This is a genomic window from Haploplasma modicum ATCC 29102, from assembly GCF_000687835.1.
In the GTDB taxonomy this organism is placed as follows: domain Bacteria; phylum Bacillota_I; class Bacilli_A; order Acholeplasmatales; family Acholeplasmataceae; genus Haploplasma; species Haploplasma modicum.
In genome coordinates this window covers 230687-288357 of the sequence record NZ_JHYB01000002.1, presented here as the reverse complement: position 1 = coordinate 288357, position 57671 = coordinate 230687, and the positions used below count along the sequence as shown (strand labels likewise).

At 27.2% G+C, this 57671-nt stretch carries 55 protein-coding genes, 1 other RNA gene and 1 other annotated feature (2 of these 57 running past the window's edge); of the genes, 31 read left to right on the top strand and 25 right to left on the bottom strand.

The window, feature by feature from the left end; all coding sequences use genetic code 11:
• From lon to obgE, 14 genes are all read left to right on the top strand, one after another.
• Positions 1-1213 carry the 3' portion of an endopeptidase La gene (lon, locus tag T352_RS0101440; protein ID WP_026391451.1) on the top strand. The gene continues 1097 nt to the left of window position 1, outside the view, so the window shows 1213 of its 2310 coding nt (coding positions 1098-2310); its start codon lies off the left edge, out of view; the stop codon is at positions 1211-1213.
• A 55-nt stretch (positions 1214-1268) separates the two neighbouring features.
• Positions 1269-1853, top strand: coding sequence for a ribosome biogenesis GTP-binding protein YihA/YsxC (yihA, locus tag T352_RS0101435; protein ID WP_051615693.1), 585 nt, complete (start codon positions 1269-1271; stop codon positions 1851-1853).
• Positions 1840-2187, top strand: coding sequence for a DegV family protein (locus T352_RS07240; RefSeq protein WP_210994339.1), 348 nt, complete (start codon positions 1840-1842; stop codon positions 2185-2187). Before yihA ends, T352_RS07240 begins: the two co-directional genes overlap by 14 nt.
• Complete coding sequence (locus tag T352_RS07235; RefSeq protein ID WP_051615688.1) at positions 2165-2701, top strand: DegV family protein; 537 nt, start codon at positions 2165-2167, stop codon at positions 2699-2701. Before T352_RS07240 ends, T352_RS07235 begins: the two co-directional genes overlap by 23 nt.
• Complete coding sequence (locus tag T352_RS0101425) at positions 2694-3308, top strand: 4'-phosphopantetheinyl transferase family protein (protein WP_026391449.1); 615 nt, start codon at positions 2694-2696, stop codon at positions 3306-3308. The genes T352_RS07235 and T352_RS0101425 overlap by 8 nt, the downstream gene beginning before the upstream one ends.
• Before the next feature lie 19 nt (positions 3309-3327).
• Positions 3328-3533: a binding site (T-box leader), on the top strand.
• Between the two features lie 42 nt (positions 3534-3575).
• Complete coding sequence (locus tag T352_RS0101420) at positions 3576-4115, top strand: GNAT family N-acetyltransferase (protein ID WP_162151088.1); 540 nt, start codon at positions 3576-3578, stop codon at positions 4113-4115.
• Positions 4112-6688: a valine--tRNA ligase gene (locus T352_RS0101415; protein ID WP_026391447.1), complete on the top strand. Its 2577-nt coding sequence runs from the start codon at positions 4112-4114 to the stop codon at positions 6686-6688. The genes T352_RS0101420 and T352_RS0101415 overlap by 4 nt, the downstream gene beginning before the upstream one ends.
• The gene (locus tag T352_RS0101410; protein ID WP_026391446.1) at positions 6681-7907 is read left to right on the top strand and encodes a bifunctional folylpolyglutamate synthase/dihydrofolate synthase; all 1227 of its coding nucleotides are present in this window, start codon (positions 6681-6683) and stop codon (positions 7905-7907) included. The genes T352_RS0101415 and T352_RS0101410 overlap by 8 nt, the downstream gene beginning before the upstream one ends.
• Positions 7908-8004: 97 nt before the next feature.
• Positions 8005-8682, top strand: a complete 678-nt coding sequence (gene radC, locus T352_RS0101405) for a RadC family protein (protein ID WP_035344740.1) — start codon at positions 8005-8007, stop codon at positions 8680-8682.
• 50 nt (positions 8683-8732) lie between these two features.
• Positions 8733-9665 carry a DUF697 domain-containing protein gene (locus T352_RS0101400; RefSeq protein ID WP_026391444.1) on the top strand — a complete coding sequence of 311 codons (933 nt, stop codon included), beginning with the start codon at positions 8733-8735 and terminating at the stop codon, positions 9663-9665.
• Between the two features lie 131 nt (positions 9666-9796).
• A complete protein-coding gene (rplU, locus tag T352_RS0101395) occupies positions 9797-10108 on the top strand; it encodes a 50S ribosomal protein L21 (RefSeq protein ID WP_026391443.1) in 312 nt (103 codons plus the stop codon).
• The gene (locus tag T352_RS0101390; RefSeq protein ID WP_026391442.1) at positions 10108-10422 is read left to right on the top strand and encodes a ribosomal-processing cysteine protease Prp; all 315 of its coding nucleotides are present in this window, start codon (positions 10108-10110) and stop codon (positions 10420-10422) included. Before rplU ends, T352_RS0101390 begins: the two co-directional genes overlap by 1 nt.
• A gap of 1 nt (position 10423) precedes the next feature.
• Entirely contained in the window at positions 10424-10702 is a 279-nt protein-coding gene (gene rpmA, locus T352_RS0101385) for a 50S ribosomal protein L27 (RefSeq protein WP_026391441.1), read from the top strand.
• A gap of 41 nt (positions 10703-10743) precedes the next feature.
• On the top strand, positions 10744-11994 hold the full coding sequence (gene obgE, locus T352_RS0101380; RefSeq protein WP_026391440.1) for a GTPase ObgE: 1251 nt from the start codon (positions 10744-10746) through the stop codon (positions 11992-11994).
• 71 nt (positions 11995-12065) lie between these two features.
• Here obgE and T352_RS0101375 read toward each other — a convergent pair whose 3' ends face one another.
• Positions 12066-15620: a hypothetical protein gene (locus tag T352_RS0101375; protein ID WP_156951172.1), complete on the bottom strand. Its 3555-nt coding sequence runs from the start codon at positions 15618-15620 to the stop codon at positions 12066-12068.
• A 735-nt stretch (positions 15621-16355) separates the two neighbouring features.
• Between T352_RS0101375 and ruvA the strand changes: the two genes are divergently transcribed.
• From ruvA to T352_RS0101300, 14 genes are all read left to right on the top strand, one after another.
• Positions 16356-16910, top strand: coding sequence for a Holliday junction branch migration protein RuvA (gene ruvA / locus T352_RS0101365; protein WP_162151087.1), 555 nt, complete (start codon positions 16356-16358; stop codon positions 16908-16910).
• 9 nt (positions 16911-16919) lie between these two features.
• On the top strand, positions 16920-17927 hold the full coding sequence (ruvB, locus tag T352_RS0101360) for a Holliday junction branch migration DNA helicase RuvB (protein ID WP_026391437.1): 1008 nt from the start codon (positions 16920-16922) through the stop codon (positions 17925-17927).
• Positions 17927-18964 carry a tRNA preQ1(34) S-adenosylmethionine ribosyltransferase-isomerase QueA gene (gene queA / locus T352_RS0101355; protein ID WP_026391436.1) on the top strand — a complete coding sequence of 346 codons (1038 nt, stop codon included), beginning with the start codon at positions 17927-17929 and terminating at the stop codon, positions 18962-18964. Before ruvB ends, queA begins: the two co-directional genes overlap by 1 nt.
• Positions 18965-18966: 2 nt before the next feature.
• Positions 18967-19311, top strand: a complete 345-nt coding sequence (locus tag T352_RS0101350) for a hypothetical protein (RefSeq protein WP_026391435.1) — start codon at positions 18967-18969, stop codon at positions 19309-19311.
• Positions 19311-19910, top strand: coding sequence for a tRNA (guanosine(46)-N7)-methyltransferase TrmB (trmB, locus tag T352_RS0101345; protein WP_051615684.1), 600 nt, complete (start codon positions 19311-19313; stop codon positions 19908-19910). Before T352_RS0101350 ends, trmB begins: the two co-directional genes overlap by 1 nt.
• Positions 19903-20961: a M42 family metallopeptidase gene (locus T352_RS0101340; RefSeq protein ID WP_035344735.1), complete on the top strand. Its 1059-nt coding sequence runs from the start codon at positions 19903-19905 to the stop codon at positions 20959-20961. Before trmB ends, T352_RS0101340 begins: the two co-directional genes overlap by 8 nt.
• Positions 20954-21790, top strand: coding sequence for an aldo/keto reductase (locus T352_RS0101335; RefSeq protein ID WP_026391432.1), 837 nt, complete (start codon positions 20954-20956; stop codon positions 21788-21790). Before T352_RS0101340 ends, T352_RS0101335 begins: the two co-directional genes overlap by 8 nt.
• 49 nt (positions 21791-21839) lie before the next feature.
• Positions 21840-22640, top strand: a complete 801-nt coding sequence (locus tag T352_RS06795; RefSeq protein WP_162151086.1) for an ECF transporter S component — start codon at positions 21840-21842, stop codon at positions 22638-22640.
• Positions 22624-23370: a type III pantothenate kinase gene (locus T352_RS0101325; protein WP_026391431.1), complete on the top strand. Its 747-nt coding sequence runs from the start codon at positions 22624-22626 to the stop codon at positions 23368-23370. Before T352_RS06795 ends, T352_RS0101325 begins: the two co-directional genes overlap by 17 nt.
• Positions 23371-23374: 4 nt before the next feature.
• The gene (locus T352_RS0101320) at positions 23375-24628 is read left to right on the top strand and encodes an aminopeptidase P family protein (protein ID WP_026391430.1); all 1254 of its coding nucleotides are present in this window, start codon (positions 23375-23377) and stop codon (positions 24626-24628) included.
• 96 nt (positions 24629-24724) lie between these two features.
• Positions 24725-25348, top strand: coding sequence for a hypothetical protein (locus T352_RS0101315; protein ID WP_162151085.1), 624 nt, complete (start codon positions 24725-24727; stop codon positions 25346-25348).
• Positions 25345-26112, top strand: a complete 768-nt coding sequence (locus T352_RS0101310; protein WP_162151084.1) for a hypothetical protein — start codon at positions 25345-25347, stop codon at positions 26110-26112. Before T352_RS0101315 ends, T352_RS0101310 begins: the two co-directional genes overlap by 4 nt.
• Entirely contained in the window at positions 26099-26638 is a 540-nt protein-coding gene (locus tag T352_RS0101305; RefSeq protein ID WP_162151083.1) for an ATP-binding cassette domain-containing protein, read from the top strand. Before T352_RS0101310 ends, T352_RS0101305 begins: the two co-directional genes overlap by 14 nt.
• A complete protein-coding gene (locus T352_RS0101300) occupies positions 26635-27318 on the top strand; it encodes a hypothetical protein (RefSeq protein ID WP_026391426.1) in 684 nt (227 codons plus the stop codon). Before T352_RS0101305 ends, T352_RS0101300 begins: the two co-directional genes overlap by 4 nt.
• A 32-nt stretch (positions 27319-27350) precedes the next feature.
• Here the strand turns inward: T352_RS0101300 and T352_RS0101295 are convergent, their stop codons facing one another.
• The 6 genes from T352_RS0101295 to lepA all read right to left on the bottom strand — a co-directional run bounded on the left by T352_RS0101295 (position 27351) and on the right by lepA (position 35296).
• Positions 27351-28523: an ABC transporter permease gene (locus T352_RS0101295; protein ID WP_026391425.1), complete on the bottom strand. Its 1173-nt coding sequence runs from the start codon at positions 28521-28523 to the stop codon at positions 27351-27353.
• Positions 28520-29296 (bottom strand): ABC transporter ATP-binding protein, encoded by a 777-nt coding sequence (locus T352_RS06060; RefSeq protein ID WP_162151082.1) that lies wholly within the window; start codon positions 29294-29296, stop codon positions 28520-28522. The genes T352_RS0101295 and T352_RS06060 overlap by 4 nt, the downstream gene beginning before the upstream one ends.
• 937 nt (positions 29297-30233) lie before the next feature.
• A complete protein-coding gene (deoB, locus tag T352_RS0101285; RefSeq protein ID WP_035344729.1) occupies positions 30234-31409 on the bottom strand; it encodes a phosphopentomutase in 1176 nt (391 codons plus the stop codon).
• Positions 31402-32310 (bottom strand): site-specific tyrosine recombinase XerD, encoded by a 909-nt coding sequence (gene xerD, locus T352_RS0101280; protein ID WP_026391423.1) that lies wholly within the window; start codon positions 32308-32310, stop codon positions 31402-31404. Before xerD ends, deoB begins: the two co-directional genes overlap by 8 nt.
• Positions 32307-33398 (bottom strand): radical SAM family heme chaperone HemW, encoded by a 1092-nt coding sequence (gene hemW / locus T352_RS0101275; protein WP_162151081.1) that lies wholly within the window; start codon positions 33396-33398, stop codon positions 32307-32309. Before hemW ends, xerD begins: the two co-directional genes overlap by 4 nt.
• A 74-nt stretch (positions 33399-33472) precedes the next feature.
• Positions 33473-35296 carry a translation elongation factor 4 gene (gene lepA / locus T352_RS0101270; RefSeq protein ID WP_026391421.1) on the bottom strand — a complete coding sequence of 608 codons (1824 nt, stop codon included), beginning with the start codon at positions 35294-35296 and terminating at the stop codon, positions 33473-33475.
• A 252-nt stretch (positions 35297-35548) separates the two neighbouring features.
• On the opposite strand from lepA, the gene T352_RS0101265 reads away from it, so the two are divergent.
• Positions 35549-36412, top strand: a complete 864-nt coding sequence (locus tag T352_RS0101265) for a hypothetical protein (RefSeq protein WP_026391420.1) — start codon at positions 35549-35551, stop codon at positions 36410-36412.
• Positions 36413-36494: 82 nt separating this feature from the next.
• Here the strand turns inward: T352_RS0101265 and T352_RS0101260 are convergent, their stop codons facing one another.
• Both T352_RS0101260 and T352_RS0101255 read right to left on the bottom strand, forming a co-directional pair.
• Positions 36495-37682 (bottom strand): hemolysin family protein, encoded by a 1188-nt coding sequence (locus tag T352_RS0101260; RefSeq protein ID WP_026391419.1) that lies wholly within the window; start codon positions 37680-37682, stop codon positions 36495-36497.
• A 1-nt stretch (position 37683) separates the two neighbouring features.
• On the bottom strand, positions 37684-38964 hold the full coding sequence (locus T352_RS0101255; protein WP_051615678.1) for a hemolysin family protein: 1281 nt from the start codon (positions 38962-38964) through the stop codon (positions 37684-37686).
• Positions 38965-39340: 376 nt separating this feature from the next.
• On the opposite strand from T352_RS0101255, the gene T352_RS0101250 reads away from it, so the two are divergent.
• On the top strand, positions 39341-42004 hold the full coding sequence (locus T352_RS0101250; RefSeq protein ID WP_026391417.1) for a cation-translocating P-type ATPase: 2664 nt from the start codon (positions 39341-39343) through the stop codon (positions 42002-42004).
• Positions 42005-42041: 37 nt separating this feature from the next.
• Here T352_RS0101250 and rnpB read toward each other — a convergent pair.
• The 8 genes from rnpB to T352_RS0101210 form a co-directional block, all read right to left on the bottom strand.
• An RNA gene (gene rnpB, locus T352_RS07015) (RNase P RNA component class B) lies at positions 42042-42368 on the bottom strand.
• A 17-nt stretch (positions 42369-42385) separates the two neighbouring features.
• A complete protein-coding gene (locus T352_RS0101245) occupies positions 42386-44518 on the bottom strand; it encodes a polyribonucleotide nucleotidyltransferase (RefSeq protein WP_051615676.1) in 2133 nt (710 codons plus the stop codon).
• Positions 44519-44701: 183 nt separating this feature from the next.
• Positions 44702-44971, bottom strand: coding sequence for a 30S ribosomal protein S15 (gene rpsO, locus T352_RS0101235; RefSeq protein WP_026391414.1), 270 nt, complete (start codon positions 44969-44971; stop codon positions 44702-44704).
• 100 nt (positions 44972-45071) lie between these two features.
• Entirely contained in the window at positions 45072-45395 is a 324-nt protein-coding gene (locus T352_RS0101230) for a cyclic-di-AMP receptor (protein ID WP_026391413.1), read from the bottom strand.
• A 26-nt stretch (positions 45396-45421) separates the two neighbouring features.
• Entirely contained in the window at positions 45422-46324 is a 903-nt protein-coding gene (locus T352_RS06055; RefSeq protein WP_162151080.1) for a bifunctional riboflavin kinase/FAD synthetase, read from the bottom strand.
• A 12-nt stretch (positions 46325-46336) separates the two neighbouring features.
• Positions 46337-47185, bottom strand: a complete 849-nt coding sequence (gene truB / locus T352_RS0101220) for a tRNA pseudouridine(55) synthase TruB (RefSeq protein ID WP_026391412.1) — start codon at positions 47183-47185, stop codon at positions 46337-46339.
• Positions 47186-47289: 104 nt separating this feature from the next.
• Entirely contained in the window at positions 47290-47598 is a 309-nt protein-coding gene (trxA, locus tag T352_RS0101215; protein WP_026391411.1) for a thioredoxin, read from the bottom strand.
• A gap of 81 nt (positions 47599-47679) precedes the next feature.
• Positions 47680-49989, bottom strand: a complete 2310-nt coding sequence (locus T352_RS0101210) for an endonuclease MutS2 (protein WP_026391410.1) — start codon at positions 49987-49989, stop codon at positions 47680-47682.
• A gap of 60 nt (positions 49990-50049) precedes the next feature.
• Between T352_RS0101210 and rnhC the strand changes: the two genes are divergently transcribed.
• Entirely contained in the window at positions 50050-50913 is an 864-nt protein-coding gene (gene rnhC, locus T352_RS0101205; RefSeq protein WP_026391409.1) for a ribonuclease HIII, read from the top strand.
• A 37-nt stretch (positions 50914-50950) separates the two neighbouring features.
• Here the strand turns inward: rnhC and T352_RS0101200 are convergent, their stop codons facing one another.
• The 8 genes in view from T352_RS0101200 to T352_RS06045 are tightly spaced (at most 4 nt apart) and all read right to left on the bottom strand, a layout consistent with a single transcriptional unit that may run on beyond the window.
• Positions 50951-51856 carry an RluA family pseudouridine synthase gene (locus T352_RS0101200; RefSeq protein ID WP_026391408.1) on the bottom strand — a complete coding sequence of 302 codons (906 nt, stop codon included), beginning with the start codon at positions 51854-51856 and terminating at the stop codon, positions 50951-50953.
• Positions 51843-52352, bottom strand: a complete 510-nt coding sequence (gene lspA / locus T352_RS0101195) for a signal peptidase II (RefSeq protein ID WP_210994338.1) — start codon at positions 52350-52352, stop codon at positions 51843-51845. The genes T352_RS0101200 and lspA overlap by 14 nt, the downstream gene beginning before the upstream one ends.
• 4 nt (positions 52353-52356) lie before the next feature.
• Complete coding sequence (locus T352_RS0101190; protein WP_026391406.1) at positions 52357-52731, bottom strand: hypothetical protein; 375 nt, start codon at positions 52729-52731, stop codon at positions 52357-52359.
• A complete protein-coding gene (locus tag T352_RS0101185) occupies positions 52715-53749 on the bottom strand; it encodes a S16 family serine protease (RefSeq protein ID WP_026391405.1) in 1035 nt (344 codons plus the stop codon). Before T352_RS0101185 ends, T352_RS0101190 begins: the two co-directional genes overlap by 17 nt.
• Positions 53730-54209: a deoxycytidylate deaminase gene (locus T352_RS0101180; protein WP_026391404.1), complete on the bottom strand. Its 480-nt coding sequence runs from the start codon at positions 54207-54209 to the stop codon at positions 53730-53732. Before T352_RS0101180 ends, T352_RS0101185 begins: the two co-directional genes overlap by 20 nt.
• Positions 54196-55929, bottom strand: coding sequence for an aspartate--tRNA ligase (aspS, locus tag T352_RS06050; RefSeq protein ID WP_162151079.1), 1734 nt, complete (start codon positions 55927-55929; stop codon positions 54196-54198). The genes T352_RS0101180 and aspS overlap by 14 nt, the downstream gene beginning before the upstream one ends.
• On the bottom strand, positions 55930-57192 hold the full coding sequence (gene hisS, locus T352_RS0101170; RefSeq protein WP_035344720.1) for a histidine--tRNA ligase: 1263 nt from the start codon (positions 57190-57192) through the stop codon (positions 55930-55932). It lies immediately after the preceding gene.
• Positions 57182-57671 carry the 3' portion of a GNAT family N-acetyltransferase gene (locus tag T352_RS06045; protein ID WP_051615673.1) on the bottom strand. Its footprint extends 8 nt past the window's final position, so 490 of the gene's 498 nt are visible here — the last part of the coding sequence; its start codon lies off the right edge, out of view; it ends in the stop codon at positions 57182-57184. Before T352_RS06045 ends, hisS begins: the two co-directional genes overlap by 11 nt.

Here is a 57671-nt window from a genome sequence, read left to right as displayed (position 1 = left end):
TGCTGAAGCACTAAACCGCAAGTTTGTTAAACAATCACTTGGTGGTATTAGAGATGAATCAGAAATAAGAGGACATAGAAGAACATACATTGGTGCACTTCCTGGCCGTATATTAAATGGTATGAAGCAAGCAGGAACTATGAATCCAGTTTTCTTATTAGATGAAATTGATAAAATGGCATCTGATTATAAGGGGGATCCTGCATCAGCAATGCTTGAAGTTTTAGATCCAGAACAAAATTCTAAATTTAGTGATCATTACTTAGAAGAACAATATGACCTATCACAAGTATTATTTATAACAACAGCAAACTATCTTGAAAATATTCCAGCACCACTTAGAGACAGAATGGAAATTGTTGAATTATCAAGTTATACTGAACATGAAAAATTTGAAATTGCTAGACGTCACTTATTACCAAAACAATTGGAAGCTCATGGACTTAAAGAAAATCAGTTTATTGTTGATGATGAAGTAATATATTATATTATTCAACATTATACAAGAGAAGCTGGGGTTAGAGAATTAAATAGATATGTTGGCGCACTTATTAGAAAATCAATTAAGAATATTTTAATTAATAAATTAGATTCTGTACATATAACAAGACAAAATGTTGAAGAATATGTCGGTAAAGCTAAATTCACTCATAATATTAGTGATAGAAAAGACCGTGTTGGCGTTGTAACAGGACTAGCATACACTCAGTATGGTGGTGACACCCTACCAGTTGAAGTTACCTACTATAAAGGAACAGGTAAACTTGTATTAACTGGTAAACTTGGTGATGTTATGAAAGAATCAGCTCAAACTGCACTTTCATTTGTTAAAGCTAACGCTCTTAAATTTGGAATTGAGCCAGACATATTTAAAGATAATGACGTGCATATTCACGTGCCAGAAGGTGCTGTTCCAAAAGATGGTCCAAGTGCTGGAGTAACAATGGCAACAGCAATTTACTCAGCATTATCTAATAAATTAGTTAAAAATAATGTTGGTATGACAGGGGAAATTACATTAACCGGCCTAGTCTTACCAATTGGTGGATTAAAAGAAAAATCAATAGCTGCTCATAGAAGCGGATTAAATACAATTTTAATTCCAAAAGAAAATGAAAGAGACATTGATGATATACCAACTGAAGTAAAAGAAAAACTAACAATAATTTCTGTTGATAATATCCTAGATGTGTTTGCAAATGCAATTAAATAAGTTATAATAAGAAGTAGAAATACTTCTTATTTTTTTAAGCAGAAAGAGTGATTTTATGAAAGAAGCAGTTTATATAAAAGGAATTACAAATATTGATCAAATTCCCAGTGATGAACCGATATTTATTTTATTAGGAAGAAGTAATGTTGGTAAAAGTTCATTTATCAATTCATTAACTAATAGAAAGGCTCTAGCTAGAACTAGTGGTACACCCGGTAAAACAATTGTTATGAATCACTACCTGATAAATAATAAATTCTATTTGGTTGATGCTCCCGGATACGGTTATGCTAGAAGATCAAAAACAGATAAAGATAAATTTATTATTATGATTGAAAATATTTTACTAAATCATCCTAATATATTATCAGTCTTACTTTTAATTGACTTTAAAGTAGGACCTACCAAAGATGATTTAGATACTTATGAGTTTTTAAAATCATTAAACCTAAATATTATCGTTGTCGCAACTAAAAAAGATAAAATTGGGAGAACTAGTCAGTATAAGCGAGAAAAAGAAATTTTAAGTATCTTAAAAAACCCTACAAACTTTTATTCAGTAAGTAATGAAACAAAAGAAAATATTGATAACATTAGAACAAAAATTTTAAGTGAGGTAGATTTATATGAGAAAAGTTAAAATAATTACAGATTCCACGGCAGATTTAAGTAAAGAACTAATTAATGAATTAGATATTGAAGTATTACCGCTTGGGGTGAACTTTGGTGATGATTTTTATAAAGATGGCGTAGATATTGATACTAAAACATTATATGAATTAGTAGAAAAAAATGGTGAGTTACCAAAAACATCAGCAATTTCACCAGGTGTATTTATTTTAGAATTTGAAAAATGGATTAATGAAGGATATGATGTCATATATCTAGGGATTGGTAGTACTATCTCAGGTACTTTCCAATCAGCTATGGTAGCAAAAAGTGAATTTAGTGATGATAATGTTTTTTTTAGTTGATTCAAAAAACTTATCTTCAGGTATTGCATTATTAGTTTTAAAAGCAGTTAAGTTTAGAGATGAAGGACTATCTGCAAAAGAGATTAAAGAAAGATTAGAAAAACTTGTACCGCTTGTAAGAAGTCAATTTGCAATTAAAGTTCTAGATTACCTACATAAAGGTGGAAGAGCGAGCGGAACACAGGCTCTAGTCGGTAAGTTTTTAAGAATTAGACCAATTATTAAAGTTAATGATGGCGTTTTAGATGTTTATAAAAAACCAATGGGAACAATGATAAAAGCGTGTGATATAATGCTAAATGATTTTCTTGATTTAGTAAAAATGGGTAAGGTTGATTTAGAAAATGTCATGATTACTCATAGTTTTGCAGAAAAACAAAGTATATATATGCAAGAATTTCTTAAAACTAATAATGTTTTAGTAGAAAACTTATATATTAGTGAGGCCGGATGTGTAATCTCAAGCCATTGTGGAAGTGGTACAATTGGGATTTTATATATTGTAAATGAATAAAATATATTTATATATTTATAAGTTTAATACAATAAAAGACTTTAAAATTGAAAGTTTTTTTAGTGATTATAGACTAGATAAAATTAATAATCATAAAGATGAATCTTATATTTATAAAATGATTGAAATTGAAAATATTTTATATAAAGTTTTAAATAAACATGAAAATATTTCTAAATTAGAATTTTTAGTTGGAAAATTTGGTAAAATAAATTTATTAAATAGTGATATTAAATTTAATATATCCCATAGTAAGGAATACCTAATTATAGGGGTAAGTAATAGTGATCTTGGTGTCGATATTGAATATATTGATGAAAAAAGATTTAAGATTAAAGAAAAAATTACTGATCGAAAAATATCTGATATTAATGAATTAATTAAACTATATACAATTAAAGAATCATTTATTAAATATTATGGTTTAAGTATCTTATATAATTTAAAAAATATTAAGGTAAATAATGATCAAATAATTTCTAAAGATTATGATAATCTACACTATACAAGTAATAAATTTGGTAATTATTATTATACTGTTTGTGCTAAGAATGAATTTAATTTAAGTCTTATAGAAATAAACAGTATGATTTTCTTGCTAAAATAAATAAAATAGATTAAAATAGACAAAAGCAATGAAGAGAAGAGTAAATTATTAATTAATTTTAGAGAGGAATCGGTAGGTGAGAGATTCTATTAATAATAATTGAATGTAGACTTGGAGCTGGATATGTGAAACTAAGTAGCTTATCTCGTATACCTCACGTTAGTAGGAATTAAGTGCTAGGAAACTAGAACTAAGGTGGTACCGCGTATATATTACGTCCTTAGACAGTAATTTGTCTAGGGATTTTTTTATTAATAAGAGGTGGCTATGAAAAAAATTACAACTAAAAGATTAATCTTGCGTAAACCTTCATTAAATGACTTAAATGATTTATTTGAATATGCAAAAAACCCAGAAGTTGGTCCTAGTGCCGGATGGTTACCCCACCAAACAATTGAATATTCAAAAGAAATCTTAAATAACTTTATTAGAAGTGAAGATGTTTGGGCAATCGAACTTAAAGCTGAAAAAAAGATGATTGGCACAATTAGTCTTTATACTAGAGATTTTGAAGATGCAATTTTAGGAATTGTTGAACTTGGTTATACTATAGGAAGAAATTACTGGAATATGGGCTATGCCAGTGAATCAGTAAGTGCAATGATTGAGTTTGCTTTTAAGAAATTAAAAATTAATAAAATCGTTTGTGGCCATACGATAGATAATGAAAGAAGTAAAAAAATTATATTAAAAAACAATTTTAAGTTTACACATTTGGATGATACAAGAATATTTTCAGTAGATTCCATTAAAGAAGTTTTAATGTATGAACTTGATAATCCATATAAAAAGGAGCATAAAAAATGAAAACAAATTTAGAAACGAAATATGACCATTTAAAGGTAGAAGAAAATAGATATGATAATTGGGTAAGAAAAGAGTACTTTAACGCTAATAGACGTGAATTAGAGCCTTTTACGATAGTAATTCCACCACCAAATGTAACAGGTAAGCTTCATTTAGGTCATGCATGGGATAATACCTTACAAGATATTATTATTAGAAGAAAAAGAATGCAAGGCTATGATGCTTTATTTCTTCCTGGTATGGATCATGCAGGAATTGCAACACAAGCAAGAGTCGATGAAAAATTAAGAAAACAAAATATTTCAAGATATGATTTAGGTAGAGAAAAGTTTTTAGAAGTTGCTTGGCAATGGAAAGAAGAATATAGTACTCACATTAGAAAACAATGGAAAGCACTTGGAATAAGTGTTGATTATTCAAAAGAAAGATTTACACTTGATAAAGGATTAAATGATGCTGTTAATCATGTTTTTATAACAATGCATGAAGAGGGATTAATTTACCGTGGTAATCGTATTATTCACTGGGATGTTAATGCAAAAACAGCTTTATCAAATATTGAAGTTGAATATAAAGATGAATTAAGTAAATTATATTATTTAAAATATAACTTAGTTGATTCAAACGATCACCTAGTAATAGCAACAACTCGTCCAGAGACAATGTTTGCTGACCAGGCTTTAATGGTTCATCCTTTTGATTTAAGATACCGTAAATATGTTGGTAAAGAAGTATTTATCCCAGGTACAAACGTTAAAATTAAAGTTATTAGTGATGACTATGTTGATATGGATTTTGGGACTGGTGTTGTTAAAGTAACTCCAGCACACGATGCAAATGACTTTGAAGTTGGATTAAGACATAATCTTGCTATGCCACATTGTATGGATGAGTCTGGCCACTTAAATGCGATGGCTTTTGAATTTGAAGGCTTAGAAAGATTTGAAGCTAGAAAAAAGGTTATTGAAAAATTAGAAAAAATTGGTCAAGTTGAGAAAATTGAAGACTATCAAACAAATATTGGTTATAGTGAAAGAACAGGTGTAGTCGTAGAACCTAGATTATCACTTCAATGGTTTGTTAAGATGGATGAGATTGCTAAAGATAGTCTAAATACTGAAACAGAATTTGTTCCAGAGCGATTTAAAAAGATTTATAATAACTGGATGACCGATACTCAGGACTGGTGTATTAGCCGTCAGCTTTGGTGGGGACATAGAATACCAGCATGGTATAAAGATGGAAAAGTAAAGGTTCAAATTGAATCTCCAGGTGAATCATGGACTCAAGATGAAGACGTACTAGATACATGGTTCTCATCAGCTCTTTGGCCATTTTCTACTCTAGGTTTTCCTGAAAACACTGAAGATTTAATGCGTTATTATCCAACTGATGTTTTAGTAACAGGATATGATATTATTTTCTTCTGGGTTGCTCGAATGATTTTCCAAGGACGTCTATTTACAAATAAAGATCCATTTAAAAAAGTATTACTTCATGGTCTAATTAGAGATAAAGACGGAAGAAAAATGAGTAAATCATTAAATAATGGCGTTGATCCAATGGATGTTATTAAAGAATACGGTGTTGATGCTCTTAGATATTTCCTAACAACAAACTCAAGCCCAGGTCAAGATTTAAGATATGATACTGAAAAAGTTGAATCAAGCTGGAACTTTATTAATAAATTATGGAATATATCAAGATTTGTAATGATGAATTTGGATGATAATAATTTAGAAGTTGATTTTAATAACTTAAGTTTATTTGATTCATGGATTTTATCTAGATTAAATGATGTGATAATTGAAGCTGATATTCATTATGAAAAATTTAATTTCAATGAAGCAAGTCATGTATTATATAACTTTATTTGGAATGAATTTGCAGCATGGTACGTTGAATTATCAAAAATTTCATTGAAAGATGAAAAACTAAATAAAAATACACAAAGTGTTTTATATTATGTTTTAGAAAGTGTTTTAAAATTACTTCACCCATTTATTCCATTCGTAACTGATATGTTATATGTTGAGTTAACAAAAGAAGATTCAATTATTAGAGCGGACTGGCCAGTAATTAACTATAAAAATGAAAAAGATATTAAATTTTTAAATATTATTATTGATTTAATTACAAGAGTAAGAAATTTAAGAGCAGAATATAAAGTTTTACCATCTAAACCACTTTTAATTAATATTGTAACAAGTGATGCTAATTTAATTAATGTTTTACAAAAACATCATAACTATTTAACAGAATTCTTAAAAACAAGTAATTTAATTATTAGTAAAGAATTAGAAACATTAGATGAGACAATTGTAATTGTTGCAAATGAAATATCTATATATATTGTTAAAGAAGATTTAATTGATAAAGAAGAACAAATCTTATTACTAACAAAACAAAAAGAACAATTAGAAAAAGAAATAAAAAGATCTAAAGATATGTTAAGTAATGAAAGATTTTTAAGTAAAGCACCAGAAGCTAAAATTTTAGAAGAAAAACTTAAATATGAAAACTATTTAAGTCAATATGAAAAAGTAATGGATGAATTAAAAGAATATGTTTAATAACATTTTAGATGCTATTAATTGGGTTGAACATCAACCAAGATTTAAAGAAAAAGTAAGTCTTGATGATTTAAAAAAAGCTTATGATTTATTAAATTTAGATTTTAGTAATGTTAAAAAAATTCATATTGGTGGAACAAATGGTAAAGGATCAACACAAGCTTTTATTACAAGTACACTTGTGGATAGTAAAATATCAGTTGGTAGTTTTACTTCACCTTATTTAGTTGTTTTTAATGAAAGAATCAGAATAAATAATGAAAATATTAGTGATTTGGAATTACTTAATTTAATTAATTTTTTCTATGATTTTAATGAAAAATTAGTAGACTTTAAATTATCATTTTTTGAAATAGTAACCCTGATGGCTTTTAAGCATTTTTACGATAAAAAAGTTTCAACACTTATTATGGAAATCGGTATTGGTGGCAGATTGGATGCAACTAATATAATAAACTACGATGCAACAGTTATTACAAGCGTTGGCTTAGATCATATGAAACAACTAGGTAGTACAATTGATTTAATTGCTAATGAAAAAATTAGAGCACTTAAAAAAAATGGTAACTTATATGCTTTTGTTTCAGGTGAAGTAAAAGATATTTTTATTAGTTATGCAAAAAGCATGAATGCAAAATATTTTATTTTAGATAAAACTATGATAAATGAAATTTCATCCTCTAAGTTTATTTATAATAATTTAGAATTTAGTTTAAGTCTTTTAGGTAGTTTTCAACAAACAAATGCTATTTTAGCCTTTGAAGTATTAAGAAAACTATATCCTAAGATCAAAGCAAATAATATTTTAGATAGTTTTATTAAAACTAAATGGGCTGGAAGATTTGAAGAGATTTCTAAAAATATTTATATTGATGGGGCTCATAATGAACCAGCCATCAATGCCTTAATGAGTAGTGTTAATTCACTTTTTAAAAACTATAAAGTAACTATCTTGTATAGTGCCTTAAAAGATAAAGATATTAATAAAATGTTAGAAATTATAAAAAAATATGACTATAAAATAATTCTCACATCTTTCCCTGATTTTAGATTTATGAGTTTAGAACCGTTTTCTTCAAAAGATATCTTATACGTTGAAGATGGGTTTAAGGTTTATCAAAACTTAAAAGAAAATATTAAAGAAGACGAAGTAGTAATTATTACCGGTTCCCTTCATTTTATTGGCTATATTAAACAGATGTTGTTAAAAACTAAATAAGTTAAATTAATGAGTTAAATTCTATATAATTAGATATTTAACTCTTTTTTTAAGTAATTTTTGTTTTTCTAACTAATATTTAATAGGAGGGAATAAAATGTATTTTATAAAAGAGATGCCGATATTTGAAAGGCCAAGAGAAAAATTGATTAGTGAGGGAGTAGAAATACTATCCAATACCGAATTACTAGCAATTATCCTTAGAACTGGAAGTAGGGATAAATCAGTAATTGAGTTAGCAAAAGATGTGTTATACCGACTTGAAAATATTTCCGATTTAAAGAAACTAACACTAGAAGAACTATTAAAAGTAAATGGTATTAAAGTTGCTAAAGCAACAAGTATAATTGCTGCAATTGAGTTAGGGAAAAGATTAGAAAAAGCAAGTTATCATACTGAAGTGATTGAAAGCGCAAAAGATATTTACTATAAAATGAAATTTCTAGAAAATGAAAATCAAGAAAATTTTTACTGCATGTTTTTAAATACAAGACTTGCAATAATAAAGTATGAATTAATTTATAAAGGTACAGTTGATCAAATGGTTATTCATCCAAGAGATATCTTCATTAAAGCGATAAAAGCTAATGCTTCATATATAATATTGGTCCATAATCATCCAACAGGTAACGCTAATCCTTCTAAGGCTGATAAGATAACAACAAAAGCATTAACAGAAGTATCAGAGATTATCAATATTGAAATTTTAGATCATATTATCATTGGAAAAAATCAATTTTATAGTTTTAAGGAAGCAAAAATTTTCAATCTTTAAATTTTAAATTAACATGATATAATTAAACTAGTTAATTTAGGAGGATAAGTATGGAACAAAAAAATAGCAAATCAAGGTTTCTCTGGTATGCAATAGCGATAGGTGTTATTATTGTATTTTTATTAATGTTACTAAGTAGTGTTTTAAATGTTGGTGAAAAGTTAAGAAATATTAGTAAATATTTAGAATATTCATTTTATGTTTTAGTATTTTTACTTGTTTATGTTTTAATTTTAAGACCGGTTAATATTATTTTATTCTCACCTAGTTTTAGCATTGAAACAACACTTGATAAACCAAGTAAAAAAAACTATAAAGTATATAAAAAAGTTTCAAATAGACTAATTGAACAAGATATCTTATCAGACGAAGTTAAAAAAGAAATAATTGATGCAAAAGGTAATCAGGAAGAATTAAATATTGTTTTAAATAAAGTATTTAATAAGCATATTAAAAAACAAATGAATAAATTAATTAGAAAAAATGCTAAAACTGTAATGATCTCAACTGCTATTTCTCAAAATGGAAGACTTGATTTATATACAGTAGTTGTTGTTAATTTAAAAATGATTAAGGAATTAGTTTATATGTGTGGTTTTAGACCAAATATGAAAAACTTATCGAAGCTTACAATTAATGTATTTACCACAGCCTTAATTGCTGAGGGATTGGAAAATATGGATTTAAGCGATTTATTACCTAATTCAACTCTAAATGCAATTAGCGATATTCCATTAATAAAACCGGTAATGTCATCACTAATTCAAGGTATTTCTAATGCTTTATTAACTCTTAGAATTGGAATTGTTACTAGAAAATATTTATTTAGTGATGCTAAAGAAATTACTAAAGAAGAAATTAGAAGAGGTGCATTATTAGAGGCTGCAGGGATGCTACCTAGTGTAATTGCTGATGCTGTTACAATGTTACCTAAAAAGTTTTTAGGACTATTTAAGAAGAAAGAAAAAAAAGAAGAAGCTTAAGTAGATTTTTATTGACAATAATAGTCACTTAGTTTATAATATAGTAGTTGTACCACATAGACAAGGTTTAAACGTAGATTTATCTACTACCTCAATAGTGAGTCTTCAAATAAAAACAAGGAGGTAGCGACATGTACGCAATTATTAAAACAGGTGGTAAACAAGTTAAAGTTTCCCAAGGCGACGTTATTTATGTTGAAAAATTAGACGTTGAAGCTGGAGAAAATTATGTGTTTACTGAAGTTGTAGCTTTAGGTGGAGAAAATCCAGTTATTGGTGCACCACTAGTTGAAGGCGCAAAAGTTGTAGCGAAAGTAGAAAAACAAGGACGCGGTAAAAAAATCATAGTATTTAAATACCGTCCAAAGAAAAACTTCCGTAAAAAACAAGGTCATCGCCAAAGCTATACAAAATTAGTAATCGAAGAAATTGTTAAAGCATAATGATTTTAGCAAACTATTTGATAAAAAATGACCAAATAGAAACAATTGAAATATCAGGACACGCAAATTATGATGAATCTGGTAAAGACATTGTTTGTGCCGCAGTCTCAACTGCAATTATAGTAACTGCAAATGCAGGAGAATTATTAGAGAAAAATAGTACATACTCTCTAATTATTGACGAAGGTTATTTTAAGTTAGATGTTAAAAAACATGATCCTATTATGGATAAATTATTAGACAACTTAAAATATACATTATACGATTTAGAACAACAATATCCAAATTATATTAAAAATCAAAAGGAGGGATAGCATGTTAAAGCTTAACATTCAGTTATTCGCATCTAAAAAAGGTGTAGGTTCATCCCGTAACGGACGAGATTCACACTCAAAAAGATTAGGTCAAAAATTATCTGATGGGCAATATGCATCAGCCGGCTCAATTATTTATCGCCAAAGAGGAACAAAAATTCATCCTGGTAATAATGTAAGAAGAGGCGGAGATGATACATTATTCGCAACTGTATCAGGTAATGTAAAATATGAACGAAAAGGCCGCGATCGTACTCAAGTGTCTGTTTACGAAGGATAACATACGTTATCCTTTTTTATTATTTAGAAGGTGAAAAAATTATGTTTATAGATGAAGTAGTTGTTGAAGTTTTTGCTGGCCGTGGTGGCCATGGAATGACTTCGTTTAGAAGAGAAAAATATGTTGAATTTGGTGGTCCAAGTGGCGGAAATGGTGGAATGGGTGGTTCCATTGTTTTTGTTGGTGATGAAGGTAAGGTAACACTTACTGATTTTAGATATCAAAAACATATTAAAGCACCAAATGGTGAAAACGGTAAGTCAAAAGGTATGCATGGTGCAAATGCCTTAAATAATTATTTAAAAGTTCCACTTGGGACAATCATCTATAATTATGAAACAGGGCTTAAAATAGGCGAAATAACGCACCACAATCAAGAACTTGTTGTCGCTAAAGGTGGTAGAGGGGGTAGAGGTAATATTGCTTTTGCCACAAAAAGAAATACTGCACCTAAGTTTAGTGAAAATGGTGATAGAGGCGAACAATTAAAGATCAAACTAGATTTAAGAGTTTTAGCCGATGTAGGATTACTAGGATTTCCTAGTGTTGGAAAATCAACATTAATTTCAGTTTTATCAAATGCAAGACCAAAAATCGCTGCATATCCATTTACTACGCTTCAACCAAATCTTGGAATGGTTAGATATAAAAATCATGATTTTGTTCTAGCAGACTTACCAGGTATTATTGAAAATGCCTCAGAAGGTCATGGATTAGGACTTAGATTTTTAAAACATATTGAAAGATGTCGAATATTTTTACATATGGTTGATTTAACAGATGAAAATCCATATGAAAAGTACCAAATTATAAATGAAGAATTAGGTAAATTCAATAAAGATTTATTAAATAGAAAACAAATTATTGTTTTAAATAAAGCAGATGCTATCGATGAATCAGAAGTAAAAAAAATAGTAAATAAATTTAAAAATAAGGAAATATATGTTATTTCTGCAGCATCACATCTAGGTTTAAATGAGTTATTAGATAAAGTTATTATTGAACTTGATAATATCCCACCGATTGTTATTGAGGATGATTCGCATGAAATATACGAACTAGAAGAAGATGATAATCAAATTGATGTTAAATATGAAGATAAGGTCTTCTATGTTACAGGACCAAAGGTATTACTACACTTTGAACGTACCAATTTTGCATCTGAAGAAGGTATTATGAGATTTTCTAAACAGTTAAAAACACTTGGTGTTGAAGATGCACTTAGAAAAGCGGGTGTTACAAATGGTGATACCGTTAATGTTTATGGGTTTGAATTTGATTTCTTAGATTAAAATAGACTTGATTATCAGTAGCTGATGATCAAGTTTTTTTTATCTAAAACAAAAATAACTCCAATAAGGAGTTATCTTTGTTTTTTAATTTGTTTTAGCTTAAAGCGATAATTTTTTCTTAATTCTTTTTTATCTTTTCTAATTAATTTATGTTTGTCTTTTTTCCCGTGAATTTTAAAGAGTTGAAGTTCATTATTAAATTGTCTAATTTCACGCTTTAATTTAATCTTATTATCACTAACATTTTTATTATATAAGTCATTGTTAAGTTTTAAGAGATGATTACATTTTTCAATGTCAAAACTATATTTTTTTCTCGATTGTTTTAACGTCTTATAGAATTTAATCTTTTGAGTTTCATACTGTTTAATAATAAAATTAGCACGATATTCAGTCTTTACTTTATTATCGTTAATTTCTTCCTCAAGTAATATTTTATTTGTCAAAATTTTAGTTTTTAAACTGTGATATTTTTTTCGGCATTTTGAACTAATTTTTTCAAAGTCTTTGTATAAATATTCATTTGCATTTTTTAAATTTTCATTAATTAAAGAAAGTCTTGTATTAAATTTAGCCTTGTTTTGTTCAATGTGTTTTTCAATTTCCCTATATTTAATATTATATAAATCGTGATTTGTCTTATCAATTGAAGCAAGAAGTTTCTCATCTGAAGCAATCTTATTTTTTAAGTTTAATTCATTTTGTAAATGAATTTTTTTATGCTCTGTTAATGTTTTTCCATCGACAAGTAAAAACCTGTTATATTTCTTTTCTAATTTTTCTAATGAACTCATTGACTGATCAGTAAACTGGTTCATACTTTTTAATAATTCAACTTCATTGTTAAGGTTAAAACTAATCCAAAATTTCAAGATGTTTTGGAATTTATAAATTGAGTTATCAATCATTTTAATAAAAATATTTTTAAATCTTTTTTGGAAACCTTTAATTGCAATATCATTAAGATATAAGTCTTTTAAAAGTTCCGATAAGTTTTTATTAAGCAAGATATTATATTTATCAAACTGATTTAATAAGGAAGTAAAATTGGTGCTATTAATATTATATTTTCTATAATATTTAGCCTCTTCACTTTTTCTTTTTAATTTTAAAGTGTTTTCTTGTTTAACTAATTTTTTATTAATCTTTTTGATTTCTTCTTCCTTTAAAGCTCTTTGTTGGTATAATTTTTTAATGATTATACGATTATTTTTACTTTCAAGTTTTAAAGAAGAAGTAGTTTTACTATAAAAAATAGCTTCATCAGATGATTTATTTTTTTGTAAACCACTATTGATCATTGACTTTTGAACAGATTCAATCTCAATTTCTTTAGATCTTTCTAATAATTGATTAATTTCATTTGAAATATTATTTCTAGTATTTTTTAAAATACTAATCTTTTCATTATGTAGATTTAATATTGATTCATGTTTAATACGATATTTTTGTTCAGTTATATCATTTACCTTGTTGTTATAGTTAATCTCATTAATGGTTTTATATTTAGTTATTAAAGAGTCATACATCTTTATATAGATATCATTAAATTCAATAATTAGTTTAATTAAAGACTTTATTTTCTCGGGATGAATTGCAGAGTCATTTAGTAAGAAAAGGTCCTTAATGAGAGTTCTTTGACGAACTATCAAATCTAATAGGTTATCTAAGAATAAAATATTAGTTTTTTCATGATAGGTTGAATCAATCTTCAGTAAAGCTATATTTCTTTGTAGTTTTTTTGAAATTAAGATATTTTGATTTTTTGTTTTTATTTCAAGAGATATTTTATTTCTTTTTTGTTCTTCAAGTAAAGCATTTCTTTTCTCGTTTGAAATATTATAATCAAGTTCATTTTTTAAAAGGTCGATATGAGATAAATATATTCTTTTTTGTAAGAAGAAGTAGTCACGATATTTTTTACTTTTATTTTCATGTAGGTAATCTTGCAGATTAATATTTAACTCTAGATTTTTAATTTCGTGATCACGCTTTGCATTTTCCTTTTCCAATTCAAGTTGATTTGTAAGTCTTAATAATTTTATTTCAAAGTCTTTCTTATTTTGTTCAACTTCAAGTTCTTCTTTAATGAAAAGTTCTTCCAAACTATATAAAATCTCAAGTAACTTAATATTTAACTCACAATCAAGTTTAGTACTATCTGAGTCAATGTTTAGTAAATTAATATCACGGTTTTGGATAGAAGAAGAAAGCTTTAGCTGTAATTCAATTGGGAGAAGATTGTTTTCAAGAAATAAAGTTTCTAAACGGTTAAAGATTTCTACTCGTTTACTTTCTAACAATTCCTTTTCTTTGATAACTGAAAAATCATTATTATATTTAGCCTTATAAATTTGATAATTTAAATCACGTTCTTTATCATATAAATTTTTGTTATAACGCCATTCATTTAAATGTTTTATGTTTTTTATATCATGGTTATATAGAGCTTTTTGCAGTTGAAGTTCTTCTTGAATTACTTTTTTATCACGTTCACTTACTAACTGCAGTAATTTATTGTCTAAATTTTTGATCATTCGGTTATAATCTTTATAGATCTTATTTTCTTCAAAAATGTCTGCAGCCTTTTTTAGGGCATCTCTTTTTTCTTTTTCTAATAACTTTATTTGATTATTAATTGAATCTCTATTAATGCTTAATTCACTATTAGTAGTAGAGATTTTACTATTATATTTATTAATAATTTCAATGTTTGCTTTATTATGAGCATTTTTTTGTACGTCAAAAACAATATTTAAAGCCTTAATTTTTTCTTGATGTTCATTAATAATTAAAGTTTTTGCTTTTTCAAAGTACTCATTTAAATCTTCAATCTCAAAATTTAAATCACTAATAATATTTCTATTTTTAGTTACAATTTTTTGTTTTTGAATTTCAAAATGTTTTTTATGCTCATTGATAAAATTATTAAATTTAATACTTGCTTGATTAAATGTTTGTTTAATAGTCAAATAAGAATTATCTTTTTCAATTTTATTTTCATCTAGTAAAATTTTGAATTCTTCAATTTTTGAATTATATTGATTTCTTAATTCAACTAATGACTGATTTTTAGCAGTTTTAAAATTTTCAAAATTTTCTTCAATCTTTTTTATTTTATCTGAAAATTTAAATTCTATTTTTTGTTTTGCTAAACTTGTATTTTCTCTTACTATTTCAATTTCTTTATTTATTTGTATGATTTCATCTTGATAAATCTTTCTAACATCAATTAGGTGTATATTTAGTTTATCTTCTTCAAGTAAAATCTTTTCATTAATTTCATCCTGTTTTAATTTATATTCAGCTTTTAATTTAGAAATATTAGCTTCAGCAATCTCATTATGTTTTTTTATCTCTTCACTATTCTTTGCAACTGCAATATTAATTGATTTTGTTAAATTTTCACTAACTGATGAAAACTCACGATGAAGTGTAATGTTGTTTTTTAATACTTCGCTGTTAAAGACTTCAATTTGACTTTTGAAAAAATCTTCATTGATACTAACATGTGAAAAAAGACTTGAAATCTGGTCTTTAATATCTTTTTCTATTTTATTATCTTCGTTTAAATTAATTTCATTTAGTTTGTTAAGTAAAATATTATCAAAATCAATTTTCATCATATCACATCCTTCTTTTATTATATCATAATAATTATACTAAATGTAAAAGACATTTAAGAAAAATCCCTTAATAAATACAATAAAATTTGACATTAAATGTAATGGTGATACTATATTAAAAATTGTTAATTTTTCTAATGATAAAAATATTATTAAAAAAAGAGCTAGGTTATAAGCTAAAAATTCAAGTAATAATGATTATTCAAAAGGTAATCCAGAAGTTGAAAAAGGTAAGACAGATGAAAACTTTTTCCAACATGGACGTATTGTTTTATTTTTAAGTAATTTAAGCTTAGAAGAGTTTTTGATGATTTTGATCAACTAAATAACTATTCAAAACCGGAACTTGCGATAAAATCAAAGGTTAAAGATTTTAAGTTTGAAATAATTGATGCAAACTTACTAGTAACAACGAAGAAAAATAAGCAAGGAGCACTATTTTTTATTAATGGTAATTATGCAATTACTGGTAATTTATTTAAAAAAAGCAATCGAAAAAGAATCAACTAATAATAATCCTTATGTAAATATATTAGTAGCTAAAAAAGCAGATAATATTTACCTAAGATAAAAGCTTTACTTGAAGTATTACAATCTACTAAAATTAAAAAATTTATTAATGACAAGTATGACGGTTCAGTTATAACAGCATAAAACTTAATAAAGAAAATTCAATTTGAGTCTTAAATATGGTATAATATTTAGGACTTATTAATTTAGAAAAGGACTGATAATATGTATTTTCAAATAACAGGTAAAGTGTTAAAAGTTAATCCTGCATATGTAGTAATTGACAACAATGGAATCGGTTATCAAATAATTGTTGCTAATCCATTTAAATATCATGTAAATGATATTGTAACCGTTTATACATATCATTATGTTAGAGAAGATATTTTTAATTTATATGGTTTTATGACTGAAGAAGCAAAAGAGTTATTCATTAGACTAATATCAGTAAATGGAGTTGGTCCTAAAACTGCCTTAAGTATCATGGCAACAGATAATATTGGTGAAGTCATTACTGCAATTGAAACAGGAGATGTTAAGCTTTTAACAAAATTCCCTGGTATCGGTAATAAGACTGCTCAACAAATTATTTTAGATTTAAAGGGTAAGTTAGTTATTGAAGAAGATTATAACTTAACTAATAATTTAAGAGATGCGGAAGAAGCATTGCTTGCGCTTGGTTATAAAAAGGCAGATATTAAGAGAGTACTTAAAAATATGGATCAAACTTTAAAAGTAGAAGAAATAATTAAACAAGCATTAAAAAACATACTGAAATGAGATGATTAAATGAGTAAAAATAATTTATTAAGTCAAGAGTTACAAAATGAAGATTTTGATCAAAGCTTAAGACCACAAATTATTAATGAATTTATTGGCCAAGAAGAAATAAGAGAAATGCTTGATATTTATATTAAAGCATCCCTTAAACGCGATGAATCATTAGACCATATTTTATTTTATGGTCCTCCTGGTCTTGGTAAAACGACTCTTGCCCAAATTGTTGCAAACGAACTTGGAACAAAAATTAAGGTTATTAGCGGTCCAGCTATTGAAAAAACTGGTGATTTAGCACAAATTCTTAGTCAGTTAAATGCTGGTGATGTTTTGTTTATTGATGAAATACACCGAATTCCTAGATTTGTTGAGGAAGTATTATATAGTGCTATGGAAGATTATGTCTTAGACATTCTAATTGGTAGCGAAAGTGAAGCTAGATCAATTAGAATTGAACTACCACCATTTACTCTAGTTGGAGCTACAACGAGATTTGGTGACCTATCAGCACCGCTTAGAGATAGATTTGGCGTTGTTTTTAGATTAAATTATTATTCAACAAATGAACTTATTCAAATTGTTGAAAGAACTGCTAGAGTTTATGATTGTGAAATATCAAAAGATGCAAGTAGTGAAATTGCTAGAAGAAGTAGGGGCACGCCAAGAATTGTTAACCGTATTTTTAGACGAGTTAGAGACTTTGCAGACGTCCTAAATGACGGAATAATTACAAATGAAATAACAAAACTTGCTTTAAATAAACTTGGAATATCAAGTGATGGACTAGATCAGGCTGACTTATTTTATTTAGATAGTTTAGTGAATAAATTTAATGGTGGTCCGGTTGGAATTGAATCGCTAGCAACTTCAATTGCTGAAGAAGTTTCAACACTTGAAGATGTATATGAGCCATATTTAATTAAAGAAGGATATATTAAAAGAACAGCTAGAGGAAGAGTTGCTATGAAAAAGGCATATGATATTTTAGGTGTTAAATACTATGAAGGGTTTTTAGATTAATGAAAGTAGAAGATTTTGATTTTGATTTACCTGAATCATTAATAGCACAAAGTCCACTTGAAAAAAGGGATTATTCAAAGATGTTGGTTATGGAAAAAGAAACAGGTAAAATAACACACAAACATTTTTATGATATAACAAAATATTTAAAAAAAGGTGATGTTTTAGTTTTAAATGAAACTAAAGTATTACCAGCAAGAATTATTGGTGCTAAGTTTAAAACTAATGCAAAAATTGAGTTACTATTACTAAAAGAACTAAAAAAAGATGTTTGGGAAACTTTAACCAAACCAGCAAGAAAAATTAAGGTTGGCGATATAGTAATATTTAGCGAAGATCTAAAAGCTATTTGTTTAGAAGAAAAAGAAGAAGGAATTAGAATATTTGAACTGGTCTATGAGGGTATTTTAATCGAAATACTAGAGCGACTTGGAACAATGCCACTTCCACCATATATTAAAGAACGCTTGTCTGATAAAGATCGTTATCAAACTGTTTATGCAAAAGAGATTGGTAGTGCAGCTGCACCAACTGCTGGTCTTCATTTTACAAAAGAAATATTAGAAATATTAACAAATAATGGGGTACTAATTATTCCAATTACCTTACACGTGGGACTTGGAACATTTAGACCAGTAAGTACTACTAATGTTGAAGAACACCATATGCACAGTGAAACATACCATATTACTTTAGATGCAGCAAACAAATTAAATGAAGCAGTAAATAACAATAAAAAGATAATTGCTGTAGGAACTACATCAATCAGAACTTTAGAAAGTAATTTCAATGATGGAAAGTTTACTCCTGGAATTTTTGATACCAATATCTTTATTTATCCAGGATATAAGTTTAAAGTAGTAAATGAATTAATTACCAATTTTCATTTACCAAAAAGTAGTTTAATTATGTTAGTTAGTGCATTTTCAAAAAAAGAATATATTATTAATGCTTATCAAGAAGCAATTAATAATAAATATAGATTTTTCTCATTTGGTGATGCAATGTACATTAAATTAAAGGAGGATTTTAAATAATTATGGAAAGAATAGTGATATTTTATAGTCTAGTCTTAATTGTTGCAGTAATACTAATATCATTTTTAGTATTTGTAATTAGACGTAATAAAACTAAAAATCTTAAAAAAAGTGAAATAAATAAAAAAGAATTTGAAGAAATTGCAAACGCAATAAATCTTGAAAATATTTTAAAAGTCGAAAAAACACAAGACCGTATCAAAATTACCCTCAATGATAAAAAGATAGTAGATGTTAAAGTTTTACAGGACCTTAAAATTACAGCATCATTTAAGGGTAATGAATTAACAATTCTATATCGAGAAAACAGTGATAAATTATTTGAGTATCTTAGAGGTGAATTTTAATGCGTCAAAAGAAAATTAAAGGTTTAGATAAAACTAAAATGCAAGAACTAGAGGCAATCACTTCACCTTTAAAACTTAAACTAGAAGGTATTATTCACTTAGAAGTTGGTAGTGGTAAAGGACAATTTATTTCTAGTTTAGCAAATGATAATAAAGATATAAATTATGTTGCACTTGAAAGAAATATGGATGTTTGTTACCGAATTTCTCAAAAAAAGCAAGAAAATCAAATAAAAAACCTAACAGTAATTTTAGATGATAGTTCAAATATTTTAGAATACTTAGAGCCTAATTCGGTAGATTTAATTTATCTAAACTTTTCAGATCCTTGGCCTAAAGATAGGCATCATAAAAGAAGATTAACATATTATTCTTTTTTAGAATTATATTTAAAATTACTTAAAAAAGATGGAGTCATACAATTTAGAACTGATCATGAATCATTTTTCAACGATTCAATTACTTATATATCAAAATACTTTGATATTTTCCAAATAGATTTTGATTATCAAAGTGATAAGTATTATACAGAATATGAAATTAAAAGAATTGAAAAAGGTAATCTTTATCAATTGAAAGCGAGAGTAAAAAATGTTTAAAATATATGAAGATTTACTAAATTTAAAAGCAACAAGTGGTAATGAAAATAATGTAAGAAAATATATGAAGAATTTCATAGAAAAATATCCAAATTATGAAATAGTATATGATAACTTAGGTAGTATTTTTGCCTATAAAAAGTCTAAAAATAAAAATGCTAAAACTATTATGATTGCTGGACATATGGATGAAGTAGGTTTCATGGTAAGCAGCATTACTAAAAATGGCCATATTAAACTACAGCCAACTGGAGGATTTAAACCTGAAGTATTAATCTCTCAAGTTATGGACCTTCATTTAGACGATGAGACTGTAATTAAAGGGGTAATAGGTTCACTTCCCCCTCATATTAAAGAAGCAAACAAGGTTGAGATTAAAGATTTTTTACTAGATATTGGAGCAACAAGTTTAGAACAAGCAAAAGAATTTGGTGTTAAACCTGGTCAAATGGTTGTATTCCCAAGTAACTTTGCTTATACCGCAAATAAGGATCGCTTTATTTCAAAAGCAATCGATAACAGATTTGGTTGTGGACTTGCTCTTGAGGCAATCAAACATTTCAATAACATTGATGTTGATGTTAATTTATATATTGGTGCAACCGTTCAAGAAGAAGTAGGGCTAAGAGGTGCTAAAACATCAGTTAAGAAATTTAGACCAGATATGTTTATTGCTCTTGATGCATCACCTGTAAATGATTTAGAAAAAATTGAAATGGCTGGACTTGGTGAAGGTTTCTTAATGAGAATTTTTGATCCAAGAAATGTGATGATGCAAGGTTTAATTAACTATTTTAAGAGTGTTGCAACTAAGAACAACTTAAAATACCAACCATTTATCTCACTGGGAGGCACTGATGCTGCAGCTGCACTCGATGAAAATGGGGGAATTTTAGCAACAACAATCGGCCTACCTGCTAGATACATACATTCTAGTGCTGCAATTGCAGATTTTAATGATATTATAGAAGCAAGAAAGATGTTATTTAATATTGTAGAAAATATTAATGAATCTGAATTAAATAAAATAAAGGAGGGATATATTGATTAAGTTAAGTAATAACTATGAATTACCAAATTTAGGATTAGGAACCTTTTTAATGAATGATGACGCAGAAACTAAAAGGGTTATATTGGAAGCAATAGAAATTGGTTATAGACATTTTGATACCGCTCAAATGTACCTTAATGAACATGCAATTGGTGATGCCCTATTAGCTAGTGGGTTAAAAAGAAGTGAATTCTTTATTACTACAAAACTAAACAGACATCATTCAAAAGCTAAAACAAGAGAATTAATTTATAAAAGTTTTGCAGATTTAAAAGTAGATTACATTGACCTACTTTTAATTCACTGGCCAAATCATGATGATAAAATTAATATTCAAACATGGGAAGTTTTTGAAGAATTTTATGAAAAAGGATTAGTAAAAGCAATTGGTTTATCTAATTTCACTAGATATCAAATGGAACAACTAATTCCACACGTAAAAATTAAACCTCATGTCAATCAAGTTGAAATGCATCCAGGTCTAAGCCAGGTAAATTTAATTAATTACTTAAATGATCATGGTATCCAATTAATGGGATATGGACCATTAATGAGAGGAAATTTATTTAATGAACCATATTTTAGTGTTTTAGATAAAATTGCTAAAAAATATAAAGCTTCAATTGCACAAATTGCAATTGCTTGGGGATTAGCAAAAAATGTAATAATGATCCCAAAAAGTGTTAATAAAGAAAGATTAGAAGAAAACTTTAATGCTTCAAAGATTATTTTAAAAGAAGAAGATATTAAGTTAATTGATAAACTAAATACCGGTAGAAGAATGTATGCAGATCCTGCAAACAATGTCTACGGAAATTTCATAGAATAAATTATAATATATACTTATGGGACCTTCTAGGCCTAAAAAGGAGAAAATAATGAATTTAAAAAACAAAACATTTAGTATGGTGCTAACTGCAATTTTTGGCGCAATAATACTATTTTTGTCACTCGTACCAAATATTGGGTACATCACGATTGTTCCTGGGGTTAGTATAACGATTATACATATTCCAGTTTTAGTAGGAATATTTTTACTATCACTTAGTGGAAGTATTTATTTAGGGGTATTTTTTGGTTTAGGATCCTTAATGGTTGCATTTATGAGGGCAGCAACACCTGTTGATGAGGCATTTAAAAATCCTCTTGTCTCAGTGCTCCCAAGAATTTTATTAGCTATTATAACATTTTATTTAATTAAGTTTTTTAAGAAAATAAATATTATAAAACCAGGTAAAATAATACTAACCGTTATCGTATCATTAGTAACTGGATTTGGGATATTTTTTGGAATTAATGAATTTTTAAGAAATATTTTAGCAGATAACTACATGAATTATAGATTAATAATCAATATTGGAATTATTGTTTTAATTTTAGCAATGATTGTATTTTATATTTATTATATTATTTTTAAAAGTGGCAAAAATGCTTATATTCCATCAGTATTCATTATTTCAACCTTTATCCATACAATATTAGTACTTAGCTCGTTATTAATCTTTAAACCAAGTGCATTTGAGTTAATGCTCGGTGAAAATCAAACGGTTATTAACTTAATAATGTTAATTGCGCTAACAAATGGTATTTTAGAAGTTGTAATAGCAACCCTTATAGGAACACCAATTGTTGTTGCTATTAAAAAGAAAGTAGATGATAATGATGATACTACTATTTGATATTGGTAATACAACTGTTAATTTTGCAGTTGCTAAGGATAATGAAATTATCGCAAACTATAACATAAGTTCAGACTTAAATAAAACATCAGATGAATTTTATATTCAATTAAAACAATTCATTGATTTAACAAAGATAACTAGTGTAGTAATAGCTTCAGTTGTTCCCAAAATTACTTTAGAATTAGTTAAACTTGTAGAAGAAAGACTAAAAATAGTACCCTTACTAATTCAGCCCAAAACAAAAACTGGAGTTAAAGTTAAAACTGATAACCCACGTGAGGTCGGTGCTGATTTAATTGCTGTTGCAGCAGAAGTTGTAAGTGAAAATAAATCAACTTTAATTGTTGATTTAGGTACAGCAACTAAGTACATATACGTTAAAAACAATGCTATAACAGGGGTTATTATTACGGCTGGAGTTGAAATATCTATTAATGCTTTAACTAAAAATACGGCATTATTACCCAAAATAGATATCAAAGTACCAAATAAAGTATTAGAAACGAATACAATCAGTTGCATGCAATCGGGAGTTACATACGGAGTTGCAGCACAAGTAGATGGTTTAATTAGTCTAATTAAAGAAGAAGTTAAAGAAGATTTTAAAGTTATAACAACAGGGGGATTTTCAAATATAATAATTCCACTTATTAAACACGAACAAAAAAATGATCCTTTATTAATATTTAAAGGATTACTAAAGATTTTTAAACTAAACGAGAGGTAACAAAATGATAAAATTAAGAAGAGAAAATTATATAAATAAAATTGAAGAAGGTAGTATATCGCTATTTTATTCAGGGGAACAAAAACACAAATCAAATGATCAATTTTTCCCATTTAGTGTTAATAGAAATTTCTTTTATTTGACAAATATTGATCAAGCAAACGTTGTTTTAGTCGTAATTAAAGGAAAAAATAAAAGTGAATCATTTTTATTTATCGAAAAACAAGATCCAATCAAAGCATTATGGGAAGGCAAAACATTAACATTTGAAGAAGCAAGTACTTTATCAGGGATTGAACTTGCAAATATTAAAGATATAAATACCTTAGATACTTTTATTAATACTCAGTTAGGTATTTCACGAGCAAACATATTTGGAGAAATAGATAAAGTATACTTTGACTTAGAAAAAATTAAGGTTAATGATTTTTTAACAAATACTGAATTAATTGCAAATAAATTAAAAAACAATTACCCAAGTTTACAAATACTAAACTCACAACGTAAATTGGCATCACTTAGAATGTACAAAGATGAATTAGAGATTAAAGACACACTTGAAGCTATAAATATTACTAATAAAGCCTTAAAACACGTCTTAAACGCTTTAAAGCCAGGTTTAAGAGAGTTTGAGATAGAAGCTGAATATAATTATATTTTAAATAAAAACAACACAGAAACCTCATTTGACACAATTGCAGCGAGTGGTAAAAATGCAACTATTCTTCATTATGTAGATAATGATGATATTATCAATGATAATGAATTAATCTTATTTGATTTAGGGGTTAAATATAATAATTACTGTTCAGATATTTCTAGAACATATCCAGCAAATGGTAAATTTAGCACTCGTCAAAAACAAATTTATGAAATTGTTTTAAAAGCAAATAAAGAAACTATTAAATGGTTAAAACCAGGAAGAACTATGAAGGAATTCAATGATTTTGGTAAACAAATTTTAATAGATGGCTTAAAAGAAATTGGGTTAATTAAAGAAGATAGTGAAATAACAAAGTATTATTATCACAGTTTAGGGCATTATTTAGGATTAGATGTTCATGATGTTGGTTTATATGATGAAGTAATTAAAGAAGGTGCAATTATTACAGTTGAGCCTGGATTATATATCGAAGAAGAATCAATCGGTATTAGAATTGAGGATGATATTTTAATTACTAAAGATGGAGCAATCAATCTATCAAAAGATATTATTAAAGAAGTAAAAGATATTGAAGAATACATGAAAAATAGATAATAATATAATCAATCAAACTAGTAAAATAGTTTGATTTTTTTTATAAAAAGTAAAATTATAATATTTCTCTTATTATTTAGTAGGAGGAGTGATTTAATGAAAAAAGTTTTAATTATCTTTATAATGTTAGTTTTTGTAATGTTTAGTAATAAACTTATAAAAGCTGATCATTATAGAAATTTTGAGGAGTTAAATATTACAAATGGTAAGCTTATTGATCAATATACATCTAATGAGTTAAGTAGTCATTATAAAGAAGTCGATAAGCGAAAATTTATGGGCTGGAAGGTAAAAACAATCAATAATAGAGTAAAGGTAAGTTTTATTAGTGAAACTATCTTTACCTACTATAATGATGGTTATACACCGATTGACTATAACTATAAACGAGAGGATACAGAAACTTCTAAATATAGTTTCTCAGCAACAGGTAGTATAGGTCTTAGTCAAACAAGTAGTAAAACCGGCTTTAAAAACGGTTTAGATGGTTCACTTAAACTTTCATACTCAACCGATAAAACAAGTTCTAGTAAAGAGGTTTATGAGGTTAAAATGAAGGTAGATCCAGGGACACAAGTTAATCTTTATTATTATGGTGAAGGTTATCTTACAAATGGTGTTGCTGCAAATTATCTATTCTTTATTAGAAACAACAGGGGTGGTTATGAGGTTTTTGAAATGAGTAGTAAATATTATAAGTTAGAAAAGGTTAGAATATGAAAAAGAACCTCTTAATAATATTACTACCTATATTAATTATTATCTTAATTATTTTAGCTATTGATAATAAGAAAGAACAGGATAAGTATTTACTAACAATAAATACACTAAACAACTATCTGTTTGATAAAGACCAATCGATTAATATTAACTTTTATTCTAGCAACCTAAAGTTTCCCTTTGAAAATAATGAGAGTTATGAGTCATTTATTATTAAAGATAATAATAGTGATAATAAGTTAAAACTGGACTTAAACAAAGTTACCTATTCACATACTGAAGAGTATCTAGGTAATAAATATGATATGTATACTTTAATGTTTAAAATACCAAACCTAGAAAATGATATTAACTATGATAATGCGTCACTATTAATTACTTTTTTTGATCAAAAGAAATTTGAACTGGAAATTGGAAATTTTAATTTAATGTATTTGGATTATAAAACAAGTCTTGACTGGAAATCGATTGACTCAAAAAAAATTGATAATAATGACTTATCAATTAGTAAGATTATTATTGAACTAAACAAAGAAATTAATATTAGTAATATATTTATTGGCAGTAATATGGAAACAGATTTTACTTATAACGATAACGTACTAGCAATAAATATCAAAGAAAAAGAATTATATGTTTATAACTTACCAGTCATTATTAAATCAGAAGAAGATAAATACTATTATTTAAATAACCATAAATACGTTAAAGACTATAACTTATTAAGTAAAACTAAAGATGTAAATAAATATGAGTTTGATTGATTTTAAAGATATTAATAAAAGCTATTTAAATAAAACATTTAATCTAAAGATTAATAATGATTCTAGATTAATCGTAAAAGGCGCAAATGGATCTGGTAAATCAACACTTATTAAACTATTATCAGGTTATATTAAGCATTCAAAAGGGACAATGAACATTAACATTAATAAAATTTCGTATCTAGAAGAAATAATTGACTTACCACTATATAGTAAAGTTCAAACGTACTTAGAAGTAATTGCTCAAATAAAAAAAGCAAGTATTTGTTATGACTTTATTAGACTTGTTGAACTAGATACAGAAAAAAAGATTTATGAACTCTCTAAAGGAAATAAGCAAAAACTTGCAATTGCAGTAACACTAATAGGTAATAATGAATTAATTATTCTAGATGAACCACTAAATGGATTAGATGTAAAAACTGCTAATAAAGTAATTAAATATTTAAAGAATATTACTACACCAATTATTATCGTTACCCATCAAGAAAAAAAATTTAAGTTTGGTGAATTATTAGAACTATGATTAGACTTGTTTTAAATCATTTGTTATCAAGAAAAAATCTAATCATTATATTTATCTATTTAGCTTTTTTATTATCTATTAACTATTTGTTATTACCTAATGATGTAGCACATGATGAAGTTATATTAAATAGCAATTATTATTTTAATTACTATAATGAGTTACTGTTAGAATTAATAAAAATAATTATACCAATAAGTCTAGTCTTACTATTAACAGATCATGATCATAACTATATTAATAATATTACAACTTATATTGGAAGAAGTAAGGTAATTAAAAGTAAAATTATTATTTACTTATACATCATAATATTACTAATATTGATTAGCACTTTAAATTATTACCTAGCTCTTAAAATAAGTAAAAATGATTGTTTAGTAAAAGTAAACTTTTATCGTGATATGACTTTTTTGTTAATTGATAATGTTTTAATGTTTTTACTTATTTTATTACTTGTTAGAAAGGATAAAAAAATAATTGGTTACTTAATAATAATGCTTTATTATGTACTAGGTTTCTATTTAAATATTGAATCAAAAATAGCAATATTTTATGTCTTTCCAATTAATATATCAAACTTTAAAAACTATACAAATACATTAAGTTACGCTTTTATCTATATTATTATATTAATAGTATTAAATATTTATACATATATAAATGAAGACTTTAAATAAAAATGACTAGTTCAATCGAACTAGTCATTATTTTATTTTTGGAACATAATTTTTTCAGAATCAAACATTTTAGATAGACCAAATATTCCAAGCCCAATCAATAAAACATTTACGATTAAGGTAATTGTAATATTAATAATTGAAGTTTGTTGGCTTAGAACTGATGATATTGATTGAAGTGAGTTATATAAAGGAATAAAGCTTGAGCCAATTCCATTATTTGCAACACCAGTCATTGAAGTAATACCAATTAACATATTAACAATCATTAATCCGGCTGATAATGATGAGGCCTCTTTTACTGATTTTGAATATGCACTTACTAATGAAATTAACACAACATAAAGAATAGTTGTTGTAATTATAACAAGTAGAAGTAATGAATAATCAGCAACAGTATAAACATTTAAGTCTAGGTCCATTCCATTCATTAGTTTTGGAATAGATGCCATAAGTCCTATAAAACTAGAAAATGCACTTACTAAAGATACAATACTTAAGGCCATCATTTTACCAAAGGCTAATTCAAATCTACTAATTGGGGTAGCAAGAATTGTAGCAATTGTACCACGTTCTTTTTCACCTGCAATTGCTTCAATAGAAATTTGCATTGCTCCACTGAATAAGAAAATGATTAATAAAAATGGTAGAAGTGTTGATAATATTTCAACAGTAATTGAAGATTTTGAAGCTAAATTAAAATCTTCATCAGAATTGTTTACTCTAAATTTTTCTGATATTTGGTCTTTAAATCCATTGAGAGCAAATGTATATATTTGATATGCTTCACTTGATTTATCATTGACTGAATTATAGTAGATTTTAACTTCTGGAGATGTTCCAGTGTTTGATCCATCAGGAGTAAAATTCATTGCATCATCATAAAAATTTAAGGGATAAACAATATATAAATCTAGTTCTGAATTAGCAATTTTTTCTTTATAAAATTCAGTAGATTCACTTGCTATTTCATATGAGAATTTACCATCAAATTTAAATAATTCTTCAAGTTCACTTGGTGCATTTACAACAACTGCTTGATAGATATATGTATCATCTGGATCAGATTCTTTAAACATGAAATTACCCATTACACTATATAAAACAAAAATAATAACACCAGGTAGAATTAGTGAGATTAACATTCTTTTATCTGTAAAAAATCTTCTTAATTCTTTCTTAATAATTGTAAGTATATTTCTCATAGACTATCACCTTCACTTGCTTCGTATAAACTAAAGAATACATTTTCTAATGTGTCGTCTTTTGTTGCATTTTCTAGCGTGTCATCTAAAACCATTTTCCCATTAATAATTATACCTACTCTATCACAGAGCTTTTCAACGAGTGAGAAGATGTGAGTTGATAAAATAACAGTTTTGCCTAAACGCTTTAATTCAATTAAAAAGTCAGTTACAGATTTCGCTGTAATAACATCAAGTCCATTAGTAGGTTCATCAAAAATAATAATTTGTGGATCATGAGCAATTGAAATAACTAATGATGTTTTTTGTTTCATCCCAGTAGACATATCAGATATTCTTACCTCTTTAAAATCTTCAACACCAAATTTAGCAAACAAGAAATCTTTTCTCTCTTTAATAACATCATCTTCAATTCCATGAAGTTTAGCGAAATAATCAAATAAATAATTAGGAGTAAAAAATTCCTCAAGTTTTAATTCGCTAGTCATAAATCCAATATTCTTTCTAATCTCGTTTGGTTCATCTACAACTGAATGTCCATTCATTGTTGCATCACCGGAGTCAGGTTTAATAAGGGTTGATATAATTCTAAGAGTAGTAGTCTTACCAGCACCGTTTGGTCCAAGTAGACCATAGATCTCACCTTCATATGCTTTGAATGATAAATCATCAACAGCAACTTTAACTTTTGTTTTTGTCTTTTCAATCTTTTGTTGTTTCTTGGAAAGTTTGAAAGTCTTGACTAAATTATTAACAACTAAAATTTCTTTCATATAATTTTCCTCTCTTTTTGTATTAGAATTATTATACTATAAAAATAAAATATAGATATTACAAAATATGGTAAATAAATGATTGTTTACTATTTGTAAACAAATGACAAAAAAATGCATTTTTTAAAATTCGATGCTTTTTTAGCTATTTTATATATATCCGAAAATATCATAAGATTAGCTACAAACAATTCATATATTTTTTCAGTCATAAAATCATATAGTATTTTGCTCAGTTAAATAGTAGAAGAAGTCACAAATTAGTGAGCGTTTAATTCCTTTAAAAGCGTCCATACGATTATAGCAATCCAGTAAGGTGTTTATTAAGCTTTAAGTATTTCAGACGCTTAAAACAGAGTATAAGAACCTAAACTAACTCATATATGCATATTATGGTATTGTTTAATGCGCAATATTTAAATATATTTGTATTTAAACGCTATAAAAATTATACCATAAGAGCGATTATTCCATTAACAAGTCTTTTTTTATATGTAAATTAGTTCCTATAATATATATTATGTAAACCTAGTGATGTGACCTTAGTGGAGCTAACAACTCAATTAGTGTGGATATGTTGATTACTTATAAATGATGAATTTCAGGCTTTTATGCTACTTTTGTGTTTAAACTGTATTAAATAAGGTTTTACTAAACAATGGATTTTAAATCCTTTTTAAAAATATGTAAATTTATTATGTTTTAACTATTATATTAATAATCAATCTTTATATTAACTAATAATCCTACATTTTATATGACGAGTTTTAAGCGTTCGAGTTTGTAAAAGTCGAATAATAACCCACCTTGATTCGTCTAAAAAACAGATCATTTTCTTATCTTCTCTATTTTAAAGGTTTATAAATAGTAAACAAAGATTTTTAAAATAAAAAAAGATAGACTTATAATTTGTCTATCTTTCATGTTAAGCTATGTTTTATTTAATTTCTTTTAAGAATGATTTACCATTTTCTGGAAGCTCAGCTTCAAAGTTTTCACTAATTGAATATCCAACATCAGCAAATGTTTTTCTTAAATTTATTTCTTTTCCTTCTTTAAATCTCTTTGAATAAATAATTAATGGCACATACTCTCTCGTATGATCTGTCCCGTGATGAACTGGGTCATTACCGTGATCAGCTGTTAATATTAATAAGTCATCCTCATTTAAGTTTTTCATTAAGTCTGGTAATTCTCTATCCATCTCTTCGATTGCTTTACCATATCCGATTGGATCTCTTCTATGTCCATAAAGTGCATCAAAGTCAACAAGATTTAAAAATACTAAACCTTCAAAATCTTCTTTTGCAACTTCTGTGATTTGTTTCATTCCATCACTGTTACTTACCGTTTTACTAAATCTAGTAATTCCATATCCATCAAAAATATCATTGATCTTACCAAGTGCTATAACATCTACTCCTTTTTCTTCTAAGAAATTTAGGGCTGTTTTTGCAAATGGTTTTAATGCATAGTCATGTCTATTTGGTGTTCGTTTAAAATTAGTCTTATCAGTTCCAATAAATGGTCTTGCAATAACTCGGCCAACTTTCCACTCAGGCTTCATTGTAATTTCTCTTGCTATTTCACAAATTCTATATTGTTCTTCAATTGGAATTATATCTTCATGCATTGCAATTTGTAATACACTATCAGCTGAAGTGTAAACAATTAGTTCTTTAGTTTGCATATGTCTTTCACCTAGCTCAACTAAAATTTCTGTTCCACTTGCTGAATAATTACCAATTGTTTTATACCCTGTTTTTTCTTCCAACTCTTTAATTAATTCAATCGGGAATCCTGTATCTGTAAATGTTTGAAATGGTTTATCAATATATAAACCCATCATTTCCCAGTGACCTGTCATAGTATCTTTCCCGAGTGATGCTTCCATCATTTTTGTATAAAACGCTAATGGTTTTTCAACTCTTTTTACGTTTCTAATTGGAGCAATATTTCCGTATCCTAACGCTTCTAAATTTGGAATATTTAAATCCATTTTCTCTGCGATATGGCCAATAGTATTTGCCCCTAAATCATTGTAGTCTTTTGCATCTGGTGCTTCACCAATTCCTAGACTATCCATCACAATTAAAAATATTCTTTTATACATTTTCTTCCTCTTTTCTTGCACGTGGATGTGTGCTGTTATATACTTCTTTTAATCGTTTATTACTTATATGAGTGTATATCTGTGTGGTTGATATATCTTCATGTCCTAGCAACGTTTGTAGTGTTCTAAGGTCCATTCCATTTTCTAAAAGGTGTGTTGCAAATGAGTGTCTAAGTGTATGCGGAGATATATCGATATTAATGTTTGCATCATATGCTAGACCCTTTAAAATCTTATAAAATCCTTGTCTTGATAAACGTGATGATTGGTTATTAATAAATAAATAAAGTGATTTCTCATTTTTTAATAATTGTTCACGCGACTTAATTAAATATCTTCTAATTGCATATACTGCCATTGGCGATATTGGAACAACTCGTTCTTTATTACCTTTAGCAATTATTTTTATATACCCTTCATTTAAATGAATGTCAGATAATTTAATATCAAGTAACTCTGATACTCTGAGACCTGACCCATAGATCAATTCAAGTAAAGCAATGTTTCTAAGTCCGTATACAGTTTCAATATCAATTACACTAAATAATCTACTTACTTCTTCAACCGATAATACTTGAGGTAAATTTTTAGGTAATTTAGGTGTTTCAATATCTTTAGCAAAGTCTAAATCTATTTCATTTTCAATTAATAAAAAGTTATAAAAACTCTTTATCGCAGTTAGTTTTCTTGCATAAGTTGATACTTCATATTTATCTTTAATATTTTTTAAATAGTTACTTAGTGTTTTTTTATTTAAATGTCTGGGTTTTTTTATCTCATGATATTTTTCTAAAAATATTAAATATTGATTAACATCTTTTAAATAACTAGTGATGGTATTTACACTTAGTCCTTTTTCTTTTTTTAAATATAACTCATAGTCTTTTATGATAAATTTCATACAAATACCTCAAATACTTGATTACCAAAAAAGATACCTTTTTCTGTTAACATTAAATTTCCATTGTTTACTTTTAGTAAACTTTCATTTATTTTAGTTTTTATTTCTGGAAATAATTTTAAGAGATCAACCTCAAATTTTTGGTTAAAATCATCAATATTTATCCCATCAATCAACCTTAAGCCAAAGATTAAATAATCTTGAATGTTGTCATTTTTAGTTTGAACTACTTCTAGGGCTCTGGGATTATCATTATATTTATTTAGTGATTTATGGTTATAAGTTCTTACATTATCTAAAAATCCATGTGCGCCTAGTCCAACTCCTATATAGTCTTGTAATGTCCAGTATAGTTTATTATGTTTTGAATACATTTGATTTTTAGCAAAATTGCTAATCTCATAATGTTCAAAACCATATTCCTTTAATCTATCCATTACTATTTCAAACATTTTCCCTTCTATTTCATTATCAACTGGTGTAAATTTACCTTCTAAAAACTGATGGTAAAAGTAAGTCTTTTCTTCCAATATTAATGAATAACAAGAAACATGATTGATACTTAAATTCTTAACTTCTTTTAAATCATTTTCTAACATTTCAATTGTTTGATTAGGAATAGCATATATTAAATCAATACTTATATTATTTATTCCTAATGTTTTTAGACTATTAACTGTATAGTAAACCATCTCTTTACTATGTTTTCTCCCAACATAATTTAAGATTTCATCATTAAAACTTTGAACGCCAAGACTTACTCTATTAATACCATATTTCTTCATCATTAATCCCTTATCAAGTGAATAGGAATCAGGATTAACTTCTATCGTTACTTCTGAGGCTTTTATTGGACTGATTGCTAAAAACAACCGCTCCATTTGTGATGGTGTTAACATGCTTGGAGTCCCACCTCCAATATAGATAGTTTCAATTGTACTGAATCTATCTTCATATTGTTTTATTTCTTTTATTAAGTTATCTAAATACTTTTCTACCATTTCATCATTTTTAGGAACTTGTTTAACAAAGTCGCAGTAATTACAAATATACTGACAAAATGGGATATGTATATATAATCCTCGCATTAAATCTACTCACCTTCTTTACTTATATTATACAATACTAAAGCTTATAAGTGAAAAAAAAGGTGTTAAACACCTTAGTCTTCACTATTTGATAAGATCGCTAGGAATGCTTCTTGTGGTACTTCTACACTACCAATAGCTTTCATCTTCTTCTTACCTTCTTTTTGTTTTTCTAGTAATTTTTTCTTTCTTGTTATATCCCCACCGTAACACTTAGCAAGTACGTCTTTTCTAATTGCTCTAATGGTAGATCTTGCAATAATCTTACTACCGACTGCTGCCTGAACTGGAATTTCAAACATTTGTCTAGGAATTAAATCTTTTAGTTTATCAGTAATTATTTTACCTCTTGCATAAGCAAAGTCTTTATGAACGATTACTGATAAAGCATCAACTATTTCATTGTTTAATAATATATCCATTTTTTGTAATTTTGAAGGACGATAATCAGCAATCTCATAGTCAAATGATGCATAACCTCTTGTTGTTGATTTTAATTTATCAAAATAATCATATACTATTTCTGATAATGGCAGATAGTATGTTATCGATACTCTATTAGCATCAATATAAACCATCGTATCAAAGATTCCACGCTTCTTTTGGGATAATTCCATTACAGCACCAACATACTCTGCTGGTGACATTAGCGTTGCTTTTACGTAAGGTTCTTCAATTCTATCAATTTTTTGTGGATCGGGTAACATTGAAGGGTTATCAATTTGCATCATTTTACCGTCTGTCAAATATACATCATAAATAACTGAAGGTGCTGTTGCTAATAACTCAATATTAAACTCTCTACTAATTCTTTCTTGAATAATTTCCATATGTAGTAAACCAAGGAAACCGGTTCTAAAACCAAAGCCTAAAGCATGGGATGTCTCTGGTTCATAAACTAATGAAGCATCATTTAGTTTTAGTTTATCTAAAGCCTCTTTTAAGTCATTATATTTACTACTATCAATTGGATAAAGCCCACAAAACACTACTGGATTCATTTGTCTATACCCATGAAGTGCTTCTTTAGCTGGATGTTTTAAGTTAGTAATTGTATCACCCACGCGAACTGTATCAATTGTTTTAATTGCTGCAGTTAAATAACCAACATCTCCTGGAGATAAAACATCAACTGGTGTCATTTTTGGTTTAAAAACCCCAACCTCAATTACATCATAAGTTGCTCCAGATGCCATAAATTTAATTTGATCACCTTTTTTAATTGTTCCATCAACTACTCTAATTGATGGAATTACGCCTTTATATGCATCAAAAATTGAGTCAAAAACTAATGCTTTTAACGGCTTTTCAGCATCTCCTGTTGGCGCTGGAACATCTGTTATAATTCTTTCTAATATATCTTCTATCCCAATACCAACTTTAGCTGAAGCTAAAATTGCATTTGAGGCATCAATACCTATAACATTTTCAATTTCTTCTTTTACTTTTTCAGGATCAGCACTTGGCAAATCTATTTTATTAATAACAGGAATTAAATCTAAATTATTATCGATTGCTAAATATACGTTTGCAAGTGTCTGTGCTTCTATCCCCTGAGCAGCGTCAACAACTAAAATAGCTCCTTCACAGGCAGCAAGTGATCTAGAAACTTCATAAGTAAAATCGACGTGTCCTGGAGTATCAATTAGATGCATGATATATGTATTACCATCTTTTGATTTATATTCCATTTGTACGGCATTTAATTTTATGGTTATTCCTCTTTCACGCTCCAAATCCATTGAATCAAGCAACTGAGACTTCATATCACGAGTTGCAACAGTATTTGTTTGTTGGAGTAGTCTATCTGCTAATGTCGACTTACCATGATCAATGTGAGCAATGATTGAAAAGTTTCTAATAAGTTTTTGTCTTTCTGTATAATCTTTTAAGTTCATTTAATCACCTTTCTTGCTTTATACATTTTACCATTTTTTTATTATTTAGTAAATTAAATTTAAAACTTAATATAAAAGCATATTTATGTGTTTCTAAAATATGATAATTAATTGATTATTAACAACTTAAACGTATCTTTTTCACTATAAAATCCATTAAAACGTTTTCAAAAAGATAGTTTATTTTTTTTATTGCATAATACTTGACAATAAATTATAATTAAGTCATAGAAAACAGGAGGAAAATTATATATGAAAAAAATAGTAGGTTTTATTTTTATCGCAATTTTTGCGATCACATTAGCATCATGTGGAAGTAAAGAATATAAAGTGGATGGTAAATTTACAGCATTTGAAGTAAGTTTAAACAGAGATACACCACAAATTACATGGGTTGAAGTTACAGTTGAAAAAGGTAAAGTTACAAATTACTTTATTGATGCAAGACAAAGCAAAGTAACAACAAACGAAGAATCTGGTGCAAAATCATTAGCTTGGAATGAAAAAACTAAAAAAGAATTAAAATTTGATTATGGTATGGCAGGCGTAAGTGAAATTGAAAAAGAATGGTTCGAACAAGCTGAAGCAATTGAAAAATTATTCTTAGAAAAAGGACCTGATGCTTTAAAATTAAACGATGAAGGTTATATTATCGATTTTGCTGGTGCTACTGTAAAAGGTGGCGATTACCAAAAATTAGCTAAAAAAGCATTAGAAAATGCAAAAAATGGAATTTTTACAGATTTTATCGTTGATTTAAACTATGGTGCAGCACAAGTTACATGGGTAGATGTTAAAGTTGAAAAAAATAAAGTTGTAAGCTTTACAATTGATGCAAGACAAAGTAAATTAACAGATGGTAAAACAGTTTGGAATGAAAAAACTAAAAAAGAATTAAAATTTGACTACAACATGGCTGGTGTAAGTCCAATCGGAAAAGAATGGTTTGAACAAGCTGAAGTAATTGAAGAATTATTCTTAGAACAAGGTCCAGATGCATTAAAATTAAATGAAGAAGGTTATATCGAAGATTTAACTGGTGCTACTGTAAAAGGTACAGCATACAAACAATTAGCAAAAAATGCTTTAAATAAAATTACAAGCAAAATAAAATAATACTTAAAGAGACTTAGGTCTCTTTTTTTTTACTCCAATGTTTACTTATACTAAACAATGGTTTTATAAAAAAAAGAGAAGCTTAATCTTCTCTTTGCAAATGATCGATTTTTTCAAGTTCAACTTCTATTACTTTTTTATTATCAGCTTTTAGTACCGTAACCATAAATCCATCATATATAAATGAATCATTTTTTTGTCCAATTTTCCCTAAATTTGCAATTACCCAACCATTAACAGTTAGATAATCCTCTTTATCAAGCTCTTGAGTGTTGATGATACCTTCTAATTCATCAATATAGGTTTGACCTGATACAACATATTTACTTGGTGCTAACTCTTTAACATTAAAATCAACTTTATCATGTTCATCGTAAATATCACCAACTAATTCTTCTAAAACATCCTCCATTGTAACAATTCCCAAGGTTCCACCAAACTCATCTTTAACGATTGCCAAATGTTGTTTGTTTAGTTTTAGTAAACTAAGGAGATTTTTAACATCCATATATTCCGTCACTTCCAACGGTGCTTGAATTACTGATTTAAGTTTTTTGTTTTTTATTAAGACATTATTGTAAAAATCTTTATAGTTGATTGTACCAATGATATTATTAATTGTTTCTTCATAGACCGGAAGTCTAGAAAATCCTGATTTAACAAAACTATTAGTAATATCTTTAATCTCATCTTTAATATTAACTGAAACTAGTTCAGTTCTTGGTGTATAGATATCTTCAATCTTCAAATCATTAAAATCTAAAACACTTTTTATTAATTTACTTTCATCTTCTGTAATTCCTGATTGTTGTTCCGCTTGATCAATAAATTCTAAGAATTCATCTTCTGTCATAATCTCTTTTTCTTCTTTGTAAATAATAGATTTTAAAAATAGATATAAGGTTGATAAAGGATAAAATAAATATTTTGTTAGTTTTTCAAAAATACCAAATATTTTTATCATAACTTCGGGATATTTTTTAGTAACTCTGTAAAATGGTATCACACCAAATACTAAGATTAAGAAACCTGATAAATAAATTGATAGTGGAAACTTAATAATAGGCTTTAAATTGACTCTACCCAATAACAAGTATACTTTAACCCCTAATATCTTTATTAAGGTTAATAAGACGAAGTAATTGCTTATTTTACTATGTTTATCAATCTTAATGTCATCTTCTTTATCTGTTAATTCTACATTAGACATAATAAGAGAATTATAGACATTTATAAAAAATAGAATAACTATTAAATAAAATATTTCCATCTTAATTTTCCTCTTCTTCTATTTCAACAATTTTAGTAACTTTAATTGATTTAATAATCTTCTTTTGATATGAAAGAATTTTATAAATATGATTATTGTATGTTATTTCAATTTTCTCTGATCTATTTGGTAATCTACCGAGCATTCCTAGCATAAAACCACTTAACGTATCATAATCTTCTATTGGTAAACCGGCATGAATTATGTTTTCTACATAATCAATATTAGCTAATCCATCAATAATATAAGTATTTTCATCGATTTGCTTTACTTCTTCAATTACATCATCATGCTCATCAAAAATATTTCCTACTAATTCTTCTAAAACGTCTTCCATTGTAACCAATCCACTTGTTCCACCAAATTCATCGATTACGATTGCAATATGACTTTTTGTTTTTTGCATTTCCTTAAACAACTCATCAATTTTCATTATTTCTGGAACAAATAATGGTTTTTTTAATAATCCTCTAATATCATAATTTTTTGCTGTAATATTATTTGTTAGTAAATCCTTAATATAGATTATTCCAATAATATCATCGATTGTTTCTTCATAGACAGGAATTCTTGAATATTGTTCATTTTTGATAACTTCCATTAATTTAGTATATGATTCCTTAATACTAATTGCTACCATCTCTGTTCTATGTGTCATTACATCACTCACCGTTTGATCATCAAACTCTAAAATCTTCTTAAAAAACTCTTTTTCTTGATCATCAATCGCATCACCACTACCAAATACTAAGACTTTTAAATCATCTTCTGTCATTTTGTCTTTTGCATCACTTACTCCAAATATTTTACTTACAAAATCTGCAGATTTAGTAAATAAAAATACAAGTGGTGATGTAATGTTTTTAAATAAGCTTATTGGTCTAATTGTTATGTAGATAAATTTTTCTGGATTTTTAAGTGCCATGTTCTTAGGTAATAATTCTCCAAATATTACTTGTAAATAAGTAAGTATTAAGGTTATTACAATCTTTATTACAGTTTCTGGAACTCTGCTATTAAATAAATCAAATAAAGGTTTACTAAATGATTCAGCTGCTAAAAACCCATTAACAAATCCAATAAATGTAATACCTACTTGAATCGCCGATAAAAACTTTGTCGGATTTTCTATGTAATGTAATACTAATTTTGCTTTTTTGTTTCCTAGTTCTGCATCATTTCTAACTTTAATTTCATTTGCACCTACAATAGCTGCCTCACTACCTGAAAAATATCCATTAATTGCAATCAATACAAATATTAATACAACATTAATTATCATTGATTGTCACCTTCTTTTTACTAAACAAAAAAAGACACCCCAAAAAAATGTCATTTAAATTTAGTATATTATCGCGTTTAACTTTAACGTTTTTTTCAGTCTTCCTATGACTGTATTCTTCCATTATTAGTTTTCTTTCCCTTCGTAATCTTAATAGATTGGTATTATTATACAATTTTTTTATGTTGTTTGCAATAATATATCTTTAATCTTGTATAAATTACATAATTTTGGTAAAATTACTTGTGAAAGGGAGTAGTTTATATAAATATATCGTCAATACGGCGTTTGCCCGGTATATTTCAAGATTGATACTTGTAACGAGACTTTCAAGGCTGTTTTGTCTTGAATTTTTTTATTTTAAGGAGGAAGAAAAATGGAAAAAACAAATTATCAACTTTCAGTTGATGAGACAATCAAAAAATTTGATACTGACAAGAAGTTAGGTCTAACTAATGAGGAGGTATTAAAAAGAAGAGAGTTAAATGGATTTAACGAATTAGATAAAGCTAAAAAACGTAATATCTTATTGAAATTTATTGATCAATTAAAAGATTTTATGATTCTTATCTTATTCGCTGCTTCTCTAATATCAATCTTTACAGGTGATATTCCCGAAGGTATACTAATTATTAGTATCGTTGTTTTAAATGCGATTTTAGGTGTTTTTCAAGAAGCTAAGGCAGAGAAAGCACTTGATTCAATTCAAAAATTATCTTCACCACACATCATTGTAATAAGAGATGGACGTGAAGTTAATATTGATGTTAAAGATTTAGTTATTGGTGATTTAGTCGTTCTTACAGCCGGAGACTTTATGCCAGCAGACTTAAGAATTATTGAATCAGTTAATATTAAAGTTGATGAATCAGCTCTAACAGGTGAAGCCGTTCCAGTTGATAAACATCATGATGTAATTGAAAGTGATAATACACCTCTAGGCGATAGATTAAATCTAGGTTTCATGGGTACTGTTATTACTTATGGTAGAGGATATGGGATTGTAACAAGTATTGGAATGAATACTGAAATTGGTAAGATTGCAAAAATGTTACAAGAAACTGAATCTGAACCAACCCCACTGCAAAAAAGTATTAATCAGTTAGGTAAGATTTTAGCAATTATTGCTCTTGCAATTACTGGTTTAATCTTTGCAATTGACGTAATTGAAAATATTATTATTAATGGATCTGTTTCATTTGATAGTATTAAAGATTCATTTACATTTGCTGTCGCACTTGCTGTTGCTGCAATTCCTGAAGGATTACCAGCAATTATTACAGTTGTTTTATCACTTGGTATGACAAACTTAGTAAAACAAAAAGCAATTATGCGTACATTACCTTCAGTGGAAACATTAGGTTCTACTGATATTATTTGTTCAGATAAAACAGGTACATTAACACAAAACGTTATGACTGTTCAAAAAGTATATGTTGGTAATAAACTATATGATACTACTTTTGATTTAAAAGTTAATAAAGATATTGAAGTCTTAATTAAATATGGTATTCTTGCTAGTGATGTTAAAGTAGTTAAAGAAAATGATACTTTTGTTAAATTTGGTGATCCAACTGAGTTGGCATTAATCGATTTAGGTATTAAATATAACTATAATCCAATTGAGGTAAACAATAACTTTGAAAGAATATTTGAATATCCATTTGATTCAAAACGTAAATTAATGTCTACAATTAATATTATTGATGGAAAGACTTATTTATTAACAAAAGGTGCACCTGATGTTTTATTAAATAAATCAAACAATAGTAGCAATGATGTTTTAAAAGCTAATGAAGAAATGGCAGATAGTGCACTTAGAGTTTTAGCAATCGGTTATAAAGAATTAGATAGTAGCGTTGATTATAAAAATATGACTGCTGAAGAAATTGAAAATAACTTAACCTTCTTAGGATTAGTTGGAATGATTGATCCCGAACGTCCTGAAGTTAAAGATGCAATTATTACATGTAAAAAAGCTGGTATTAAAACAATTATGATTACAGGTGACCATAAAAATACTGCTGTTGCAATTGCTAAAAATATTGGTATCTTAGAAGATGATTCAATTGCTATTACAGGTTCTGAGTTAGATAAGTTATCAGATGAAGAGTTTATGGAAAAACTAGAACATATTAGAGTATATGCTAGAGTTAGTCCAGAAAATAAAGTTAGAATTGTTAAAGCATGGCGTTCAAAAAACATGGTTGTAGCTATGACTGGTGATGGTGTTAATGATGCTCCTTCAATTAAACAAGCAGATATTGGTATTGCAATGGGGATTACAGGTACTGAGGTTGCTAAAGGTGCAGCTGATATGATATTAACTGATGATAACTTTGCTACTATCGTTAATGCTGTTGGTGAAGGTAGAACAATTTTTGCTAACATTAAAAAAGCAATTCATTATTTATTAAGTTGTAATGTTGGTGAAATATTTACAATGTTGCTCGGTGTTACAATTGGTCTTGTAATCTTTAAAGATAGCTCATGGGATACACACGTATTAACTGCTGTTCAAATCTTATGGGTTAATTTAGTAACTGATTCATTAATGGCTATTGCTTTAGGTCTTGAGAAGCGAGAACCTAATGTGATGGATCAACAACCAAGAGATAATGAAAAATCAATTTTTGCAGATGGCTTAGGCTTTAAAATTGCATGGCAAGGATTTACAATCGGAGTAATTACTTTTATTGCCTTTGCAATCGGTTGGTATTTCCCAGGAACTGCAGATAAAGTAGTTTCTGCTCGTACAATGGCATTCATGGTACTTGCAATAAGTCAGTTATTCCATGCCTTTAATGCACGTAGTGAAAAGTATTCAATCTTTAGCTTAAAACAAAATAAAATGCTAATATACGCATTTATTGTAAGTTTCTCATTACAGTTAGCAGTTGTTTTAATTCCAGGAACACAAAAACTATTTGAAGTGACTTTCCCAACATTTATTCAGTGGTTAGTAATCTTTGGCTTATCATTAGTTCCAGTATTAATCGTTGAAACACAAAAATTTGTTAGAAATTTAAAAAACAAATAAAGAAAAAGGACTATTGAATAGTCCTTTTTTTATCAGTGTGCATAAGCCATATTTTGTATCTCTTTCGAGTTATGATCATTTATCTCTACCTAAGTAGCATATCTTCGCTTCTAGTTCGCTAAATACGTGCCCCTACCATAATTTGGGTTGCTAGCTTGTGGGGTTTACCGCGTTTCATTTTACTATTACTAGTAAACTCGTTTCTGTGGCACTTTATGATCTAGTTCTCAGTTAAAGAACATCAATCGCCGTTACCTAATGGTACTTTAAGTTATTTTTTCCTTAAACACAAACACTACATTCATCACAGAATGTGCTAGTATGGACTTTCCTAACCTTATAAAAGGCTCGATCATCTTCCACTGACAATATATTATATCATTAATTTTCTTCTAATGCATCTTTTCTTGATAAATCAACGCGACCTTTTTCATCAATCTTAATACATTTAACAAGAATTAGATCACCTAAATTAACAACGTCTGTTACTTTTTCAACACGTTCTTTACTTAATTTAGATACATGAACTAAACCTTCTTGGCCTTCCCATAACTCAACGAATGCACCAAAGTTTTCAATTCTAACAACTTTACCTTCATAGATTTTACCTACTTCAGGTACTCTTACTAAGTTTAGGATAATTTCTTTTACCTTATTAATTACTTTTGTATCTTGATGCATAATAAATACTCTACCATCTTGTTCAATATCAATTTTAACATTGTCATTGTCTTCAATAATTTGAGTAATAATTTTACCACCAGCACCAATAACATCTCTAATCTTATCTGGATTAATTTTAATTAATTTAACTTTAGGTGCATATGGGCTCATTTCTTCAGCAACTTCACTAATTACTGAGTTCATATGATCTAAAATTTGAAGTCTTGCTGCCTTAGCTTGAGTTAATGCTTCTTTAAATATTTCATCTGTAATACCTAAGATTTTAATATCCATTTGTAATGCTGTAATACCATCTTTTGTTCCAGCTACTTTAAAGTCCATATCTCCTTCATGGTCTTCCATCCCTTGAATATCAGTTAAGATAGTATAGTCGTCACCTTCCATAATTAAGCCCATTGCAATCCCTGCAACAGCACCTTTAATAGGTACACCAGCATTCATTAACGCCATTGATGCAGCACAAATTGTTGCTTGACTACTTGAACCATTTGATTCTAAAACTTCTGATACAACTCTAATTGTGTATGGGAATTCATCTTCACTTGGTAAGACTGGAATAATTGCTTTTTCACCTAATGCACCATGACCGATTTCTCTTCTTCCTGGAGCACCATAACGTCCTGTTTCACCAACACTAAATTGAGGGAAGTTATAATGTAACATAAATCTCTTGTTGTCTTCATCTCTAATATCATCAATGATTTTACCTTCACCAAGACCACCTAATGTTACAGTTCCTAATGCTTGTGTTTGTCCTCTAGTAAATAATGATGATCCATGAGTTCTTTGGAGTAATCCTACCCTTGAAGCAAGTGGTCTAATTTCATCTGTTTTTCTACCATCAGGTCTAATTTTATCTTTTGTAATTAATCTTCTTACTTCATTAGTTACAACTTTATCTAGAGTTGCTCCTACATGTTTTAAGAATTCTGCTTCTTTTTTATAATCATAAACACTAATATCATCAATTATTTTAAAGAATGGTCGATCTTTAAAGTGATTTAAAGTAAGTGTTTTAATTTCATCAATTTTATTATATCTTTCTAACTTTTCTTCGATTGCTACAGCATCAACTAATGATGTACCAATAAATTTTAATACTTCTTGTTCAATTTCACTATTTAATACGAACATTTCGTATTCTTTTTTAGCTTTACCTAATTTACTTACAATTTCATTTTGGAATTCATTTAACTCTTTAATAATTGAATGACCATACTTTAATGCATCAAGCATTACTTCTTCACTTAATTCATTTGCTGATGCTTCAACCATGTTTAGTGCCTTGCTTGTTCCAGCAATTGTTAAATCAAGAACTGATGTTAAGATTTCTTCTTCAGTTGGATTAATTACATATTCGTTATTAATCATTCCTAAATGAACACCACTAACAGGTCCTAAGAATGGTAAGTCTGATAATTCTAAGACCAATGATGATCCCATTAAAGCAACCATTTCAGGTGGACATGATGGATCACTTGATAGTACTGTATTAATTATTTGCACATCATTTTTAAAACCTTCTGGGAATAATGGACGAATTGGTCTATCAATCAATCTTGAAATTAATGTTTCATGATCAGTTGGTCTTCCTTCACGTTTTAAAAATCCTCCTGGAATTTTACCAGCAGCATATAATTTTTCTTGGTATAAAACCATTAGTGGGAAAAAATCTCCACTTGACATTTCATTTTTGTTTACAACAACAGATAATACTGATGTTCCTCCATAATGAATTAATGCTGACGCATTTGTTTGTTTAGCAACTTCACCAATTTCAACAATTAGTGGTCTATTGCCAAATGTTGTTTCAAATCTATTAATTTTCATATATATAAAATCTCCTTCATTTTATATTCTTTTTCATACTTTTATATACTTAAATATTTTACCATATATTTACTATTTAGATACATATTTAATCAATAATGGAAGTTTTAGTAAAAAGAATCCATATATAATAAAAAAATATGACCAAAGTACAAACCAAGGTCATATTTATTTATTTTAGAATTATCTTCTAATACCTAAAGCTTCGATTAATGCTTGATATCTTGCAACGTCTTTATTACGTAAGTAGCTTAATAGATTTCTTCTATGTCCTACTTTCATAAATAAACCACGTCTTGAGTGATGATCATGTTTATGAGCTTTTAAATGTTCATTTAACTGATTAATCTCATGAGTTAGAATAGCAACTTGCACTTCTGGTGAACCTGTATCACCTTCGTGTTGTGCAAATTTTGCAACAATTTCTTGTTTTAATTCTTTACTAATAGCCATTATAATTCCCTTTCTCGCATCACTAAAGTAGAGGCGGCAATTCCTACAACCTTGTAAGCGTCTTTTTTTATTATATCACTTTTTTTTATAAAAGCAACATTTAAATCTTTAAGAACTGATCTACCTCTAACACAAAGACAGTAGCCCCACCAACTTCAACTTCAAGTGGAAGTGATGAGAATGATCCAAATTCATTCACTATTGTATTTGGCACAAGTTTTGTTCTTTTCTTACTTAACTTTTCAAGAACATCTAAAGCTTCTTGTACTTTTTCATCATTAACCCCAATTAAGAAAGTCGCATTACCTGCTCTTAAGAAAGTACCAGCTGTTGTAAGCCTTGTTGCAAAAAATCTATTTTCTACTAATCCCTTTTGAACTTTATTTGCATCTTCTTTACTAACTATTGCAATAATTAATTTCATGTAATCACCTCTTTAATAATATTTTATCATAAATTATTATTTTTTATGTAGTTTTTAGTATTTTTTACATCTAAATTCATTTGTTCTATTAATAAATTAATGTTATCGAATTTAATTTCGTCTCTAAGTTTCTTAATAAACTCGACTTTTACTTCTTTTTCATAAATTACTTCATTAAAATCAAGAAGAAAAACTTCTACTTTTTTAGTTTCACTATAATTAACTGTTGGATTATTACCAATATTACATACTCCGTAATACCAATTATTTAGTATAAGAACTCTCGTTACAAAAACACCATTACCAGGTAGAAACGAATTATCATATTTAACATTAGCTGTAGGAAAACCTAAGGTACGACCAACTTTATTACCATGTTCTACAAAACCATCAATAAAATATCTATAACCTAATAAATTATTTGCTTCCTCAATTTTTCCATCTAAAAGTAACTCTCTTATATAACTTGAAGAAATTCTAACATTGTCAATACTACTAATATCATCTGCAATTATTACTTCAAAGTGTTTCTTTAAATCACTAACACTACCACTAGCCTTATTAGCAAATCTAAAGTCACTGCCAACAATAATTCTTTTCACTTTTAAGTCTTTTAGTTTATTTATAAACTGATCAACCGTAAGACTTGCTGTATCGCTATCAAAGTTTACTAAAAATAAATAATCAATATCTTGATCTTCTAGCATTTTAATTTTATTTTCGACTGATTGAAGAACTTTAAAATCTTTAACCTTGAAATGAATTTTAGGATGAGGATTAAAAGTCATTAAAGCATGCTTTGTGTCTTTATATGTTTTTAATATTTCAATTAGTTTTAAGTGACCACGGTGTAGTCCATCAAAATTTCCAATTGTAAGGGTAATTGCATCATGATTGATCCAATTATCATTAAAATATTTTACTTTCATTTTTTTTACTCCTTAAAAAATAATTAACGGCTTATACTTATTAATATCTACTACTTCATATAAGGCTATTAAGTTATTGTTATTATCATAAACTAAGAAATCTTTGTTAGTTATTATTTGTCTTTCATCTAAATAGATGCCATTTTTGACTAATTTAATTAAATAATCACTTAAAACTAGTTTTTTACTATCTTTGTATATTTCTTCAATACTAATTAAATCATTAGTTGTTGCATTTTCTAAATCAACACTATTTTCTAAACTAAAATTTGCAATTTTTGTTCTATTTAATGTTTTTAGTGCACCATAAGTATTAAGTTTACTTGCAATATCTACTGCTAAACTTCTTATATATGTGCCCTTGGAAACTAAGACATCAAAATAAAATTCATTACTTGTTTTTGTCTCTTTAAAATTCAAGTCATAAATATCAATATCTCTAGGTTTTATTTCAACATCAATATTTTTCCTTGCATATTCATATAGTTTTTTACCATTAACTTTTAGCGCCGAATAAATAGGTGGAATTTGTTTTTGATTTCCTAAAAATTCTTCTTTAATACTATTTAAGTCACTAAGCGTTATAATTTTATTATCCTCATTTAAGACATTTCCTGTAACATCAAATGTATCATAATGTTTATTAAACTTAATAATTCCTTCATAAGATTTAATTTCACTAGTTAATTTAGTAGCAAGTTTTGTGGCTTTACCAACACATAAAATTAAAAGTCCACTTGCAAAAGGATCAAGGGTTCCTGTGTGACCAATTTTTTTAGTATTAAATATTTTTTTTGCTCTTCTAACAACATCAAAAGATGTAATGCCAACTGGTTTGTTAATTAATATAATTCCGTCCATAAAATCACCTATATAATTATATCATGTAACTTTATTATTAATACAATATTGACTAATCTTAATAGAATAAAAAGACTTAAGCCTAAACTTAAGTCCTTTAATTGTTATTTAGCGTTGTTAATCCAAGCTTCCATTAAGTGTTTTGGTTTAAATCCTGCTTCTCTTGCATTTTCTTTACCATCTTTGTACATTACAACTGTTGGAATTGATTGAATACCTGCTGCTACTGCTAATTCGCGGTGGTTATCGATGTTTAATCTTAAAAATTTCACATCTGTCATTTCTGTTGCTAATTGTTCAATAATTGGTTTAAGCATTTGACATGGTCCACACCAATCTGCATAGTATTGTACTAATACTGAACCATCTTTTGTTAATTCGAGAAAATCTTGTCCATCATATTCTTTTATCATGTTATACATCCTTCCTTTTTAAATAATTTTATTCAACATAGTAATTATAGTTTATAAATAAATTTTTAGCAATTCAAATGCCTATTTAAGTGTAATTATCGTAGCACCATTTAAACCTTCACCCTCGCCACCATAACGCTTTGATTTAATATGTTTTGAGTGCTTGATATATTCATATACAGCATTTTTAACGGCACCAGTTCCAAAACCGTGAATAATTGTAAGAGATCCAATATTATTCAAGATTGCTTGATCAATTGCCTTATCCATTTCTTCTGCAACTTCTTCATATCTAAATCCTCTTAAATCTAGTTTAAGTAATTTACTAGTATCAGTTATTGGATTAGACTTATCTTTTTTGGATGATACTTTTCTAACTTCTTTTTTAATAACTTCATTTTTAACTAATTCTAAATCAGATAGTAAAAATTCTAAATCAAAATGGCCAAAAACAACGCGGTACTTATTTGCTTTAACGCTGACTACTTCACCATACTGACCATAAGGCTTAATAAATACTTTATCTCCCTTAGCAATTTTTAGTGTTTTGTCATAAATGCTTTTTATATTTTTATCTTCGTTAATAGTTCCTTTTAGTTTAGCAATCAAATGTTCTTTACTACTATCTTTTTTAATTTCATCAATTAAAATATCAATTTCTAATAATTTTTCTAAGAAAACATTTTCTTGATCTTTAATTAATTTTTGAATTACATTATTTTGTTCACTTAGAAGTTTATTCTTAGTTCTTTCATATTCTTCTTGTTTTTCTTTAGCTTTTTTTAGTTCTTCTTCTAGAATTAGACTTCGTTTATTAAATTCTTCTTTTTCCTCACTTAACCTATTAAATATTTTATTCAAATTAGTTTCATTATTTGAAAAAACTTGATTAGCTTTTTCTATAACATCTAATTTCATTCCAAGTCTTTTAGCAATTAATCTTGCATGAGATTGTCCACTTATACCATGTTCAATATAATAAAGTGGTTTTAATGTATCTTTATCAAATGCGACACTCGCAGTTTTAATATCATCTTTTTCATATGCATAAGTTTTAAGTTCAGAAAAGTGTGAAGTAATAACAATTCTTGTATCCTTCTTTTGAAACTCTTCTAAAATTGCAATAGCTAGTGATACACCTTCTTGTGGATCTGTTCCACTTCCAAGCTCATCTAATAATATTAAAGTATTATCAGTTAAGTTATCAATATATCTAACTATTTTAGCCATATGACTTGAAAATGTTGAAAGTGAATTAGCAATTGATTGTTCGTCACCAATATCAACAAAAATATTATCAAAGATCGCAATTTCAGTTTCCGCCGAAACAGGAATTAAAATACCTGTTTGAGTCATAACTGTTAAAAGACCAATCGTTTTTAAAGTAACTGTCTTACCACCTGTATTAGGTCCGGTTATTAATAATGTATGATTATTCTTATTGATGCTAAGGGAGATTGGAACAACCACTTTCTTATCAATTAGGGGGTGTTTTGCATTAACTAGATTAATATTACCAGTATTATTAACTAAAGGCTTAATTCCATCAATTTCAAGCGAATAAAGGCTTTTTGCACTAATAGAATCAAGTAATAAAAGTTTATTAAAGTTTTCTTTTAGTGTTAGTATATTATCATTAATAAGTTTAGTTAAATTAATTAAAATCTTAGTTATTTCTTTTTGTTCTAAAATTTTGTTCATTTCAATTTCAGCAGAAATTTGAAGACTTAATTCTGGTTCAATAAAAAAAGTTTGACCAGACTGACTAATATCATGAGTAACACCAGGAATTTTATTTTTATAACTCTCTTTAACAGCAAGACAGTATCTACCATTTCTAGTAGTTATTATGTTATCAGTTAAATATGATTCATAAGTTTTTAAAAGTTTATTCATTTTTTGTTCTAAATCAAAATTTAACTTTTTAATTTTACTTCTAATTTGTTTTAACTCAATAGTAGCATCATCATAAATATCACCATAATCACTAATTACTTTGTTAAAGGTTGTTAAAATAAAACCATGATCATATAAATTTGTAAGTTCATTAATATAGATTTGTTTATCAGTTTGTTTAAAGTATGTTCTAATATTAGATTCCATACTTAAATAAAGTTTTAGATGAAGTATTTCTAAAACTGAATAAACTCTCTCTATTAACTCTTTATTTGACAAGATAATATTATCAAAATCTTCCATAAAAGGAATTTTACCAAATTTGGCAATTATCTTTAATGTTTCATTAGTCATATTAAGATTTTGATTGACTGTATCTATGTTTGGATTAGGAATTAAGTTAGTTATAGTCCCTTTTGCATGATCTGTGTAACAGTATTTTACTATATTATTTTGAATTTGATTGAATTCCAAGGTTTTAAGCGAGTAATCCATAAAAATCACCTTTTCTTTATTATTTATGATATAATAATACCATAAGGAGTATGTTAAAAAATGAAATATTTCACATTTGTTTTAAATGAAGATGAATTCAAGAAAATTAAAGACTTATATAATGACTACAAAACAGAATCTAGTAATGAACATATCGATTTTCAAGCATATAAAAATGAAATAGAAATAATTGGTTATACTTCTAAAAAATTATTGCTTAGAGGCGAAATTCTCAAATACGAAGTCTCAATAATTAAAAACTATTTAGGTAGAAAAGATTATGCTGCAATCGGTTCAGACGAAGTAGGAACTGGCGATGTTTTTGGTCCAGTTACAGTTTGTGCTGCATATGTAAGTTTAGAAGACATTGAATTTTTAGAAGATTTAAATATTAGGGACTCTAAGTCAGTTAATGACCGCTATGTAATTGAAAATGCACCTAAGATTGCAAAAAGATTAACTCATAGCTTAATAATTTTAGATCCACATAAATATAATAGTCTAATTGATGAAGGGTATAATTTAAATAGAATTAAAGCTCACTTACACAACCAAGCTATTATTTCTTTAACCGACAAATTAAACAATGATAATAGTATTCCGATTATTGTTGATCAGTTTTGTCAACCTCAATTATATTTTAACTATTTGAAAGATGAACTCTTAGTTAATAAAGATGTTCAGTTTTATACTAAGGCAGAAACTGTTCATATTGCTGTTGCTGCTGCTGCAATTATTGCAAGATATGCATTTTTATATAAAATGCAACAATATAGTAAAAAACTAAATGTTAAATTACTAAAAGGAGCCTCAAAAGCTGTTGACGAACAAATAGATCAAATATATATGAAACATGGTGCTAGTTTAATTTTAAAATTAGCAAAGAAAAACTTTAAAAATATTACTAGATTGAATATTAAGTAAAACTAGAGTAGCTAGAAATTTCTAACTACTCTTTTTTTTATGAAATATCTTTAATTGCTTCTAAAAATTCATCTGGCATTTTGGTTTCAAATGTCATAAATTTCTTTGTTATAGGATGCTTGAAACTTAATCTAAAAGCATGTAAATATTGACCGGTATTGCCATAAAACTTTCTAGGACCATATGTTTGGTCCCCCAAAATTGGATGGCCAATATGTGATAAATGGACACGAATTTGATGGGTTCTCCCAGTAATTAGTGATAACTCTAATAAACTATGATTTCTATACTGTTCTAAGACTTTAAAATTTGTTAAAGCTTCTCTTCCATCTTTAACAACAGCCATTTTAAGTCTATCTTTAGGGTCTCTTTTAATCGGCATGTTAATGGTTCCAGTACTTTCTTTAAAAGTACCATAACAAATTGCATAATAGTTTCTATCTATTTCATGATTAGCTATTTGTTTAGCTAATCTTTTATGTGCTAAATCACTTTTAGCAACAAGTAATAAACCACTTGTATCTTTATCAAGTCGATGGATTATACCCGGTCTATTTTCACCATTAATTGTACTTAGTTTATCAACTTGATAAAGTAAGCCATTAACTAAAGTTATACCATCATAAGTGCTTGCAGGATGAACTACTAAACCCTTTGGTTTATTAAGAACTAAAAGATCATCATCTTCATAAATAATATCTAAATTTAAATTAACTTTTTCTGCTTTATAAATGATTTCTTCTTTTATTCCTAAGTCTATTGCAGTTACTAAATCACCATCTTTTAAAATATGCCCTGTCTTAACTTTTAGATTATTTACTAAAATATCCCCATTTTTAATAAATGTTTGTATCTTATTTCGACTTAAGTCTTTATATTTAAGGCCAATTACTAAATCTAGCCTATTTCCTAAGTCTTCTTCTTTTATATCAATTTTTTTCATGTTTACCAACTCTTTTTCTCTCTAAGAATAATATATCAATAATAAATAAGACAACAGCAAAGTTTAAGTAGATATCAGCAACATTAAAAATAAATGGTGATAACCCAACTAAGCTAATTAAATTATTTAAAATTGGCATATTTAACATATCAACTACAGCACCATCTCTAAAAATACGATCAATTGCATTCCCAAAAGTCCCTGCAATAAATAAAATTATTGCAATTGAGAATACTTTCTTTTCTTTCAAATTAATATCTAAGAAGAAATATCCAAAGATTATTAAAGCAACAATCGTAATAAGTGAGAAAAATGCTTGTTGTCCTTCTAACATTCCAAAACTTGCACCTGTATTTTCAAGATAATGGAATTCTAATATATTAGGTATTAAAACTTTAATAAGTGATGTTCCACTTACTTTAGTTAATACGCTAATTAATTTAATTAACTGATCAAATAATATCAGTCCTAGTAATATAAGATATCCTATTAACATATTATTATACCAATACCATAATTACAGCTGCAAACATTGAAAGTACTAAAAATATAATTGTAGATTCAAAAATTATTAAATATTTAAAATCATTTTTTTCTAAATTTTCATTATAATTTTTAATTATTTTAACAAAAAAGAAATTATATGAAAATGAAAACAAAAATATTAAAACAAAGACTATTATTTTAAGTAGCCAAATAATTTGATCAAAAATCATGAGATTATAAAGTAGAAGCATTGGAATTAAATATATTACTAAGTTTATTAAAATAGTTCCAAGTGTTGCTGTTATTGTTTGTTTAACATTTATTTTTTCATCAATCTTTTGTTTTAAAACTTTATACTTAGTCAAAGTTAAACTAATTTTTTTTAGCATTTAATCCACTCCTATAAGTACTAATGAATGATATTACATCATCAAAAGTTTCAACTACTATTACTTTAACTTTATCACTTTCATTAATTACACCACTTAGTTCTGAAATATTACTTTTAGGAACTAAGAAATAATCAATTTTATTTTTCTTAACGGTATAATATTTTTGTACAATACCACCAATTGCCCCAACTTCGAATAAATCATTTGTATTAATTGTTCCAGTACCAGCTAATTTAACATTTGGTAAGTTAATTTCCATTAAAGCTAAATATATGCCAAGAGTTTGAATCATTCCTCCACTTGGTCCTGAAACATTAGTATTATCTTTTGTTTTAATTACTGGAGATGTACTTAAAATTTCATATTTAGGATAATATCTAATAATATCAGTATCTTTAATATTAATTACTTTTAGTTCATTTCCCCTTTGAATTGTAACAAAATATGTTTTATCGGGCTTAAAATAATTTTTATCTGAGACATATAAATCTAGGTCTTCTAAATATTTTTGATATGTATTATTCTTTATTTCCTTACTATTAATATTTATTATTTGATCACCAATTTGAAGTTCCTTATTATTACTATAATAAACTGAAAACCCTCTTAATTTGTAATCTATACTAATTGATGCATCAGCCTTCATCGCATAAGTATATGCTGTAATAATTGCATTTTGCAAGGAAGATTCATGGGAAATATTTCCTTGGATATTTAATTCTTTTCTAGATAATGAATTATCATACTCTGTTTTTTCTCTTATATCAAATCTATCATTATTTTTTATTAACCAACTTTGAAAAGTTGTAACAGTTTGCCAACTATATACACTAACACTATTTATATTATTAGTAAATTCTTTATCTTCTATTGTATAGTTTTGACTGATATTATTAATTTCACCTGGTGTTAAAACGATAAACTTTGTGGGAGCAAGTAAAATCATTAAAATATAAATATAGGCAAAGCTAAAAATGATTAGCCATTTCTTATACTTATTTAATAGCTTCAACATATTTGATTTCTCCAAACTCTATCTTTTCATAACTAACATTAGCTGCATCTAACATTCTAACTGATGCTTTATGAACTTCTGTATCAGCATATTTATCTGATACATACTTAATTTTTTTTATCCCACTTTGAATAATTAATTTACTACATTCATTGCACGGAAATAATGTTACATAAATTGTTGCATCTTTAACACTACTTGTAGCATTTAAAATAGCATTTGCCTCTGCATGAACAACATAGGCATATTTTGAATCAAATAGTGTTTCGTTATTTCCCCAAGGAAATAAGTCATCACTTACTCCTTTAGGAAAACCATTATAACCAATGCCAATAATTCTATTTTCATCATTAACAATACATGCCCCAACTCTAGTGTTTGGATCTTTACTTCTTAGAGCTGATAGACTTGCAACCCCCATGAAATATTGGTCCCAAGTTATATAATCATTTCTTTTCATCTTTTTTATCCTCTTTGGCTACACTGATATGTAATTCATTTAACTGAAGATCAGTTACAAAACTTGGTGCATCCATCATTAAGTCTCTAGCATTTTGGGTTTTAGGGAATGCAACAACATCTCTAATATTTTCAGTCTTTGTCATTAACATTGTAAGTCTATCTAAACCAAGAGCAATTCCGCCATGTGGTGGTGTACCATATGATAATGCATCAACGAAGAAACCAAATTGTTCTTTAATTTCTTGTTCGGTAAACCCTAATGTTTTAAACATTAAATCTTGCATTGCTTGTTGATGGATTCTAATTGATCCACCACCTAGTTCATATCCATTTAAAACAACATCATAAGCTCTTGCGATTGCTTCTTTTGGTGTATCTCTTAATTCTTCAATTGTCTTTGGTGCAGTAAATGGATGGTGTTTTGCATAATATCTATTTGTTTCTAAATCAAATTCAAGCAGTGGCCAATCTGTAACCCATAAAAATTTATAACTGTTATTATCAATGATATCTAATTCTTTTGCTACTTCAATTCTAAGAGCACCTAAACTATTTTTAACATCATCATAGTTTCCAGGAACTAAAAATAAAATTTCATTGTCTTTTAAATTTAATTTATTAAATGTATCTTCATTTAAAAACTTAGCAATACTTCCGGTATACTCATTGTTTGTATTTTTAATAAAAGCTAGTGCCTTACCATGATTTTTCTTAACAAGATTTGTTAATTCATCAATCTTTTTTCTAGTAAATGAGCTTGAATTACTTGCAATAATACCGCTAATATGTTCTTCATTATTAAAAAAAGGAACATCAACACTTTTAAAAATATTTGTGTAATCTTCTATTAACATCTCAAAACGCATATCTGGTTTATCACTACCATATTTACTTATTGCATGTTCATATGGCATTTTTAAAAATGGGGTTTCAATATTAATATTTAATACTTCTTTAAAAGTACGTCTAAGCATTTCTTCGACAAAACTCATAATATCATTTTCATTAACAAATGATGCTTCAATATCAATTTGAGTAAACTCAGGTTGACGGTCTGCTCTTAAATCTTCGTCTCTAAAGCATTTTGCAAATTGGAAATATTTTTCAAATCCAGCAACCATAAATAATTGTTTATACATTTGTGGTGATTGTGGCAGTGCATAAAACTTTGAAGGATGAACTCTTGATGGTACAAGATAATCTCTTGCTCCTTCAGGTGTTGATTTTCCTAAAAAAGGAGTTTCAAGTTCATAAAATCCTTTTTCAACTAAAACTTTTCTAACTGCTTGTGTAATTTCATGACGTTTAATTAAATATTGTTGTTGTTTTGAACCACGTAAGTCAAGATAACGGTATTTTAATCTAGTTTCCTCTAATACATTATTAGTATCATTAATGATTATTGGTGTTTGTTTAGCCTCACTAAGAATTGTTAGACTATCAACTAAGACTTCAATTTCTCCTGTTACCATATTAGGATTTTTACTTTGACGTTCGATTACTTTTCCTGTAACTTCAATTACATATTCGTTTTTTAAAGTTGTAGCAAGTTCATAAACACTTTTTTCATGAAAAGTTAGTTGAGTTATTCCAAATCTATCTCTTAGGTCAACGAATAATAGACTTCCTAAGTTTCTTGCTTTGCTTACCCAACCATTTAAGGTTACTGTTTGGTTTAAATTTTTAATTGTTAATTCATTATTATAATGTGTTCTCATTTACTTAATTTCCTTTTCTAAGTTAGTGATTAAATCTTTTAGTTTAATTTCTGTTTGAATTTCTGTTCTTGTATTTTTTAAAGTCACTGTTTCATTTTTAAGTTCATTTTCACCAATAATTATTAGTGTTTTACTATTTTTAGCTAAAGCTTTTTTTAATTGTTGTTTGAAGTTTTTATTATTAAATTCAATATCTACATTAAAACCTTTATCTCTTAGTAAATTAAATATTTTAGCCCCATATAGTTTTTCGTTCTCACTAAATGTAATAATGAATGAATCTATTTCACTTACTTCTTCTTTTACTATTTCTTGGTGTTCAATTGCTAGTAATAATCTCTCAATGCCAAAAGCAATACCAATTGCACTAGTCTGTGGTCCACCTAGTTCACTAACTAGATTTTCATATCTACCACCACCACCTAAAACATTACCATTGCCAAGACCTTTTATATCAGCTAAAACTTCAAATACTACTTCACTATAATAATCTAATCCTCTAACTAGTTTATTATTTAAATTATATTTTACATTAAAAATTTCTAAGTATTTTAAAACATCATCTAAATATTTTTTTGAGTAACTTGATAAATAATCGATTGGTTTTGGTGCATTTTCAATTATTTTTTGATCGTTTAAGTCTTTACTATCTAAGATTCTTAAAGGATTGTTTTTAAATCTTTCTTTAGAATCATTTGATAGTTCTTCATAAAATGGTGTGAGGTAGGAAACTAATGCATTTAAATAGTTAGTTCTTGAATCACTATCACCAATTGAATTAATTTGAATTGTAACATTTTCTAAACCCAAACTTTCAATAAAGTCATTTGATAACTTTATTAACTCGGCATCTAACAAACTACTCTTAGAACCAATTGCTTCTAAGCCAAATTGATTAAACTGACGGTATCTACCTTTTTGTGGTCTTTCATATCTAAACATTGGACCAACATAATATACTTTAAGGAGATCACTTGCTACATATAACTTATTTTCAACATAAGATCTAATAATACCAGCAGTTCCTTCTGGTCTTAGCGTAACATCTCTATTTCCTTTATCAACAAAATTATAAGTCTCTTTAGTCACCATATCACTTAATTCTGTTTCACGGTGAAAAACATTACTGTATTCCATAATTGGTGTTCTTAATTCATAATAATGATATTTTTTTGTTATCTCTTTTATTTTTTGTTCTAAAAAATACCATTTCCCTAGTTCATTTGGTAGAACATCATATGTTCCTTTTACTTTATTTATCATTAAAATCACCTTTCTTAAGTTCATATACTAATGTAGTTTTATTATCATCTTTTACTATTTTATTTATAAGTTTAAAATTATTTTTTAAAATAACTCGCATTGAGCCAATATTTTCCTCAAAGTGACTTATTCTAATTACAGGAAAATTTAACTTGTTAAATCCTATATCTAAAATTTTATTTAGTGCTTCAGTCATAATTCCTTTATGCCAATAATTTTCATCTAGAAAATATCCAACAAATGGGTAGTTATCTTCTAAATAAAAATCAATAATACCAATTATTTTATCTAAATCATCTAGATAAATTCCAAAACTATTTGGTAAATTACTATTAACTTTTGTTAAATAAAAATTATTGATGACATCTTTTGTTTGGCTAATATCTTTATGTGATTGCCATGTTAGATATTTAGTGACATTATCGTTTTTAGCTATTAAAAACAAATCTTCTGCGTCATTTATACTCACTTCTTTTAAA

Bases quoted from the DNA above. Each gene is read 5' to 3' on its own strand.
- hisS (WP_035344720.1), bottom strand. From the start codon at position 57,192: ATGATAAATAAAGTAAAAGGAACATATGATGTTCTACCAAATGAACTA.
- rpsO (WP_026391414.1), bottom strand. From the start codon at position 44,971: ATGGCTATTAGTAAAGAATTAAAACAAGAAATTGTTGCAAAATTTGCA.
- T352_RS0101340 (WP_035344735.1), top strand. From the start codon at position 19,903: ATGTTTAAAATATATGAAGATTTACTAAATTTAAAAGCAACAAGTGGT.
- T352_RS06060 (WP_162151082.1), bottom strand. From the start codon at position 29,296: ATGAAAGAAATTTTAGTTGTTAATAATTTAGTCAAGACTTTCAAACTT.
- T352_RS0101300 (WP_026391426.1), top strand. From the start codon at position 26,635: ATGATTAGACTTGTTTTAAATCATTTGTTATCAAGAAAAAATCTAATC.
- T352_RS0101325 (WP_026391431.1), top strand. From the start codon at position 22,624: ATGATACTACTATTTGATATTGGTAATACAACTGTTAATTTTGCAGTT.
- T352_RS0101250 (WP_026391417.1), top strand. From the start codon at position 39,341: ATGGAAAAAACAAATTATCAACTTTCAGTTGATGAGACAATCAAAAAA.
- rpmA (WP_026391441.1), top strand. From the start codon at position 10,424: ATGTTAAAGCTTAACATTCAGTTATTCGCATCTAAAAAAGGTGTAGGT.
- T352_RS0101305 (WP_162151083.1), top strand. From the start codon at position 26,099: ATGAGTTTGATTGATTTTAAAGATATTAATAAAAGCTATTTAAATAAA.
- ruvB (WP_026391437.1), top strand. From the start codon at position 16,920: ATGAGTAAAAATAATTTATTAAGTCAAGAGTTACAAAATGAAGATTTT.
- lepA (WP_026391421.1), bottom strand. From the start codon at position 35,296: ATGAACTTAAAAGATTATACAGAAAGACAAAAACTTATTAGAAACTTT.
- hemW (WP_162151081.1), bottom strand. From the start codon at position 33,398: ATGCGAGGATTATATATACATATCCCATTTTGTCAGTATATTTGTAAT.
- T352_RS06055 (WP_162151080.1), bottom strand. From the start codon at position 46,324: ATGAAAGTAAAATATTTTAATGATAATTGGATCAATCATGATGCAATT.
- T352_RS0101390 (WP_026391442.1), top strand. From the start codon at position 10,108: ATGATTTTAGCAAACTATTTGATAAAAAATGACCAAATAGAAACAATT.
- T352_RS0101400 (WP_026391444.1), top strand. From the start codon at position 8,733: ATGGAACAAAAAAATAGCAAATCAAGGTTTCTCTGGTATGCAATAGCG.
- T352_RS0101315 (WP_162151085.1), top strand. From the start codon at position 24,725: ATGAAAAAAGTTTTAATTATCTTTATAATGTTAGTTTTTGTAATGTTT.
- T352_RS0101260 (WP_026391419.1), bottom strand. From the start codon at position 37,682: ATGGAAATATTTTATTTAATAGTTATTCTATTTTTTATAAATGTCTAT.
- T352_RS0101415 (WP_026391447.1), top strand. From the start codon at position 4,112: ATGAAAACAAATTTAGAAACGAAATATGACCATTTAAAGGTAGAAGAA.
- obgE (WP_026391440.1), top strand. From the start codon at position 10,744: ATGTTTATAGATGAAGTAGTTGTTGAAGTTTTTGCTGGCCGTGGTGGC.
- T352_RS0101310 (WP_162151084.1), top strand. From the start codon at position 25,345: ATGAAAAAGAACCTCTTAATAATATTACTACCTATATTAATTATTATC.
- T352_RS06795 (WP_162151086.1), top strand. From the start codon at position 21,840: ATGAATTTAAAAAACAAAACATTTAGTATGGTGCTAACTGCAATTTTT.
- T352_RS0101425 (WP_026391449.1), top strand. From the start codon at position 2,694: ATGAATAAAATATATTTATATATTTATAAGTTTAATACAATAAAAGAC.
- rnhC (WP_026391409.1), top strand. From the start codon at position 50,050: ATGAAATATTTCACATTTGTTTTAAATGAAGATGAATTCAAGAAAATT.
- T352_RS0101190 (WP_026391406.1), bottom strand. From the start codon at position 52,731: ATGCTAAAAAAAATTAGTTTAACTTTGACTAAGTATAAAGTTTTAAAA.
- rplU (WP_026391443.1), top strand. From the start codon at position 9,797: ATGTACGCAATTATTAAAACAGGTGGTAAACAAGTTAAAGTTTCCCAA.
- T352_RS0101180 (WP_026391404.1), bottom strand. From the start codon at position 54,209: ATGAAAAGAAATGATTATATAACTTGGGACCAATATTTCATGGGGGTT.
- T352_RS0101410 (WP_026391446.1), top strand. From the start codon at position 6,681: ATGTTTAATAACATTTTAGATGCTATTAATTGGGTTGAACATCAACCA.
- trmB (WP_051615684.1), top strand. From the start codon at position 19,311: ATGCGTCAAAAGAAAATTAAAGGTTTAGATAAAACTAAAATGCAAGAA.
- T352_RS0101255 (WP_051615678.1), bottom strand. From the start codon at position 38,964: ATGATAATTAATGTTGTATTAATATTTGTATTGATTGCAATTAATGGA.
- T352_RS0101320 (WP_026391430.1), top strand. From the start codon at position 23,375: ATGATAAAATTAAGAAGAGAAAATTATATAAATAAAATTGAAGAAGGT.
- yihA (WP_051615693.1), top strand. From the start codon at position 1,269: ATGAAAGAAGCAGTTTATATAAAAGGAATTACAAATATTGATCAAATT.
- T352_RS0101265 (WP_026391420.1), top strand. From the start codon at position 35,549: ATGAAAAAAATAGTAGGTTTTATTTTTATCGCAATTTTTGCGATCACA.
- xerD (WP_026391423.1), bottom strand. From the start codon at position 32,310: ATGAAATTTATCATAAAAGACTATGAGTTATATTTAAAAAAAGAAAAA.
- lspA (WP_210994338.1), bottom strand. From the start codon at position 52,352: ATGTTAATAGGATATCTTATATTACTAGGACTGATATTATTTGATCAG.
- truB (WP_026391412.1), bottom strand. From the start codon at position 47,185: ATGGACGGAATTATATTAATTAACAAACCAGTTGGCATTACATCTTTT.
- T352_RS0101350 (WP_026391435.1), top strand. From the start codon at position 18,967: ATGGAAAGAATAGTGATATTTTATAGTCTAGTCTTAATTGTTGCAGTA.
- T352_RS0101200 (WP_026391408.1), bottom strand. From the start codon at position 51,856: ATGAAAAAAATTGATATAAAAGAAGAAGACTTAGGAAATAGGCTAGAT.
- trxA (WP_026391411.1), bottom strand. From the start codon at position 47,598: ATGATAAAAGAATATGATGGACAAGATTTTCTCGAATTAACAAAAGAT.
- T352_RS07240 (WP_210994339.1), top strand. From the start codon at position 1,840: ATGAGAAAAGTTAAAATAATTACAGATTCCACGGCAGATTTAAGTAAA.
- queA (WP_026391436.1), top strand. From the start codon at position 17,927: ATGAAAGTAGAAGATTTTGATTTTGATTTACCTGAATCATTAATAGCA.
- T352_RS0101295 (WP_026391425.1), bottom strand. From the start codon at position 28,523: ATGAGAAATATACTTACAATTATTAAGAAAGAATTAAGAAGATTTTTT.
- T352_RS0101210 (WP_026391410.1), bottom strand. From the start codon at position 49,989: ATGGATTACTCGCTTAAAACCTTGGAATTCAATCAAATTCAAAATAAT.
- deoB (WP_035344729.1), bottom strand. From the start codon at position 31,409: ATGTATAAAAGAATATTTTTAATTGTGATGGATAGTCTAGGAATTGGT.
- T352_RS0101375 (WP_156951172.1), bottom strand. From the start codon at position 15,620: ATGATGAAAATTGATTTTGATAATATTTTACTTAACAAACTAAATGAA.
- radC (WP_035344740.1), top strand. From the start codon at position 8,005: ATGTATTTTATAAAAGAGATGCCGATATTTGAAAGGCCAAGAGAAAAA.
- T352_RS0101420 (WP_162151088.1), top strand. From the start codon at position 3,576: ATGAAAAAAATTACAACTAAAAGATTAATCTTGCGTAAACCTTCATTA.
- aspS (WP_162151079.1), bottom strand. From the start codon at position 55,929: ATGAGAACACATTATAATAATGAATTAACAATTAAAAATTTAAACCAA.
- T352_RS0101230 (WP_026391413.1), bottom strand. From the start codon at position 45,395: ATGAAATTAATTATTGCAATAGTTAGTAAAGAAGATGCAAATAAAGTT.
- T352_RS0101185 (WP_026391405.1), bottom strand. From the start codon at position 53,749: ATGTTGAAGCTATTAAATAAGTATAAGAAATGGCTAATCATTTTTAGC.
- T352_RS07235 (WP_051615688.1), top strand. From the start codon at position 2,165: ATGATAATGTTTTTTTTAGTTGATTCAAAAAACTTATCTTCAGGTATT.
- ruvA (WP_162151087.1), top strand. From the start codon at position 16,356: ATGTATTTTCAAATAACAGGTAAAGTGTTAAAAGTTAATCCTGCATAT.
- T352_RS0101245 (WP_051615676.1), bottom strand. From the start codon at position 44,518: ATGAAAATTAATAGATTTGAAACAACATTTGGCAATAGACCACTAATT.